A 56592-nucleotide genomic window follows, 5' to 3' on the forward strand; every position below is an offset into this window, starting at 1 on the left:
CCTCATGCGCACAGTCCCAGAACATGATCCCAGCCTTCGGAAACAGATCCGAAATCGGCATCATCGCAGAGCCAATGATCCCAAACGCATGTTCAATACCATGCATCTGCAAAACCTTAACAAAGGCCTCTTCCGTCGTCATCTTCATAGGGGTGTTCTCCAAGCAAGAGTGAGAAAACCGGGCACCGGGACCCGGGGGTTGATATGGTTTTGGCGTAAGGGTGCGACCTGCGTTAGGGCCAGACGCGTCTGCGGAATATGTCCAGTGCGATCTCAGGCAGACCGGATGGCATCCGCGATCAGTTCGACGCCGGGGCCTATGCGGTTGGTCGAAATAGAAGAGTACCCGAGGCGGTAGAAATTCTGCGGCCTGTCGGGCCCCGAGAAAAACGGAGCACCCGGTTCGATATGAACACCCTGGTTCTGCAGCTTTAGCGCAAGCTGCGTTGTGTTGACGTGCTCGGGGGCCGACATCCACATTGATGAGCCACCCATTACGCCCCGCCCGGCCACTGTCAGCCCGCTTTCTTCGATGGCTTTGTCCATCGCATCGCGCCGCTCTTGCAGGGCTTTCGACATACGTCGGATCTGAGCGTCGTAATGGCCCAATGACAGAAAATACGCTGCCGTGCGCTGAATATGACCCGGAGGGTGGCGCAGGACCAACGAGCGAAGAGCACGTGCTTCGCGGATGAAAGGCTCGGATCCGACCATGTATCCAAGCCGCAATCCCGGAAACAGCGACTTGGAAAAACTGCCGACGTAAATCACGCGCCCATCCCGATCCATGGACTTGAGTGCAGGCGAAGGTGCGCTGCGAAAGGCCATTTCGAATTCATAGTCGTCCTCGACAACCATTGCATCCAGATCGCGTGCCCGATCCAGTAGCTTGTTGCGGCGGTCGATCGGCATCGTCGCGGTTGTCGGGCTTTGATGGCTGGGGGTGGTAAAGATGACATCTGCTTCGTCGGGGATCGCTTCTGGTGGCAAGCCGTCGCGATCGACGCTCAGGGGGGTCACAGCGCAGTCCCAGTGGTTCAAAAGGCTTCGCAGCGCGTAGTAGCAGGGATCTTCGATTACGGCCGTGCGTTTGTGTGTCAGCAAGATGCGTGAGGCCAGCCAAAGCGCGTTCTGCGCGCCCAGGGTGATCAAGATCTCTTCGGGGCGGGCGACGATACCACGGCGCGGCAGGGTGTGGCGCGCGATGAATTCGATTAGCAACGGATCATCCTGATCCACGTAATCCCCTGTCAGCGAATCGAAGTCTTTGTGCCCCAATGCGCGAACCGCGCATAATCTCCAGTTGGCGTGATCAAACAGGGTTCGGTCGGCCTGACCGTAGATGAACGGATAGCGGTATTCGCGCCAATTGCTGGGTTTCGGCAGGACGTCGCTGTCCAGAAAGCGGCGCGCCAATGCCCTGTCCCAGTCGACAGATTCCGTGCCGCGCTGCACGGGCGAGTATTTGGGCGGAACCGGTGCGTTTTGCGAGACGTAATATCCTGACCGGCCCTTTGCCGTCAGATAATCATTGGCCAGCAACTCGGTATAGGCAAGCGTCACCGTGATGCGGCTGACGCCCAGGTGTGCGGCCAGCTTTCGCGAGGATGGCAGTTTTTCCCCCACGTGAAAGCGACCGGACAGAATGCCCTCGGCAATCATCTGCTGGATCTGGGCCTGCAACGTGCCCTGACCGTTGAGCTCAAGAAAGAATGTTTCGACCGATATCCCCATGCCTGCTTATAGGTTGGACTTAAGGCAGGGGCAATCTGGACTTACAGTGTCATGGAAAATTTTCCCAAGGTGGGTTGACCAGGGTCCTTTGTGAAACTACAAAACTAGAAATCTAGTTTAATGGAGGCAACTCATGTGGGAAACTGCTGCTGCCGGATTTTCCGCCATGGGTTCGGAAGCCCGGCTGAAAGTCCTCAAGACGCTAGTGCGGGCTGGTGAGGCCGGTCTGACCGTTGGCGAAATCCAGAACCGGACGGGGATTGCCCCGTCGACTTTGGCGCACCACCTGCGGTTTCTTGCAGCCGGAGGTGTGGTCGAGCAGGAAAAGATCGGTCGCACCACGATCAACCGGGCCTGTTATGACGAATTGAAGACGCTGGCGCAGTTCATTCTTAGCGAATGCTGCGCTGACGCGGTTGGAAAGGCGGCCAACGATGGCTGAATTGACGCAATCGCCCCGGCTGACCGCCAAAGGTGCACTTGAGATGATCAAGACACCCTGGGCATTGATTGTCGCCATTCTTGTGGCGGTGGCCGTTCTCGACCCCGGCAACATGCGCGAGGTTGCGAGTTTTGCAGTCAGGGCCTTGGCGCATACAGGACAATACATCCTGTTTGCCGTGCTTCTGTTGTCATATCTCAAGGCAACCGGGGCCGAGGTGATGGTGGCGCGCGCCTTTGAAGGGCGCGAGACCCGGATGATCTTTCTGGCCGCCCTGTTCGGCGGACTTGCACCATTTTGTTCTTGCGAAGTCATTCCCTTTATTGCGGGCTTGCTTGCACTCGGAGCGCCGCTGTCGGCCGTGATGGCGTTCTGGCTCAGCTCGCCATTGATCGACCCGCCGACGCTTTTGATTACGGCTGCTGCGCTGGGATGGCCCTTTGCCATCGGTAAAGCGGTTGCAGCCGTTGCGCTTGGCCTGTTCGGCGGGTTCGCGGTTCGGTTACTGATGCAGCAGGGGGCATTTGCCCAGCCCTTGCGCGAATACAAACCTGCCGGGTGTTGCGGATGTGGTCCGAAAGCGGATGACAAGCCGGTCTGGAAGTTCTGGCAAGAGCCCGAGCGTCGCGTTCGGTTTCGTTCGGAGTTCGTACACAACGGGCTGTTCCTGCTGAAGTGGCTGGCACTGGCCTATGTGCTCGAAGCTTTGTTGGTCAACTATGTGCCTGCGGACCTGATCGCTGGCGTCGTTGGCGGAGAAGGCGTGCTGCCGATCATCGTTGCCGCGCTGGTGGGGATGCCGGCCTATCTGAACTCTTACGTCGCGCCGCCGCTGCTGGCGGGTCTGATCGATCAGGGCATGACCGCGGGGGCTGCGATGTCGTTCATGGTTGCGGGTGCCGTCAGTTCCATACCGGCGATGGCCGCAGTCTGGTCATTGGTCAAACCGCGCGTGTTTGCGACTTACCTGAGCCTTGGTGTGGGGGGCGCAATAATCGCAGGCATCATCTTTCAGGTGGTATGAACGAAAAAGCCGCCCGGTGTCAGCATCGGGCGGCCTTGTTTTGTCTGAAATTTCGATCAACCGGATTCGCAGAGACGGGGCAGTTTGAACCGATACCGGGCTTCGCCGCTTTTGACGTAGATGCGTTTTTCCACGCAGGCCGTCGTTCCAACGGTTTGTGAAATCTGCGACTCGGTCGACGTAATCGACGTGGCCGATCCATCGGGCAGGCGAACCGAGGCTACGACGCCGTTCTTCAAGTCCCCGTTCACCGGGGTTGCGGACAGAACCGGTACGATCAGGAAAGCCTCGTGTTCGTGTTCGCCTTCGTCCCCCAGCAGAAACAAGGTGGTGACGATGGCGATCATGACAACACCACCCGCCAGACCCAGCCCCCATGTCCTGAGAAAGGCGTAGATCGTTACGGCGCGGTGCGGGCCGAAAATCGCAGAAAGAATGCTCAGCATGACAAGTCCGTCAAAAAAGCCCCAGCCGTTCCGACCGGGGCTGATTGTCTGTTACAGACGAGGATCATCCTCGTCTTCATCATCCGCCCCGCCTTTGGGCAGGTTGAAGAAACTGTCGGCGTCGATGATAGGCTCGTCGTCTTTTTCATCCGACCGATCATCGGACAGCGAGAAGGTTTCCAGACCTTCGATCGCGGTCGGGATTTTCGGCGCAGCGTCCATTTCCAGCGATTGCTCGGTCGAAACCAGCTTGCGACGCTCGTCATCGCTCATCACGCCGCCTTCGGCTGCTTTCTTGGCAGCGGCCTTCTGCACGATCGCATCCAGTTCGGACTGTTTGCACAGGCCCAAAGCAACCGGGTCGATCGGCTGCATGTTTGAGATGTTCCAGTGCGTGCGCTCGCGGATCGACTGGATGGTCGGCTTGGTGGTGCCAACCAGCTTGGCGATCTGGCCGTCGCTGAGTTCGGGGTGGAACTTGACCAGCCACAGGATCGAGTTCGGACGGTCCTGACGCTTGGACAGCGGGGTATACCGCGGGCCACGGCGCTTTTCTTCGCCGGATGCCGCCGGATTGAACTTGAGCTTCAGCTTGTGCAGCGGGTTTTTCTGCGCGGCGTCGATCTCATCCTGAGTCAGCTGGTTGTTTGCGATCGGGTCAAAGCCCTTTACGCCTGCGGCCACATCGCCATCGGCGATGCCCTGCACTTCCAGTTCGTGCATCCCTACGAAATCCGCGATCTGCTTGAAGCTGATCGTGGTGTTGTCCACCAGCCATACGGCGGTTGCCTTGGCCATAAGCGGTTTTGCCATCAGCCCGTCTCCTATACATACATCTTTCCCGTCGCCGGAATTCGGCGGCCCCTTGGTCTTGGGGCAGGTTTCCGTTGTCGGGGAACTTGGCCCGTATATAGTCGCCACGCAGCAAGAAGGGAAGAGGCGAATGCGCTGGGTCGTATTGTGGGTCTTCAGCGCGATGACAGCGCTGGCCGAAGGTGAAAAAGCAGGTGAGTTCGACTATTACGTCCTGTCGCTTAGCTGGTCGCCCAACTGGTGCGCCCGTGAAGGGGACGCGCGCGGGTCAGACCAATGTGACGACCGGCACGACCACGGATGGATCCTGCACGGGCTCTGGCCGCAATTTCATCAGGGCTGGCCATCCTTCTGCCGCTCGCCCGAGGCGCCGCCAACACGCCGCATGACGCGGGAAATGGAAGATATTCAGGGTAGTGCGGGCCTTGCATGGCATCAGTGGAAGAAACACGGCACCTGTTCGGGGCTTTCTGCGCCCGACTATTTCGCCCTGTCCCGGCGTGCCTATGACGCTGTCGAACGCCCGCAGGTCTTCCGCAAGCTGGACGCATCCGTCAAACTGCCGGCTTCGGTGGTCGAGGATGCGTTTTTGAAAGCCAATCCGGAACTGGAGCGCGATATGATCACGGTCACCTGCAAACAGGGCTATATCGAAGAGGTCCGCCTATGCCTGTCGCGCGACCTTGATCCGGTGCCATGCGGCCGCGATGTAATTCGCGACTGCACCGCCAAGGACGCGCTGTTCGATCCGATTCGCTAGAGCTTCTTGTTCTGGCAGTCCCGCGCATAGTCCAGCGCCTTGGCGGTGCCTTTCAGATCAATCGCCATCACCACCTCGCCTGCGGGATTGTAAACCGTCATCGTCTTGTTCTGGGCAATCGCGGTGACGAAATTCCGGTCGGTAAAAAACACCGTCGCACCGGGCACTTTGCGTTCATTGAACCCGATAGCGGTGGCATCAAAGCTCTTGCCGTCCAGTTCGAACCGGATGGGATAGCTCTCACCTTGCTTAATGTCGCCCCAGGCCTTGTTGTAAACGGCGAAATACCCGCGATTATCCAATGCGTCATAGCCCAGCCGCACTACCGAGAGATCCTGATACACCGTCTGGATCAGACACCCGTTCCCAAGCGCGGGGTCCATCATGATGTTCCAGCCTTCAACAAAGCCCTTGTCCACAAGGTCCTGCGACAGGCCAGCGGTTGCGGTGAAGGCGGCGAGGGTGAAGGCGAGAAGTCGGGTCACAATTGGTCTCCAGTATTGAGTAACTTGTTTGCCGCAACCCTATTTGACGTGCTGGACCAAACAAAGGGGTCATCTGCCTTAGAAATTACTAATTTTCTTTTGATCCTACCCGCTCAGATTTACATTTGCTAAAATGAAATCCAAAGCCATTTGTTCCGATCAATGCCTCTCGATACTTTGACGAGACAATACTGGATGTCAGCATTCAAAAGTCTATTTGTAGCTTGTTTCTTAACCTCTTCGGTCATTCTGGACAGGGCGGGGTTCGCTGAAGTCAGCGGCAAGTTCCAATTTGACGCCGAATCCTACTGCGAAACGCATGGGTGTAAGAAAGGCCCATCACTTTTTGATCCACCAATCTTGGATCATGAGTGGCAACCTTTTGAAAGCTCAGACCTGTTGGTTTGGGGCGCGGACGTTTGTCTCGGGTATTTTCTGACCAAAGATGAGAGCGCGTGGAATGGCGGCATGACAGAAGACAAAGTTGGCGACAAACATGGGATCTATGTAGTCTTAGGCGATTTCTTGGCGCGGATTCACATCTTCGACTGGCCTCCCATAGATGCCGCCAGCCCATATTCCGAATATGGGGTTTTTCAGTGCGAAACTACGAGCCAGCCTGAATACAAGCTGGACGCCGAGCGCAGCACAGAACTGAAAAAGTGGGTCGAGTTCAGGCTGACAAAGGAGGAAGGATGGGTCGGAAGCATCGAAAGCTTCACCGGGTACCTGAAAGGACTATTTAGGAGTGATGCTCTCGGTCTAACGATTCATTTCGAAAACTACAGTGGAGCGCGCGTCCGGTTTGAAGCGGACTATTGGGGGCCGCCGGTGCTGATTGACGAAACTGACGGGCTTTATTGATGTGCTAGTGTCTACAACCGGCTACAATTCCTTTCGCGCCCTGAGCGCCGCCGTGATCGTTCCGTCATCCAGATAATCCAACTCTCCGCCGATGGGCACGCCTTGCGCCAGTGAGGTCAGGCGCACCTGGCCTTCCAGCTGATCGGCGATGTAATGGGCGGTGGTCTGGCCGTCGACGGTGGCGTTCAGGGCAAGGATCACTTCGGTGATCCCTTCGGCCAGGACCCGATCCCTGAGGCGAGGAATGCGCAGCTCGTCCGGGCCGATACCGTCCAGTGCAGACAGTGTGCCACCCAGCACGTGATAGCGGCCTTTGAAGACCCCTGACCGTTCCATCGCCCAAAGGTCGGCGACGTCCTCGACCACGCAGAGTTCGCCGGTCGCTCGGGCCTCGCTATTGCATATGTCACAGATATCCGTGGTGCCCACATTGCCGCAATTCAGGCATTCGCGGGCGGTGACGGCCACTTGCTGCATGGCGTCTGACAGGGGTGTCAGCAGCAGAGCGCGTTTGCGGATCAGGTGCAGCACCGCGCGGCGGGCCGAGCGCGGGCCCAACCCCGGCAGTTTGGCCATCAGGTCGATCAGATTGTCGATTTCGCTGTTCGTGCCCATGGCCTGTCCTGCTTTGCGCCGGAGGGAGCCTCCGGCGGGAGTATTTGGGAAAAGATGAAGCTCAGAACGGTAGCTTGATGTCTTTGGGCAAGCCCATGCTTTCGGTCAGCTTGCCCATCTCTTCCTGTGAACGTTCGGCGGCTTTGGCCTGAGCGTCCTTGATGGCGGCCAGGATCAGGTCTTCGACCACTTCCTTGTCGTCGCCGTTGAAGATCGACGGGTCGATGTCCAGCCCCTTGAGTTCACCCTTGGCTGTGGCCGTTGCCTTGACCAGCCCTGCACCGGATTCGCCGACAACCATCATGTTGTTCAGCTCTTCCTGCATTTCGGTCATCTTGGTTTGCAGGTCTTGTGCGGATTTCATCATCTTGGCCATGTCGCCCAGTCCGCCAAGCCCGCCGAGTCCTTTCAGCATCAGTCGTCTCCTGTGTTTCTGTTTGGTTCTAAATACGGACCGCAGGCAGGTGGCACAAGAGGTCTCCCGCCTGTCCAGATCAGAGCGGCGCCGACCGATCATTTATGTGCCCGCATTCCCTCCTTCAGGTGCATCGTGAAAGGGGGTGAGTATGCCGGTTTCTTGAAACTTGGACCCGCGGGCTCAGGGGCTAGTCCTCTTCGAACGGGTCCCATTCCTCTTCGACTTCGGGAAGGGCCTCGGTCTCAACCTTGGCGGCGCGCTGTTCAGGTGTTTCGATCCGAATGATCTTTGCCTTGGGGAATTGCGTCAGCACGGCCTGAACCAGCGGGTGTTCTTCGGCCTCGGCTTTCAGGGCCAGTTCGGCCCGGTCCCGCACTTCCGCGATGGTCGCGGCATCCCCGTCCGAGACAATGGAGACGGCCCACCGATTGCCGGTCCAGCGTTGCAGGGCAGAGCCCAATCGCGACGCCAGATCCGACGGTGCCTGAGGTGTCTGGGTGAATTCGATCCGGCCAGGCTGGTACGACACAAGGCGCACGCCGCTTTCCACCTCGACAAGCAGTTTCACATCGCGGTTTGTGCGGATCAGTTCCACCACATGCCCGAAGGTTGGATAGCGGGCCAGGGCCGTCTGTGCATCCTGCGCCAGCGCGGCAACCGGTGCACCACCCGCGCCGCGCGGGGGCGATGTATAGGCAGGCGGCGGGGTCGCGTTGGATTGCGTTGCCACCGGGGCCTGCCGGGACGGTGACATGCCCCCGCCCGGCCCGCCGGGTGGCGAAGGTGGGGCGTCTTGCAGCCGTTTGATCAGCTCTTCGGGGCTGGGCAAATCGGCGACATGCGTCAGTCGGATAACAGCCATTTCGGCGGCCATCATCGCGTTGGGCGCGGCAGAGACTTCCTCCAGCGCCTTCAGCAGCATTTGCCACATCCGGGTCAGAACCCGCATCGGCAAGGCCTCGGCCATGTGCTGGCCCCGTGTGCGTTCGTCGGGGGAAACTGTCGGGTCTTCGGCCGCGTCAGGTGTGATCTTTACGACAGACACCCAATGCGTGATTTCGGCCAGATCGCGCAGCACGGCCAGAGGATCTGCACCTTCCGCATATTGACCGCTCAGTTCAGCGAGCGCCCCTGCCGCGTCACCACGCAGGATCATGTCCATCAGGTCCAGAACCCGTCCACGATCGGCCAGACCCAGCATCGCACGGACCTGATCCGCCGTCGTCTCACCGGCTCCGTGCGAGATTGCCTGATCCAGCAGTGAGGTCGCGTCGCGGGCCGATCCTTCTGCGGCGCGGGTGATCAACGCCAGCGCATCGTCGGCGATCTGCGCGCTCTCCGCCCCGGCGATCTTGCGCAGCAGGCCGATCATGTCTTCGGGCTCGATCCGGCGCAGGTCAAAGCGCTGACACCGCGACAGAACCGTGACCGGCACTTTGCGAATCTCGGTGGTCGCGAAGATGAATTTCACATGTGCGGGCGGTTCCTCGAGCGTCTTGAGCAGCGCGTTGAATGCGCTGGTCGAGAGCATGTGAACCTCGTCGATGATGTAGATCTTGTAGCGTGCACTGGCGGCGCGATAGCGGACACTGTCGATGATCTCGCGGATATCGTTGACGCCGGTACGGCTGGCCGCATCCATTTCCATCACATCGACATGGCGACCTTCCATGATTGCGACGCAATGCTCGCACTGACCGCAAGGCTCGGTTGTCGGCCCTCCGGTTCCATCCGGCCCGATGCAGTTCATGCCTTTGGCGATGATCCGCGCCGTGGTGGTTTTTCCCGTTCCGCGAATGCCGGTCATGATAAAGGCCTGCGCAATCCGGTCGGCCTCGAAGGCGTTTTTTAGGGTGCGCACCATAGCAACTTGACCCACCAGGTCGGCAAAGGTTTCCGGGCGGTATTTGCGGGCGAGAACCTGATAGGCGGGGCTGGGCGTGTCTGTCATGTCTTCTCGCTCGGATTCGGTGCTTCGGCACAGCGTAGTGGCGGCGGCAGTCCGCGTCCACTGTGGGGCGCGATGATTTTTTGTTTCAGAAACGGGCTGGTTTCCAACTAAACTGGTCCAGCGGATTTAATGACTCATTTCTTAAAGAGTACCTTGGGGGAGGACGCACTTCATGTCGCAGCTGGTCATTTTTGCTCTGCAGGTCGGAGGCGGAACGCTTGCCCTTACTTCAATGCCCGGGCGTGGCGGGGATTACGTCGGCGATCTGGATATGATTGCGGCTTGGAAACCGGGCCTTGTGATTTCAATGACGACGGATGTTGAAATGCTTCAGGATGGCGCGCAGCACTTTGGCAGCGACATCCAAAGCCGTGCCAGCCGGTGGGTTCACCTGCCGATCGAAGATTTTGGAGCACCGACGCAGGCGGTTCAGAAGGCCTGGCCAGAGGTCAGCGCCACGGCCCGACATGCGCTGTCGGGCGGTGGCCGGGTTCTTGTGCATTGCCGTGGGGGGTGCGGCAGATCCGGGATGATTGTTCTGCGACTGATGGTTGAATGCGGTGAACGCGCCAGCGACGCACTGGACCGCCTGCGGGCCGTGCGCCCCTGCGCTGTCGAAACCGATGCGCAGCTGGCCTGGGCGTCCCGGATCACCCCGGCACAGGTGGAAGTGGGATCAAGCTGACAGCTGCTGGGGTGCGTAGCCGGTTTTCCGGGGCCGGATCGTTGAAACCTCGATCATGGCGCAAGGCGGGTTCGCGACAATGCCCGAGGGCAGCGTGCTGAATGTAGGTCCGAAGATCAAATCGGCATAGGCATCAAGGTCCCGAATTGCCGTATCAGGGTGCGCCCCGCAGAAAACGCGAACGCTGTCGGATCGCGCTCGGATCGTTGCCATGCACCCTTCCGCGCAATGTGACAGCGCGCTGTTGCCTTCAAATTCGAAATCTTCGCTGGTGGCCGAAACCGCCTGCGCCATGGCTTCGGAAATCGAGCGGGCCAGTCGCGCCAAAGCCGGGCAGGTATTGCCCGTCCGCTGGCACACAGTTGCGCTGTATTCGTGTGACTTTGTCTTCCAGATCATCCTGCGCCCTCCGCGCGTGGTGGGCTGGATATTGGGGCAGGTGGGACAGCATCTCGCTGTCAGGACCTGCCCGGACACCCCGCCCGAGTTTCGGTTTCAGTTCCGATGGCAGGTCTCCTGACTTGCGGGTCATTGCTCTGCCGACCTTCCCAGCCCGTGGGCCAGTGGTATTTCGGCATTACTTACCGCTTACAGTTGCGGGGGCAGTCGCGGACTTGGTTGATATCTGTTTGACCAGACAAACCGCACCGTGTTCCCTTTTCATCCCGACCTCTTGTGGGGGCCGGAAACCATCACACAACCGCTAGCGCCTGATCGCGTTCCGAGTCAAGCCGATCTTTAGGCCGGACGTTTGGTCATGCTGGATGCGGTTTACGTTCCGGCTTAGTTTCGTCGGCATCGAAGGCAGGCAAACCATTGTTTCAGCGAAAGCCGGGGATCATGTTGGATACGGAACAGACGGTGTTGATCGAAGATTTCCGCTTTCCGTCAGGGTCCGTGACCTTGTCGGCGCGGCTGTACCGGCCAGTGGGTGAGCCGGAAACCGTTGTCGTACTTAACAGTGCCACGGGTGTGCCGCGTGACTATTATCAACACTTTGCGCGATGGCTGGCTACCGAGCGGGGGATAGCTTGCCTGACCTATGACTATCGGGACTACGGGCTTTCTTTGGTCGGCCGCCTGAAAGACGCAACTGCAACAATGGCGGATTGGGCGTTGATCGACATGCCAGCGGCACGGGCCGAAATGCGCAGGCGGTTTCCAAAGGCGCAGCAGTGGACCATCGGCCATTCCGTCGGTGCGATGCTGGGGCCGGTGCAGCCGGATATCGACCAGATCGACCGAATGATCGGTGTGTGTTCGGGGCTGGTGACTTTGAAAGATCACCCATGGCCCTATCGGGGGTTGGCAGGGCTGTTCTGGTATGGCCATGCACCGCTGATGGTGCGGGCGCTTGGGTATCTGCCCGGCAAAGCGATCGGGTTTGGTTCGGACCTGCCCGCCTCGGTCTACTGGCAATGGCGCAAATGGTGTACAGCCCCTCTTAGCTACGTTCCCGAGATCGGGCAGAATTTGCCTGATGCGCATTGGGGCAGTTCTGGAACACCAGTGGATCTGTTCACGTTCGAAGATGACCAGATGGCTCCGCCCGAGGCGGTTTGGCGCCTTGCTGATTTGTATGGCCCCGAGGCCAGACGCCACCTTCTGAAGCCTGCTGAATTCGGACTGCCGGAAATAGGCCATATCGGAGCATTTGCCCGTCGCAATGCAGCGGTCTGGCCGCGCCTGATCGCCTGATCAGACGCGACGCAGGTTTTCCTAACACCTTGCAGTTATGGCCGTTTGCGAAGCTTCTTGTCCTGCATGACACCGCGCACCATCTTGCCGAACGCCTTGTCCCGCGCCCGCGATTGGGCAACGGTTTCCGAGTTTCGCTGATCTTCACGCCGCAGCTTGCGCCAACGGTCCAGCCGGGTCGGGTCAAGTGCGCCTTCGCCGATTGCGTTCTGCACGGCACAGCCGGGCTCGGTCTCGTGCTGACAATCCGAAAAGCGACAGCTTTGGCCAAGCTCCGTGATGTCCGAGAACACGTTGTCGATCCCGTCCTGAGCGTCCAGCAAACGCAGTGCGCGCATTCCCGGCGTATCGATCAGCCAGCCACCGTTACCCATCCGGTGCAACGCGCGCACCGTTGTCGTGTGTCTGCCCCGTGCGTCGTCTTCGCGAATTTCAGACGTGGCGAGGTTTTGATCCGTCATGGCGTTGCTGAGCGTCGTTTTACCTACGCCCGACGACCCGACCAGCGCGCCGGTCTGGCCTTTGGGGCACCATGCCAGAACCTTTTCGACATCTGCCGGGTCCAGCGCATTGACCGCCAGCACCGACAGAAAAGGGTCCAGAGATTGCACTTGTCCCGAGAAACTGCCGGGGTCATCCGACTGGTCAGCTTTCGTCAGGACAACGACCGGATAACATCCGGCCTGATGCGCCAGCGCCAGATAACGTTCCAGCCGGGGAAGGTTGAAGTCCGCATTGCACGAGCTGACGATGAACAAAACATCGACATTGGCGGCAATCAGTTGGGTTGCGGCACCTGTACCGGCAGCTCTGCGTTGCAGCAGGCTGCGCCGGTCCAAAAGGTGGCGCACGCGGTTTTCGGCGTCCGCAAGAACCCAATCCCCGACGGCATATGAACCGGTCGGATTATCCGGTGTCCGCAAAGGGATTTCACCATCCGGGCTCAGCCCGATCAGACGGTCCCGATGAACGGAGGCGACGCGAAAGGGCGTGTCGGAAGGAAAAGCCGCGTGTTGCGCGGCAAAGTGAGAGGACCATCCCAGGTCCGAAAGCGTATAAGACATTTATCTGCCTGTTTTCAGAAACAGCAATGCCAACGGATGGCAATCGCGCATCCGCAGGTCGTGTGTTCAGGCAGTCCGGTGATTCCGGTGAATCAGAACCAGTCTGCCCGAAGGGTTTTCACTACAATCATAAAGCCCTCCTGCGGCTGTGGTTCACGAAGTGAGAGGTTGGACATCGACCCAAGCGGGGCTCGTTGTGGCTGCTTCCTTCCGGACCTGACCAGGTTGGCGAGGCGCTCGCCCGCGCCAACCTCTCGAGTCCGGATATAGGGAAGGCATTGGGAAAAGACAACCCATCAGAGCGTCAGGCGAATGCGTTCAAATCCCAAGCCATCCGAGCCCAGCGACACGGGATCGAACCTGTGCAACTCATCCAGATATTTCAGGGCGCCTGGACCTGTGCGAAGAATTGTTGTCACGCCCCGTTGCGGCATCAACGAGAACGGGTAGGGCTGCGTGGCGATCGGATCGGGCGGAAGGTGCTGCGCCAGGTAATCCTGCACAAGGTCCTTGATGCTCAGCGGTGGCAGGCTGATCAGCTCAGACGTTGTCGCATGCGGAAAATGCCCGCCTCCGCTGGCGCGGTAATTGTTCAGCGCCATAACGAACATCTGCTCCGGTCGTACGGGACGGCCTGCATATGTCAGATCGCTGATCCGCTTTTGGTCGGGGCGGATCATTTTCCCCTGCGCATCGTATCGAGGCGGCCGCGTGGGATCGATCTGATAAGACAGTCCAAACACGATGTCGAAATTGTACCCGGCCCGTTCAGGGTTGATCAGCTCGGGTTCGGAACCGGGCTTTAACTGGTTGAATACGCTGGCCGACATCTCCAACCAGTCCAGCAAATGCGCGCCGCTGATCCGGATTGCACGCAACTCGTTGGGAAACACATGCAGATCCGCGACATGGCGCAAACATATTTCTCCGGCGGGTACCTCGGTATAATGGCGCGGGCCTGAGCGTCCGCCGGATTTGGCTGGCGAAACAACCGACAAAATCGGCAGATCCGCCAGGTCTGTTCCCTGCAAAAACGGGCGCAGTGCGGCGGCTTGCGCCGCAGCTACAAGGGTCAGCCCGCGATCCGGCGCACAGCAACTGAAATAGCTGTGCAATGTATCCGGGATATGTGCCACCGGTGCGGCAACGGATTGACGGGTCATACGATGTGCCACCTCACACAAGCCCGCAATTTCACTGTCTTCCCCGACGGCTGTGCCGTTGCTGATAACCGGGCGCAGTTCGACGCAGCAATCCCGGATTTGCACTTTGCCGTCCGGCCCGGCGGTCACGGCCAAATCGATAACCCCCAGGTAAGAGCCCGCTGATCCCGGCATGACAACGGGCGTTCCATGTACCAGCCCCGTCAGGTGATCGACCATCGGGGTATTGGCATGGCCCTCTCCTGGAAGTGTCAGGTGAGTGTGCCCGGCCACAATGGCATCGATGCCTTTGATCGCGGCCAAGGGTATCACGGCGTTTTCCATCCCCGCTATCGGCTCGCTGCCCCCAAGGCCGGAATGAGCAAGCGCGACGATGATATCACACCCCTCGTCGCGCAATGTCTGCGTCAGGGACTTTGCCGCAACCAGGATATCCTCGACGACGATATCGTCATCCAGATTATGCGCCTCCCAACAAGCCGTTTGCGGCGGAAGAACCGAGAAGGCGCCGATGCGAACGGGAATGTCTTCACCGTTCAAAGATACAGTGCGGTCCAGAACGGTGTATCGCTGCCAGAGCTGTGGGCCGCGCGTGCGATACAGGTTGCTGCAAACGACCGGACAGGGGGCTTGCGTCAGGATGTTGCCCAATGACACCAGCCCGAACCCGAAATCATGGTTGCCCAGCCCGATCGCGTCATAATCCAGGGCTTCGAACGCCTTCATCATCGGATGGGCAGTGCCACTCTTTGCCGCCCAATCGCCCATTGGGGTTCCCTGCAACGAATCCCCGTTGTCAAACATCAGCACCAGCGCGCGTTCGGCCTCTTGTCGGGCAGCGCGGATCAGGCTGGCAGTGCGCGTTAATCCAACCGTCTGGTCTGGCGTGTCAGTGTAATAGTCAAAACCGGTGAGGTTCATATGCAGGTCGGTTGTGGCCAGAATGCGAATTTTCCCAATGTCACCAATGGGCTGTACCTGCGTCGAGGAGGGGATCTTCACTTTGAGTATTCTGCTATTGAATGTGTGTATTGATTAAATCCATCAAAATTCACTCTAGATGATTTTTCCGAGGCCACCATGCGGCTTTTCAGCGGCAGGGTGGTGGATTTTCTATCCCTGAATAGCCATTGCAACACGGGCTGAGACGTGGCAGCCCTGTGCGCAAGACCAAAAGGAAATCCAATGAAAAACGCAGAGCAGGTAACCTTCGGGGGTTCGGGCCTTGATCGGGCGGCGCAGTATCGCGGAGATGCGGACAAGCTGGCCGAGGCGATGCACAACCCGGCCGCCCGCTGTGTCTTGCTGTGGCGTGGAAAACTGCTGGTACAGGGTGAGGGGCTGGACCAGCTTGCCATGATCCCGATGACGCACTCGCTGATCAGCAATGGTCCCGGTGGCGTCATTGAATCCCCGGTGTTTTTGGGTCTGAGCGCTGACAGCGCCCCCGTGTTTGCCGTTGATTTTTCCGCATGGACAGCCGAGGGGCTGGATCTGACCAGTCTGGGCGCCTTCGTGGACAAGTCCGAACAACAACACCCGGATTTACCGCAAGGCCACGTGTTTGCCGAACTGCGCCGGATCATGACACGGCTGTCGGCGCGCGACGCGGAACTGGCGGCAACGTCAAAGGCAATAATCGGCTGGCATGAAACGCATCGCTACTGTGCCCGATGTGGTGCCGCCAGCGAGGTGTCGCAGGGGGGATGGCAGCGCAGTTGCCTGTCCTGTGGCGGGCAACACTTTCCGCGCACCGATCCGGTTGTGATCATGTTGATCACGCATGGTGACAGCGTGCTGATGGGCCGGTCTCCGGGCTGGCCTGACGGGATGTTCTCCTTGCTGGCGGGATTTGTTGAGCCCGGCGAAACACTTGAGGCAGCAGTGCGCCGCGAAGTGATGGAAGAGGCGGGCGTGCCGGTAGGTGCGGTTTCGTACCTGTCCAGCCAGCCCTGGCCGTTCCCGGCCTCATTGATGTTTGGATGTGCGGGTGAGGCGCTGTCACGCGACATCGTGATCGACCCGGTCGAGATAGAAGAGGCGATGTGGGTCAGCAAATCCGAAATGATGCAGGCCTTTGCCGGTGATCATCCTAGGCTATTGCCAGCGCGCAAAGGGGCAATCGCTCATTTTCTGCTTCAGAACTGGCTTGCAGATACTCTGGACTGAGGAAACATTAGCTCAGCAATAAAACAGCAAAGGTCATTATGCAGTTTTCAGCGCGCGAAGATATCGAGGCCCCCATCCAATCGGTGTTCGACATGGTGTCGGATTTCGAACGATTCGAGCGTATGGCAATGCGCCGTGGCATCGATGTGCGCCGTTTGGGCGGTGGCGCGGCGGTGACGGCCGGAACCGAGTGGAATACGGAGTTCAAACTGCGCGGAAAGCCGCGTCAGATGTCGGTGGTGATGACAGATTTCGACAGGCCTTCGCAAATGCGATTTGACGCTGCCAGCAAGGGTATCACCGGGTTCACGACCGTGGATTTTCTGGCCCTGTCCCCGCGCCGGACGCGCCTGAGCGTTGAAATGTCACTCGCCGCCAAGTCCCTGCCGGCACGGTTGCTGTTGCAATCCATGAAGCTGGGGCAGTCGAGGTTTCGCAAGCAGTTTCAGGTGCGTCTCAGCGAATTCGCACGCGAGTTGGAGCAGAGGCACCTGCATGGCGGGTAAGACACAAGATCGCACTGCAGGTGTGAAGGGATCGGACCACCTGAGTTTCAAATCGGCATCCGCCAGCGATGCCGAAGGGGTCGCTGGCGTCCTTCACGATCTGGTCCTGGCTGGCAAGCGGCGCAAAGCCCACGATGTCGATTTTGCCCTAAGGCACTATATTCGCCACCCGGATCAATTACGATGTACAATCGCAACGGACCCGAATGGTCACGTGCTCGGGTTCCAATCCCTGAAATATGCGGTCGAAAACAACCCCTACGGCGTGTCAGTGGGGTGGGGCGTGATTGGAACCCATATCCGACCATCAGCCGCCCGGCTCGGGATCGGGCGCGCACTTTTCGCGCACACTCTGGACGCGGCCCTAGCGCAGGGTCTCCCTGCTATCGATGCAACAATTGGCGCAGGCAATACTGAAGGTCTGGCCTATTACGAAGCCATGGGTTTCCGGACGTACCGCACACAAGATGGGTCTGTGTCAAAGGTCTACCGGATTAACCGCTAGAGAGCGACGATTCCAGGCGCAGCGGCACGAGACATGGGGGGCCACCGGCATTGCAAACAGCTTCGAAAAAACGGGCAACAACGAAACAAGCCCAAAGGAATGCCATGGCGAACCGTGATTATCCGCGCGGATGTGCTGCCGGATAGACGCCCAGAACCTCGACATTGGTCGTGAAATGCTCAAGCTCGTCCATGGCCAGCTGCACGTTGCGGTCTTCGGGATGCCCGACGATATCCGCGTAAAACTGCGTCGCGGTAAAGGAGCCGTCGACCATATAGCTTTCCAGCTTGGTCATGTTGATCCCATTGGTGGCAAACCCGCCCATCGCTTTGTAAAGCGCAGCAGGGATGTTGCGGACCTGAAACACAAAGCTGGTGATCATCCCATGATCGCCCCGGCGGGACAAATCCGTTTCGCGCGACATGACAAGAAAGCGGGTCGTATTGTCGTCATTATCCTCGATATGGCGGGCCAGAACGTTCAGGTTATAGATCTCACCGGCCAGCTCACTGGCCAGCGCGGCTGAATGCGGATTGCCTTCCTCGGCCACTTCGCGAGCGGCGCGGGCGTTATCGGGGCTGACGCGGCCGCGGATGCCGTGTTCCTTAAGGAAACCCGCACATTGCGGCAGCAGCACCAGATGCGAATGCGCCTCGGTTATGTCTTCCAGTTTTGCACCCGGCACGGCAAGAAGGTTGATATGAACCCGGACAAAGGCCTCATCGATGATATGCAGCCCGCTATGGGGTAACAGCCGGTGAATATCGGCCACCCGCCCATAGGTCGTGTTCTCGACCGGAAGCATTGCCAGATCCGCATCGCCTGAGCGGACCGATTCGATCACATCCTCGAAGGTGCGGCAGGGCAGGGCTTCCATATCTGGCCGAGCGTTGCGGCAGGCCTCGTGACTGTAGGCGCCGGGTTCCCCCTGAAAAGCAATGCGATTGGTCATTTGGTCGATTCCATGCAACAAGTTCGCGATTTGGTCGTTTCGTCGCGGTGTCTATACCTTGCCTCTCGCAAGGGGAAGCCTTAGACAGCTGCCCAGACAGCTGAAATGGACTCGCGATCAATGTTCGACACGATGACAGTAACCAAGGCCGCCGCAGGCCTGTTCGGCACATTCCTGGTGCTGCTTCTGGCCAAGTGGGGGGCGGATGTCCTCTATTCTTCCGGTGGCCATGGCTCGGCTGAGGCCGCCTACATTATCGAAACCGAAAGCTCGGGCGAAAGCGCCGACGGTGAAGAAGTGGTCTTTGAGGACCTGCTGGCCGCCGCAGACGTCGAGAGCGGCGCAAAAGTGTTCCGCAAATGCACCGCGTGCCACAAGCTGGAAGACGGCGCAAACGGCACCGGCCCTTACCTGTACGGTGTGGTTAATCGCCCCGTCGCCTCGGCCAACGGCTTCACCGGTTACTCGGCCGGTATGCAGGCGCATGGCGGCAACTGGACACCCGAAGCGCTGGATGCCTTCCTGACCAAGCCCGGCAGCTATATCTCGGGCACATCGATGAGCTTTGCCGGCCTGAAAAAGCCGCAGGATCGCGCCGACGTGATTGCCTATCTGCAGACAATCGGCAACTGATTGCCTGACCGATCAGAACCATTCAAAGCCGCTGCCGCAACGCAGCGGCTTTTTTGTCTGAAGAAACCTTCACAAAGTGCTCACGCATTCTAAACTTGAATCTGCACGTGCTGGCACTTTAGCTAGCGGTTACGACATTGACGGTGACAATGACCGAGAGGATGAGCAATATGATATCCCTGATGCCTGCTGCACGTGATCTTGAGGTAAGGCCATGGGTTGGCATTTTGGGGCTCTGCGCCGCTCTGATTGCTCCGCATGCAGCACAGGCGCTGGATGAAGGCGTCACCCGCAGTCACGGGTATTCGTATTTCGGAAATCTGGATTACCCGGCGGATTATTCGCATCTGAATTATGTGAATCCCGACGCCCCCAAGGGTGGCGAGCTTTCGCTGGCAGCCTCTGGAACGTTCGATTCCCTCAACCCCTATTCGCGAAAGGGGCGCGCCGGTGCGCTGACCACATTGCAATATGATCGCCTGTTTGAAAGTGCCGAAGACAGTGTCGGGCAGTATTACGGTGTAGTTGCGGAAAGTCTGGAATATGACGAAGGGCGCAATTACGTCATTTTCCATTTGCGCCCCGAAGCAACTTTTTGGGATGGCACGCCGGTCACGGCGGAAGATGTTGTCTACAGCCACCGTTTGTTCATCGAACAGGGCCTGCCGTCTTATGCGCAGGCCGTTGGCCGTATGGTGACAGGAGCCGAGGCGTTGGATGACCATACCGTAAAATTTACCTTCAATCCCGAAGTCACGCGCCGCAGCCTGATCGAAACCGTCGGCTCAACTCCTGTTTTCTCAAAAGCATGGTTCGAGGCGGATGAGACACGGCGATTGGATGAACCGCGGCTGGAAGTGGCGGTGGGCTCTGGCCCCTACAAGCTCGACAGCTACGACATCAATCGCCGCATCGTTTACAAACGCCGGGACGATTATTGGGGCAAGGACCTGCCTTTCAATGTCGGGCGCAACAACTTTGATACAATCCGGGTTGAGTATTTCGCCGATCAAACGGCGGCTTTCGAGGGTTTCAAGGCGGGTGAATACACATTCCGGATCGAAAGTGATCCCAAGCTTTGGGCGACCGGGTATGATTTCCCAAAGCTGGATGAAGGCACAGTTATTCGGGATGAGATCGCGGATGGCAGCCCGCCGACACCTTCGGGCTTTGTCTTCAACCTTGGAAAGCCGCAATTTGCCGACAAGAATGTTCGCAAGGCCCTGGCCCTGGCCTTCAATTTCGAATGGACGAACGAGTCATTGTTGTTCGGCCTGAACACGCCGCGGGATTCTTTCACGCAAGGAACCCCGATCGAGGCGCAAGGCCTGCCCGAAGGGGCGGAGCTGGCGTTCCTGCAGGCGCTTGGCGACGTCGTTCCCGAAGATGTCCTGACGGAACCCGCTGTTGTGGCGCACGAATCAAACCCTGCACGCCTGAATGACCGAAAAAACCTGCGCAAAGCCGCCAACATGCTGGACGAGGCAGGCTGGTCCGTCGGTGAAGGCAATATTCGTCGCAATGCCGAAGGGCAGACTTTGAAGGTGAATATTCCATATCCTTCAAACCTGCCGACCTCGACTGCAACGATGATCGAAACCTATGTCCAGAACCTGCAATCCATCGGGGTGGATGCCTCGACCGAGAAAGTGGATCCGGCGCAATACACGTTGCGCAGCCGCGAGCGGGATTATGACATGGTCTATTCCACGCGCTACGGATCGTTCTTGTCTACCGGGGGCGGTCTGAGCCAGATGTACGGATCGGAAGAAGCGGCCTTTAGCCTGTTCAATCCGGCAGGTCTGGCCAGTCCCTTGGTCGACGCAATCATCGAAGCGTCCTTTGAGACTGACAATCAGGCCGATCAGGACACGGCGTTGATGGCTTTGGATCGCGCCTTGCGGTACGAGTTTTTCGTAATCCCCGTGGGATACATCGCAGAATACTGGACAGCATATTACGATATGTACGAATACCCGGAAAACCTGCCGCCCTATTCGCTGGGTTATCTTGATCTGTGGTGGATCAATCCGGAAAAACAGGCTGCGTTGAAAGCGAAAGGCGCGCTGCGATAACATGGGCGCCTATATACTAAGACGCTTATTGCTGATCATTCCGACCCTTCTGGGTATCATGATCGTCAACTTCACGCTGGTCCAGTTCGTACCTGGCGGGCCGGTCGAACAGATCATCGCGCAAATCGAAGGTCAGGGTGACGTGTTCGCCGGGTTCGCCGGTGGGGGCGACGCCGGAGCGGGTTCCGAACCGGCGGGCGGTGTCTTCGACGACAAATATGTCGGCGCACGCGGCCTTCCGCCCGAGTTTATTGCTGAGCTGGAAAAAGAATTCGGCTTCGACAAGCCCCCGCTTGAACGGTTCCTGATCATGATGGGCAACTATCTGACGTTTGATTTCGGCGAGAGTTATTTCCGCTCGATCAGTGTGATCGACCTGGTGCTAGAAAAGATGCCGGTCTCGATCTCGCTGGGGCTGTGGTCGACCCTGATTGCCTATCTGGTCTCGATCCCGCTGGGTATTCGAAAGGCGGTCAAGGATGGATCGCAATTCGATACCTGGACAAGCGGGGCGATTATTGTGGCCTATGCTATTCCGGGCTTTCTGTTTGCGATCCTGCTGCTGGTGCTTTTTGCTGGCGGGTCATACTGGCAAATCTTCCCGCTGCGCGGCCTGACGTCGGACAATTGGGATAGCCTGAGTTTCTTTGGCAAGATCACGGATTATTTCTGGCACATAGCACTGCCGACGATTGCGCTGACGATATCTGCCTTTGCGACGCTGACCCTGCTGACCAAGAACTCGTTTCTGGATGAGATCAAGAAACAGTATGTCATGACCGCCCGTGCCAAAGGGCTGAGCGAGCGCAAGGTTCTCTATGGTCATGTCTTCCGCAACGCGATGCTGATCGTGATTGCAGGGTTCCCGGCCGTGTTCATCGGAGTGTTTTTTGGCGGGTCGATCATCATCGAGACGATCTTCTCGCTGGATGGTTTGGGCCGATTGGGGTTCGAGGCCGCCGTGGCCCGCGATTACCCGGTGATCTTCGGCACGCTGTTCATCTTCGGTCTGATGGGGCTGGTCGTTGGCATCATCAGCGACCTGATGTATGTGCTGGTCGACCCGCGCATCGATTTTGAAAAGCGGGAGGGGTAAATGGCTTTTTCCCCGCTAAACCAGCGCCGCTGGAGCAATTTCCGCCGCAACAGACGGGCCTTCTGGTCGCTGATCATCTTCGCGGTATTGTTCGGCCTGTCGTTGTTTGCCGAGTTCATCGCCAACGACAAACCCATCCTTGTAAAGTATCGGGGAGAGTACTTTACGCCGGTTTTCAACTTCTATGCCGAAACCGAATTTGGCGGTGATTTCCAGACCGAAGCGATCTATCGCGACCCCGAGGTTCAGTGCCTTATCGACAGCGGTGGATTGGAAGACTGTTTCGACGATCCCGAAGGCATCATCGAACAGATCGACGCCGGTACATTCCAGGCCGAGGGTTTTGAACGCGGCTGGTCGCTCTGGCCGTTGATCCCCTATTCCTTCAATACCTCGGTGGATCGGCCCGGCGCGGCGCCCCTGCCGCCCAACGGCCAGAACCTGCTGGGTACCGATGATACCAAGCGCGACGTGCTGGCCCGCGTGATTTACGGCTTTCGCCTTTCGATCCTGTTCACGCTGCTTGTGACGGGCGCGGCAAGCCTTATCGGGATTTTCGCGGGCGCCATACAAGGGTTCTTTGGTGGGTGGCTGGACCTGATCTTTCAGCGGATCATCGAGATCTGGTCCGCAACCCCGTCGCTTTATGTCATCATCATCATGTTTGCGGTGCTGGGGCGAAGTTTCTGGTTGCTGGTCGCGCTGATGATCCTGTTCAGCTGGACCGGGCTGGTTGGCGTGGTGCGCGCCGAGTTCTTGCGGGCGCGGAACCTTGAATATGTGCGCGCCGCGCGGGCGCTGGGCGTGGGCAACATGACGATCATGTTCCGCCATATGCTGCCCAATGCGATGGTGGCCACGCTGACCTTCATGCCGTTCATCGTCACCGGAACCATCGGCGGGCTGGCTTCGCTGGATTATCTGGGCTTTGGCCTGCCATCCTCGGCCCCCTCGCTGGGAGAGCTGACCTTGCAGGCCAAGCAGAACCTGCAGGCCCCATGGCTGGCCTTCACCGCCTTCTTCACCTTTGCCATCATGCTGTCGCTGCTGGTCTTCATATTCGAAGGCGTGCGCGATGCGTTTGATCCCAGAAAGACCTTCTCATGAGCTTGCTGGATGTGAAAAACCTCAAGGTCTCGTTCCGTCAGGATGGGCAGATCAACGCGGCGGTCAAAGGCGTGTCCTTCACCGTGGACCGCGGTGAAACCGTCGCGCTGGTGGGTGAATCCGGATCAGGAAAATCCGTGACGGCGTTATCGACCGTTTCCCTGCTGGGCGACAGCGCCTTGGTCGAAGGCTCGGTCACCTATGACGGGCAAGAGATGATTGGCGCCTCGGAACAGCGTCTGATGGATGTGCGGGGCAACGACATCAGCTTTATCTTTCAAGAGCCGATGACGTCGCTGAACCCTTTGCACACGATCCAGAAACAGATGGCTGAATCGCTGGCCCTGCATCAGGGTGTGGCTGGCGATGTGGCACGGGACAGGATTGTCGAATTGCTGACCAAGGTCGGTATCCGCGATCCTCAAGACCGGCTGGACAGCTATCCGCATCAGTTGTCAGGCGGTCAGCGGCAGCGGGTGATGATCGCCATGGCCCTTGCCAACAAACCGGACATCCTGATCGCGGATGAGCCGACAACGGCACTGGATGTGACCATTCAGGCGCAGATCCTCGAGCTGCTGGCTGAATTGCAGAAATCGGAAAACATGGGGATGCTGTTTATCACTCATGATCTGGGCATCGTGCGCCGCATCGCCGACCGGGTCTGTGTGATGAAAGACGGCGAGATTGTCGAGACCGGCGTGACGGCCGAGATATTCGAAAACCCGCAGCACCCCTATACCCGCAAACTACTGGCGGCAGAACCGTCGGGTCAGCCTGAACCCGTTGCCACAGATGCGGAAGAGGTCGCACGCACCGACCACCTTAAGGTCTGGTTCCCGATCCAGCGCGGGTTTCTGAAGCGTACGGTTGGATATGTGAAAGCAGTGAACGACGCGACCCTCAGTGTGCGCGCGGGTGAGACGTTGGGGATTGTTGGTGAAAGCGGGTCGGGCAAGACCACACTGGCACTGGCCATGATGCGGCTGATCGCGTCCGAGGGTGGCATCACCTTTCGCGATCAGGACGTGCGCAAATGGTCCACGCGGGAACTGCGGCGGTTGCGCAAGGACATGCAGATTGTGTTTCAGGACCCGTTTGGCAGCCTCAGCCCACGAATGACCTGCCAGCAGATCATTGCAGAAGGTCTGGCCATTCACAACGTCGACCCGGACCGCGCACCGCGTGAACTTGTGGCCGAGGTGATGACCGAAGTGGGGCTTGATCCGGCGACGATGGATCGATACCCGCACGAGTTTTCCGGCGGTCAGCGTCAGCGCATCGCCATTGCCCGCGCGATGGTTCTGCGGCCCAAACTGCTGGTCTTGGACGAGCCGACCAGCGCGCTGGATATGACCGTTCAGGTTCAGATCGTCGATCTGCTGCGCAATCTGCAACAGAAATACGGGCTGGCCTATCTGTTCATCAGCCATGACCTGAAAGTGGTCCGGGCCATGTCGCACAACGTGGTCGTCATGCGCAACGGCGATGTGGTCGAAATGGGCGCGGCCGAGGATTTGTTCGAAAATGCCCAGACCGACTATACCCGCGAATTGATCGCAGCGGCGGGCTGAGAACAGCCCGCCCGGTGTCGCGCGTCAGGCGCTGGCTTTTTCCCGTGCAGATGACTGGGGCACAGGCCCGCGCAGTTCCTCGTAGTGATCAAAGCTCAGCTTGACCCACCCGGTCCCGCGCGTGGCACTGGCAAGGGTGCGGTGCAGTTCGTCCTCGGCAACGGCGGGCAACTGGGCGTTGAATATCTCCCAGCCCGTCGCATTCGGGTTGCCCTCAAATCCCAGAACCTGCCCCTGAAGGGTGCTGATCGTTGGTACGAGATCGCCCACAAAGGCCGAGGGTAAGTGTATCTCGGCGCTCAGGATCGGTTGCAGGACCACAGGTTTGGCTTGCGGCAATGCCTCGCGCACGGCGTTCTTGCCTGCGGTCCGGAAGGCATAATCCGAACTGTCCACATTGTGGTGTTTGCCATCGCTCAGGGTCACTTTGACATCAACCACGGGAAAGCCCTCGGGGCCTTGTTCCAATGCGTCCTTGGCCCCGTGTTCCACCGACGGGATGTAGTTCTTGGGAACGGCACCGCCCTTGACCACTTCATCGAACTGGAACCCCGATCCGCGCGGCAAAGGCGCGACCGAAATCACCACATCTGCAAATTGCCCCGCACCGCCGGACTGTTTGCGATGGCGATGGCGATGCTCAACCGTTGCGCGGATGGTTTCACGATAGGCGGTTTCCACCTGTTCCGCCTCGATCTCGATCCCGAAATCCTCGGCCAGTTTGGCGGTCACGCGGCGCATGTGCTGCGGACCCTGCGAGCCCAGAATCGAATGACCGCTCATCTCATCCTGTTGCAGGTGCAGGCCCGGATCGATTTCGGCCAGACGGCTCAGGGCGTTTGACAGGCGCACATCGTCCCGCTCATGCGCGGGCGAGACGACCTGACGATGCGCAACCGGATGAGAAGACGCCCATTCCGGCAGTTCCGTCGCAGAAGAACTGTCATAAATGTATCCGGGGTTGAGGTGATCGGATTTGACTGCCAGTCCGATCTGCCCGGCCTCCAGCGTAGCGATCTGGGTCTTGGCGTCCAGAGTTGTCAGGTTGCCGACCGTTTCACCGCCCAACGCCTCATGCGCTTTTACCCCGTCCCCAAGGCCGCGCAGAACGATGATCTTTCCGATATGCTTTTTGACATCCGCAAAGCCCGCGATGGCACGGGCGCTTTCGGCGGCCTCGTCCCGTCCGGCGGCGATATCAAACTCGGGGGCCTCATGACGCAGCGCTTTCATCAGGCGCGTCAGCCCGTTGCCGTGGCTTGCGGCGCCCAGACAAGCGGGGATCAACTGATGATTCTGTAGAACTTGCGCGGCCAGCTCATAAACCTCATCGCTTGGGGGCTGTTTGTCTTCGATCAACTGTTCCAGCAGGTGATCATCGAAATCGGAAAGCGTCTCAAGCAACTCGGTCCGGGCTTCCTGCTCGCGATCCTCGACAGATTTGGGCAGCTCAATCAGGGCCGACGGCTGGCCCTCCTGATACTTCCACGCCCGTTCCGAGATCAGATCGACCGCGCCGATGATCGTGTCGCCCTCGCGGATCGGAACCTGACGCAGGGCGATGTGGTGCGTGCAATAGGTTTGCAGCGCCGCGATGATGTCGCGGATGCGGCCATTGGGGTTATCCATGCGGTTGATGAAAAGAAAACAGGGAATGCCCGCCTCTTCCACCAGCCGAAGATAGGGCGCACACAGCACGGCGGCATTTGGATCGGGTGGTACCACGATAACGGCAGCATCCGAGATTGCCATGGCAGGGCCGACATAAGCGAGGGAATCGCCACCCCCATCCACGTCGATCGCGCACCAGGGCTCGTCCAGGTAAGAAAAACCGTGCAAGTGCACGGTTCCGGAAACATCGAATGTGGTCGGGCGCCCGTCGAGGCGGCTGATGGCCTCGACCAGGGTAGATTTGCCCGACTGGCTGGGCCCGAGGACGGTGAATACGCGCATGAGTGTTGTCCCTCTTTCAGGTTGCAGAATGGCTGCACGAAAAGGGCCATCCGACGCAGTCGCGTCAGCTAGGACTGTCTGTAATTTGCCCGCCTCAGGCCGCAGGGCGAAACATCACCCCACAGCTTGAGTGTGGGAAAAACCGCAGGCGTGCGTCAAGCCCCCGATGTGTTTTGTGCTTTCCGGGCTGAATGTTGCCCGCAAAAAGAGAGGTCAGATCGCCGAGCTGTGCCCGGCTTTGCTGAGGTCGTATGCGTCAAAGCTGCGGGCAACCATCCGGGTCAGCGCGCGCGCCTCGGGGGGGATAAACAGCCCCTCGTCGCTGATTTGCAGCAGCCCGTCGAATGAGGCGTTGGCAGCGCGATACATGTCGTTCAGCGCTGCGACCGAGATATCGTGATCGCGCAGGATTTCAGCCGAATCGATCCGGAAATCGCACATCAGCGCTTCGATCAGACGGGCGCGCAGAATATCCTGACCTTTGAACAGGTGCCCGCGGGATGTCGAAAACTGCCCGTTGCGAATGGCCTTGGTATGAGCAGACGTAGCCGGGGCATTCTGCGCATAGCCTTGTGGAAAGCGCGAGATCGAGCTGGCCCCGACACCGATCAGAACATCGGCCAGGTCGTCGGTATAACCCTGGAAGTTCCGCTTCAGACGACCCGCGCGCAGGGCATGGGTCAGCCCGTCATCCTGCGTGGCAAAATGGTCGATGCCGATCTCGGCGTAGTTGTCCCACAGGAACAGGCGGCGGGCGGTGTCGAACAGTTCCAGCCGTTGTTCGGGCGTTGGCAGTGCGTCCGACGGGATCAGCTGCTGCCGTTTGGCCATCCACGGCACATGGGCATACCCATAAAGCGCCACGCGGTCCGGGCTGAGCGACAGAAGCTTCTGCACGCTTTCCGTCATCCGGGCCTTTGTCTGGTGTGGCAGCCCGTAAAGGATGTCCGCATTCAGGCTGGCAATGCCACGTGCGCGGATCATGTCGATTGCATCGCGCGTGGTATCGTAGCTTTGAATGCGGCCAATGGTTTTCTGGATTTCATCGTCGAAATCCTGCACCCCGATCGAGGCGCGGTTCATGCCCGCCTCTGCCAGCGCATCCAGACGCGCCTCGTCAATCTCGTTCGGATCGACTTCAATCGAGAATTCGGCATCCGGCCCCATGGGGACGATCCCCAGAATGTGCTGTGCCAGATCGCGCATCAGCTGGGCGTTCAGCAACGTCGGCGTACCGCCGCCCCAGTGCAGGCGCGACAGCACCACACCCGCGGGCAGGCGCGCCGCCAGCAGGTCCAGCTCGGCTTTCAGAACATCCACATAGGCAATCACCGGATTGTCGGTTTGTGTGCCTTGCGTTCTGCAGGCGCAAAACCAGCACAGCCTGCGGCAGAACGGGACGTGGATATAAAGGGATATGGCGCTGCCGGGTTTGATTCCCGAAATCCAGTCGCCAAACATGTCCGCCCCCACGTCATTGTTGAAATGGGGCGCTGTGGGATAGCTTGTGTAACGCGGTACTTTCGCGTCAAAAAGTCCAAGCTTTGCCAATTGTGGTTTCACTATCATGACGATACCCTTAGGGGGCAGGCGACTTAGGTGCTTTGACGGAGATCAAGTGGAAACGCAGATGACAATAAAAGCACAGTTCGATCACTCAAATTGCGAAGACTGCCCGATACGACATCGCGCGGTCTGCGCCCGCTGTGACGCGGACGAGCTGGAAGCGCTTGACGGCATTAAATATTACCGCAGTTTCGAAGCGGGTCAGACCATCATCTGGTCGGGCGACCAGATGAACTTCGTCGGCTCGGTCGTATCGGGAATCGCATCGCTGACGCAAACCATGGAAGACGGGCGCACCCAGATGGTCGGTCTGCTTCTGCCCAGCGATTTCGTCGGTCGCCCGGGGCGCGACGTTGCGCCTTACGATGTGCAGGCGACAACGGATGTCGTGATGTGCTGTTTCCGCAAGAAACCATTCGAAGAGCTGATGGACGAAACGCCTCACATCGCGCATCGCCTGCTGCAGATGACATTGGACGAGCTTGACGCCGCCCGCGAATGGATGCTGGTTCTGGGTCGCAAGACAGCGCGCGAAAAGATTGCCAGCCTGATTTCGATCATTGCCCGGCGGGATGCGTCGATTGGTCAAAAGGGCCTGTCGGGACCGATCGTGTTCGATCTGCCCCTGACCCGAGAAGCCATGGCGGATTATCTGGGACTTACGCTTGAGACGGTCAGCCGCCAGATTTCAGCTCTGAAAAAGGACGGTTTGATCTTACTGGAAGGCAAACGTCACGTGACCATCCCCGATCTTGGGCGGCTCATGGAAGAAGCAGGCGACGATTCCGATGGCGGGTTTCTGGTCTGACCAGTCTTTCGTTCGGCAGAATTCGCTTACCGCGACTATCCGGTCGGTGCACGTACTAACATAGGAGTGTGGCATGGGGTTCAGCAGTCTGTTGGCAATGCTGTTCATTGGCGCAATCGCCGGATGGCTTTCGGGAAAGATCATGGAAGGCCGTGGGTTCGGCCTGATCGGCAACATCATCGTCGGCATCGTAGGTGCGTTCCTGTCAGGCATGATCTTTCCGGCGCTTGGTTTTTCCGTTGGAGGGGGCCTGCTGTCGTCGATCCTTTTCGCGACAATTGGGGCCGTGATCCTGTTGTTCCTGATCGGCCTCATCCGCCGGGGGTGAAAAAAGCCGCCTGTCGAGGCGGCTTTTTAACTTGATTGGGTCAGTGCGCCAGGAACACCGGAACCGAGGATTGTTCCAGCATGTTCCGGGTCGCCCCTCCCAGAATGGCTTCGCGAAAGCGGGAATGGCCATAAGCGCCCATCACGATCATGTCCGATTCGGTATCCGTCGCGTGGCGATTAAGGATATCCGAGACTCGGGTCATGGTCTTGCTGAGCACGTCGATCTCGCATTTGACACCATGACGGGCCAGCATCTGGGACAGCATCCCACCCGGGTCTGACCGGTCCGGCCCATGCTGTGGCGGGTCGATGACCACAATACGGACGATCTCGGCCTGTTTGAGGAAGGGCAGGGCCCGCCGGATGGCGCACATGGCCTCGACGCTTTCGTTCCAGGCGATCATGATGTTGCCCGGCGCTTTCAATGGCGCGCCGCTGTCGGGAACTACAAGAACCGGGCAATGTCCTTCGAACATGGCCGCTTCGATAATGGGTTCGGCCTCGGCCCCCCGACCATCACCATACGGATGCGGCAGGATCACAAGGTCGGAAAACCGGGCCCGGTGCGCGACGTGGCGCCCGATATCAGCAATCTGTGCAACGCCGTGTTCGGCGGACCAGCGTACGCCGGATTTGCCGAGATAATCATTGGCAAAGGTCAGCAAATCCTGTGCCTCGGCATTGGCCCGGTTCAGCGTTTCCTGAACGATCAACGCATTGGCACCCGCATAATAATAACCTGTCTGACTGCGATCGACACCCAGACACAGGACTTCGGCATGGGCATCCTGAGACTCGGCCAGGGCCACAATCTGCGCCAAAGCAGCCTGTGCAGTCTGCGTTTCGGTCATGACTGTGAGAAGAGATTTATACGCCATTTTGACCTCATGTTTCGGGCAATTGGTCTCATGTGACCTGTTAGCCCTTTTCTACTACCATGCGTGTCATAGAAAACGCTGGGCTGTCTTGATACAGATCAAAGCAATGAAGGTGGCCGTGCTTCAGAACGGCAGCCAGTCAAATGGGTTTCGCGCGTCACAAGAATCAAAAACGCGCGGAGCATGGCAAAGGGACGCAATATGTCGAATTACATCAAGCTGATCGTGCTTGGTCTGATCGCGCTGTTTGCAGCGATCGGAACCAATTATGCACGCGATTTGGCGTATCAGGTACATGCGCTGCTGGTGATGCTCATCGCCGGTGGCCTGTTCATCTGGACGCTTCGAAACACTGACGAGCCAGGTAATCAGATCGACCGCTCGGGCGAATACATGGATGGCGTGATCCGCTATGGCGTGATCGCAACTGCCTTCTGGGGCGTGATCGGGTTCCTCGCCGGGACCTTTATCGCGTTTCAGCTGGCGTTTCCGGTACTGAACTTCGAATGGGCGCAGGGTTATCTGAACTTTGGTCGTTTGCGTCCGTTGCACACCTCGGCAGTCATTTTTGCCTTTGGCGGTAACGCATTGATCGCAACCTCGTTCTACGTGGTTCAGCGTACCAGCGCGGCGCGGCTTTGGGGCGGAAACCTCGCGTGGTTCGTGTTCTGGGGCTATCAGCTGTTCATCGTGCTGGCCGCAACCGGCTATGTGCTGGGCGGAACGCAGTCCAAGGAATATGCCGAACCTGAATGGTATGTCGATCTGTGGCTGACCATTGTCTGGGTCGCCTATCTGGCTGTCTACCTGGGTACGATCATCAAGCGGAAAGAACCCCACATCTATGTGGCCAACTGGTTCTATCTGGCCTTTATCGTCACCGTCGCCATGCTGCATCTGGTCAACAACATGACCATCCCGGTCAGCATCTGGGGTTCGAAATCGGTCATCGTCTGGTCGGGTGTGCAGGATGCCATGATCCAGTGGTGGTATGGCCACAACGCTGTGGGCTTCTTCCTGACCGCGGGTTTCCTGGGCATGATGTACTATTTCATCCCGAAACAGGCCGAACGTCCGGTGTTTTCCTACAAGCTGTCGATCATCCACTTCTGGGCGCTGATCTTCCTGTATATCTGGGCCGGTCCACACCACCTGCACTATACCGCGCTGCCTGACTGGGCGTCGACGCTGGGCATGGTGTTCTCGGTGATCCTGTGGATGCCGTCCTGGGGTGGTATGATCAACGGTCTGATGACCCTGTCGGGGGCCTGGGACAAGCTGCGCACCGATCCGATCATCCGCATGATGGTCATCTCGGTCGGCTTCTACGGCATGTCCACCTTTGAAGGTCCGATGATGTCGATCCGTGCTGTGAACAGCCTCAGCCACTACACCGACTGGACCATTGGTCACGTGCATTCGGGCGCGCTGGGCTGGAACGGCATGATCACTTTTGGTGCGCTGTACTTCCTGGTGCCTGTCCTGTGGAAGCGCGAGCGTCTGTACTCGCTGCAAATGGTCAGCTGGCACTTCTGGCTCGCCACGATCGGCATCGTGCTTTATGCCGCGTCGATGTGGGTCACCGGTATCATGGAAGGCCTGATGTGGCGTGAAGTGGATGCAAACGGCTTCCTGGTGAACTCGTTCGCTGACACCGTGGCCGCCAAGTTCCCGATGTATGTGGTGCGTGCTCTGGGTGGCGTGATGTTCGTCGCTGGCGCCGTGATCATGTGCTACAACCTGTGGATGACTGTGCGGAAAGCGCCGGCCAAAGAGGCCAGCCTGACCGTCGCGGTCCCGGCTGAATAGAGGGAGGGCCGGAGCAATGGCAATTCTCGACAAACATAAGATCCTCGAGACCAACGCGACCCTCCTGCTGATCTTCAGCTTTCTGGTCGTGACCATCGGTGGCCTGGTGCAGATCACCCCGCTGTTCTATCTTGAGAACACCATCGAGAAGGTGGAGGGCATGCGCCCTTACACCCCTCTCGAAATGGCAGGGCGTGAGATCTACATCCGCGAAGGCTGCTATGTCTGTCACAGCCAGATGATCCGCCCGATGCGGGACGAGGTCGAGCGCTATGGCCACTACTCGCTGGCGGCTGAATCGATGTATGACCACCCGTTCCAGTGGGGATCAAAGCGTACCGGGCCTGATCTGGCGCGTGTCGGTGGCCGCTATTCGGATCAGTGGCAGATGGACCACCTGCGCAACCCGCAGTCTGTGGTGCCTGAATCGGTGATGCCGAAATACGGCTTCCTCGAACATCGCAAGATCGACGGCAAGTATATCGGTGACATCATGGCGACCAATGCGGTTGTCGGCACCCCCTATACCGACGAGATGCTGGAAAACGCGGTTGCCGATTTCAGCGCGCAGGCCGATCCTGACAGTGACTACGACGGTCTGCTCGAGCGGTACGGTGACAAGGTTAACGTGCGCAACTTCGATGGTCAGCCTGAACTGACCGAAGCCGATGCGCTGATCGCCTATCTGCAAATGCTGGGTACGCTGGTCGATTTCTCGACCTTTACCCCGGATGCAAGCCGTTAACAGGAGGGTGTGATGGAAGAATACACACTTCTTCGACAGTTCGCGGATAGCTGGATGCTGCTTGTGTTGTTTGTCTTCTTCGTTGGCATCGTGATCTGGGTTTTCCGCCCCGGTGCCAGCAAGGAATACAAGGACACCGCCAACATCCCCTTCCGGCACCAAGACAAACCCGCCACACCCAAGGAGGCGCGGCAATGAGCAAGACACCTGATAAACAGCCGGGCGATCCTAATACAACCGGGCACAGCTGGGACGGAATCGAGGAATTCGACAACCCCATGCCGCGCTGGTGGCTATGGACCTTCTACGCCACCATCTTCTGGGGCGTGATCTATACGATCATGTTTCCGGCCTGGCCCCTGGTCCATGGCGCGACAGCCGGTGTGCTGGGATGGTCAACCCGTGAAAACGTACAGCAGGACATGGTTGCCTTCGAAGAGGCAAACGCGCCCTGGAACGCCAAGCTGGTGGAAACTTCGCTGGAAGACATCTCTAAGGATGCAGAGCTTCAGCAATATGCCGTGAACTCGGGCGGTGCGGTGTTCCGGACCTGGTGCGCACAATGCCATGGTTCGGGTGCGCAGGGTGCGCCGGGTTTCCCGAACCTGCTGGATGATGCCTGGCTGTGGGGCGGAACGCTGGACGACATCGTCTACACCGTCAGCTACGGTGTCCGGAACGAAGAAAGCGACGATGCGCGCTATTCCGAGATGCCGGCATTTGGCGAAATCCTCGAACACGACGAAATCACGCAGGTGGTCCAGTACGTCATGTCGCTGAGCAATGCCCAGACCGACGATGCGGCAGCGCAGGCAGGCAAAGTTGTCTTCGAAGACAACTGCGCGGCCTGCCACGGCGAGGATGGCACAGGTGATATCTTCCAGGGTGCGCCGAACCTGACTGACGCGATCTGGCTTTACGGTGGCAGCGAAGAAACGCTGACGGAAACCGTAACTTACAGCCGCTTTGGCGTCATGCCGAACTGGGATACCCGCCTGACCGAGGCGCAGATTCGCGCCGTATCTGCCTATGTCCACCAGTTGGGCGGCGGTCAGTAAAATATAAAGAACACCTTCGGGCGGTTCGCCGCCCGAAGGCTGGGGCACCGGCTGTTCCATCTGTTCGCGCGTTTCCTGAACAGCCGGTGCTTTTTTCCAACAATAAGGCCACTTAAACCTGTGGTCCAGATTCAGGTTTACTGTTCCCTGCGTCAAAAGTTGCTCGGATCCACCTCGCGCGGGTTTTTAATCCACCAATGACCTTCCGGCAGCCAACGGCGTTTGTGGCGACCCGGCTTTGGCGCATCGCGAATATGCGGTGCATTGATCCGGGTTGCGGTCATGAAAGATCTGGCAAAAACAGTCAGCATGGTTGGTCTCCTCTGCATGGGTATCTCTGCAATAAAGATTGACCTTTGAGGTGCTGAATGCGACTCAAATACCATTCCATGGTGTAAGTCAGGGTTACATATGAATTGGTTGTCGCTTCCCCCGTTGGCCGCGCTGAGGGCGTTTGCGGCATTTTCTGAGAAGCGCAATGTGGTCGAAGCTGGGGCTGCGCTAAACGTAAGCCATGCGGCGATTAGCCAACAGTTGCGCGTACTTGAGAAACATCTGGGTGCTGCCTTGCTGGATCGAACCGGCAAAGCCCTGACCCTGACCGCCGATGGTGAACACCTGGCCCGAGCCCTGCAACTGGGGTTTGGCGCGATCGAGGCGGCAGTGGGGGATTTGGCGCGGTCTGGTCAGGATCGCCCGGTCCACGTGTCGCTGACATCCTCTTTTGCAGCCTCATGGCTGATGCCGCGCCTACCGGCCTTTCGCGATACCCACCCCGAGGTGAACCTGATCCTTGATCCCACCGCGGAAATTGTCGAACTGCGACCGGGTGGGATCGATATTGCCATTCGGTACGGCCCCGGCGGTTGGACCGGTGTGCAATCTGAAATGCTGTTGCAGTCGCCCGTGGTCATCGTCGCCGCCCCGAAACTGCTGGGGGAAAAGACATCATGGACTCCGACCGAGCTGGCCCGGCTGCCCTGGCTTGAGGAAATCGGAACCACCGAGGCGACGACCTGGCTGGCCGAACACGGTGCTGGTCCCGAACGCGGCGCCGGGCGCACCGAGTTGCCGGGAAACCTGGTACTGGACGGACTGAGGGCCGGGCAGGGGGTCACTGTCACAGTGCGACATTTCGTCGAGCCTGACATTAAGGCCGGTCGTATTGTCGAGCTTTATGCAGAGCCGGATACGCGCGGTTACCATATTGTGACGCCAAATTCGGCACTTAGACCCGCAGTCAGGACATTTGTGACGTGGTTGAGGCGTCAGGCTCGGGAAATGTGATAAAAGGTGTCTGTACGATGCGCGTTTTGACCCATGTCAAAGTTGCTATGCACGTGATCTGGAAGAACACACACTCAGAAGAGCCAGTACCGGAGCCAGCCTGTGAGCGATTCCAACCCCACCCCCAGCCTATACGCCGCACGAGAACCGATCTTTCCGAGACGCGTTTCCGGGCCATTTCGAAACCTGAAATGGATCATCCTCATCGTGACACTGGGCATTTACTACGTTACGCCCTGGATCAGATGGGATCGTGGCCCCAGCCTGCCGGATCAGGCCGTGCTGCTGGATCTGGCAAACCGGCGCTTCTATTTCTTCTGGATCGAAATCTGGCCGCACGAGTTCTATTTCGTGGCGGGCCTGCTGATCATGGCGGGGCTGGGTCTGTTTCTGTTTACTTCTGCGCTGGGGCGGGTCTGGTGCGGGTATGCCTGCCCGCAAACGGTCTGGACTGACCTTTTCATTCTGGTCGAGCGCTGGATCGAAGGTGACAGGAACGCCCGTCTGCGCCTGCATCGTCAGGAGAAGCTGGATTTCCGCAAGGCACGGCTCCGGGTGACGAAATGGGTAACCTGGTTCCTGATCGGTCTGGCCACCGGCGGTGCCTGGGTGTTTTATTTTGCGGATGCGCCGACGCTGCTCCGCGATCTTGTGACGGGTAACGCGCATCCCGTCGCTTACACGACGATGCTGGTTCTGACCGGCACGACCTTCTTTTTTGGCGGGTTCGCCCGCGAACAGATTTGTATCTACGCGTGTCCTTGGCCGCGCATTCAGGCCGCGATGATGGATGAAGACACGCTGGTCGTGGGATACCGCGAATGGCGCGGCGAGCCGCGCGGCAAAGGCAAGCGAACAGCCGATTCCGAGTTGGGGGATTGCATCGACTGCATGGCCTGCGTGAATGTCTGCCCTGTTGGGATCGATATCCGGGATGGTCAGCAGCTTGAATGTATCACCTGTGCCCTGTGTATCGACGCGTGTGATGACATGATGGCCAAGATCGGCAAACCGCGCGGGCTGATCGACTATATGGCGCTCAGCGACGAGCCACGTGAACGCTCAGGCCAACCGCCCAAGAATGTCTGGAAACACATCTTCCGGCCCCGCACGATCCTGTACACCTCGTTGTGGTCACTGGTGGGGTTTGCGCTGTTGTTCGCCCTGTTCATTCGCTCTGACATCGATCTGACCGTAGCGCCCGTGCGCAACCCGACCTTTGTCACCCTGTCAGACGGCACCATTCGGAACACCTATGATGTCAGACTGCGCAACAAGCATGGCGAGGACCGCCTGTTCAAATTGTCTCTGGCGGGCGATCCGTCGATGCGACTGGAAATTGAGGGAACCAAGATCGATACTGTGAATGTCACGGCGGATACGGCACAATTGACCCGTGTATACATCGTGGCATCCCGTGACAGCGGTCCGGCGGCAGCAGAAGCGACACCAGTGCGGATCTGGGTCGAAGACCTCAGCAGCGGCGAACGCGCTTACAAAGACACCACGTTCAACGGACGGGGGAACTGATCATGGCCGAACGTAAATTCACCGGAAAGCACGCTCTGGCGGTGTTTGTCGGTGCCTTTGGCGTGATCATCGCGGTGAACCTTGTGCTGGCTTATAATGCGGTGAAGACGTTTCCCGGGCTGGAGGTCAAGAATTCCTACGTTGCCAGCCAGGAGTTCAACGATCGCCTGAAAGAGCAGCAGGCATTGGGCTGGACGGTTCGGGCAGAAACCAAAGGTGGCCTTCTGATCCTGCATATTACGGACGCGACCGGTGCACCGGTTCAGGTCAGCGAATTGCAGGCGGTGGTTGGCCGCGCAACCCATGTGCGGGACGATTTTGCACCGGATTTCACCTTTGACGGCGCGGCCTATGCCACACCTGCCACGCTGGGCAAGGGCAACTGGAATATCCGGTTGGTCGCGCGTGATGGCAGTGGCGCCGAGTTTTCGCAGCGCGTTCCGCTGTACGTGAAAGGGTAGCCGATGACGGCGCAGCTTTCATCCGGTACGGCGGCCTGTCCGGGGTGTCTGGCAGCACCAGCAGAACCCGCGCGCCCGATTCCGGAAGATGTGCAGATTGCCTTGTCGCTGCCGGGCATCCACTGCTCGGCCTGTATCGCGACGGTCGAACGTGAACTGAACGCCCATCCCGGTGTCGAAGACGCGCGGGTCAACCTGACTCTGAAACGGGCGATGATCAAAGCCGCGCCGGAAACCCGCGCGGCCGATCTGATCCCGGTGCTTGAACGGGCAGGTTTCGAAGCGCACGAGCTTGACCCCGGCGCTTTGTCGGCAACACAGGCGGACAAGGCGGGGCGTGACCTGCTGATGCGACTGGCCGTCGCCGGGTTCGCATCCATGAACGTGATGCTGTTGTCGGTGTCGGTCTGGTCCGGTGCAACAGACGCGACGCGCGACATGTTCCACTGGATTTCCGCTGCAATCGCGCTGCCTGCCATTGCCTTCTCGGCGCAACCGTTCTTTGCCAACGCCTGGAGCGCCCTGCGGGTGCGGCGGCTGAACATGGATGTGCCGATCACGCTGGCGATCCTGCTGGCGCTGGTCACCTCCCTGTGGGAGACCGCACTGAGCGGAGAGCACGCCTATTTCGATGCCGCGCTGACCCTGACTTTCTTCCTGCTGGCGGGCCGGTATCTTGATTACCGCACCCGCGCCGCAGCCCGATCCGCCGCAGAAGAGCTCACCGCTCTGGAAGTGCCGCGCGCGATCCGTATCGTGGACGGGGTGGAGGCCGAAGTTGCGGTGGCCGATCTGAAGGTCGGTGATCTGATCCTTGTGCGCCCCGGTGGCCGAATGCCGGTGGACGGTCAGATCGTGTCTGGTCAGTCCGAACTGGACCGTTCGCTGTTGACGGGGGAAACCCTGCCGGTGTTTGCCGAAGCCGGCCAGTTGGTCAGCGCGGGCGAGGTCAACCTGACAGGACCGCTGACCCTGCGCGCCACAGCAGTGGGTCAGGATACGTCGCTGCACCGGATGGCGGATCTGGTGGCCATCGCTGAATCGGGGCGGTCCCGCTATACCTCGCTGGCCGACAAGGCCGCCAAGCTTTATGCGCCCGGTGTCCACATCCTTTCGGCGCTCAGCTTTGTGGGGTGGTACATCTATTCGGGCGATTTGCGCACCGCTCTGAACATTGCCGCAGCGGTTCTGATCATCACCTGTCCCTGCGCCTTGGGTCTGGCTGTTCCAGCAGTGACCACCGCTGCCTCGGGCCGGTTGTTCCGCAAGGGTATGCTGATCAAGCACGCAACCGCGCTCGAACGGTTGTCCGAGACCGACACCGTGGTTTTCGACAAGACGGGCACACTGACCTCGGGGGCGCCGGAACTGGTCAATCTTGGCGACCACGCCCGCGCACAGGTCGAGGTTGCTCTGGCCCTGGCCGAGGCCTCTGCGCATCCCTTGTCCGTGTCATTGGCAAAGGCCGCGCGACAGGCCGGGATCAAACCGGCTAACGTCCGGGACATAACCGAAGTGCCGGGATACGGCACCCAAGGAGAATACCGCGGTCAACGCGTTCGTTTGGGCCGGGCCGCATGGGTTGGCGCACAGCAGGGCGCGGAAACGTCCGCCTGGCTTGCAATTGGCGACGATGCGCCCTTGGCGTTCCGCTTCTCGGACGCGTTGCGCCCGGGCGCGGACGAGGCGGTGGAAGCGTTGCGCGCGTCGGGCAAGCATGTGCTGTTGATCTCAGGGGATTCGAAAGGTGCCGTGCGCGCATTGGCCGAGAAGCTGGGAATAACGGATTGGGTCGCCGAGGCTTTGCCGCAGGACAAGGCACAGCGCATTCAGGACCTCAGGGACCAGGGCCGCAAAGTTCTGATGGTGGGGGACGGCCTGAACGATACGGCTGCTTTGGCGGCGGCACATGTGTCGATCTCTCCGGCCTCGGCGCTGGATGCGGCGCGGGTTGCCTCGGACATCGTGCTTCTGGGCAATGACCTTCTGCCCATTGCGGATGCCTGCGATACGGCCATCAAGGCCACCCGTCGCATCCGCGAGAACTTCCAGATCGCAACCGTTTACAACGTGATTGCCGTTCCGCTGGCCGTGATCGGACTGGCGACACCGCTGATCGCGGCCTTGGCGATGTCGACCTCGTCGATTACCGTATCGCTGAACGCATTGCGGCTGAGGTAACCCTGATGGAAGTGCTTGCCTATCTGATCCCGATTTCCCTGTTTCTGGGGGGCGTTGGTCTGGTCGCCTTTATCTATACCGTTCGTTCCAATCAGTACGAAGACCCCGATGGCGACGCGCGCCGCATCCTGAATGACGAGTGGGACGACAAACCCAAACCCTGACCAATCGCCCGATAAGCGCTGAGTTCATCCAAGCGCCCTTGAAATTGCCGCAATGCCCGGCTATGTCCGGCCCATCCGCAAGCAGAGAGAACACGCCAAATGGCCACCACCAACCCGATCCAGTTCATTCAGCAAGTCCGTGCCGAAGTTTCCAAGGTTGTCTGGCCGACCCGGCGCGAAGTGCTGTTGACCACGGTCATGGTCTTCATCATGGCGGCGCTGACAGCTGTGTTTTTTGCTTTGGTCGATCTGGGTATCCGGGGCGGCCTTCAGCTGATTCTGGGCGCTTTCGGCTAAGCCGGTTCAGGCGGGGGCAAATACGACTGCCCCTTGCACCTCGCGCGATGTCAGAGTAGGTGACGCATATTCGGAATGGGCGTGTGGCGATTCGGGTCACGCGCCGCTTTTTATTCCGGATGACGTGACAGGATTTAAATGACGGGTGTGTCCGCAATATGTGATGCCCCGAAGACAAACAAGGACGACAGGTTCATGGCGAAACGGTGGTACTCGGTCAGCGTTCTTTCGAATTTCGAAAAGAAGATCGCAGAGCAGATCCGCACGTCGGTGGCTGAACAGGGCCTTGAGAACGATATCGACGAAGTTCTGGTGCCCACCGAAGAGGTGATCGAAGTGCGCCGGGGCAAGAAGGTCACCACCGAACGCCGCTTTATGCCGGGTTACGTGCTGGTGCATATGGAAATGTCGGATCAGGGCTATCACCTGATCAACTCGATCAACCGCGTCACCGGTTTTCTGGGTCCGCAGGGCCGCCCGATGCCGATGCGCGACGCCGAGGTGAACCAGATCCTCAACCGCGTTCAGGAAGGCGAAGAAGCGCCCAAGTTGATGATCACCTTCGAGATCGGCGAGAAGGTCAAGGTCAACGACGGCCCGTTCGAGGATTTCGACGGCATGGTCGAAGGCGTGGACGACGAAGCGCAGAAGCTGAAAGTATCGGTCTCGATCTTTGGCCGCGAAACCCCAGTTGAGCTGGACTTTACTCAGGTCACGAAGCAGAGCTAAGCGCGCTTCCAGAGAAATTCGAAACGCCGCGATGTGAAAGCATAGCGGCGTTTTCGTATCTGTGCCGCAGAAAGCACAACGATCTACCTGCGCCAAAGTATCGACACAATTTGTTGATTATTTCCAGAACGGCGACAATTGAGGGATTACTAGAAAATGACAGCTTTTGCGCAAGATGTGTTGGCCGTCAAAAGCAAAGAAGCACCCAATGTTTCCAGTCTTCTTGTCGAAGTTGCTCGACGGACCGGGAGAAGTCCATTTTCGCTGGCCTTTGACTTTTTCAAGCTTCGCAAGAAACGCGGAAAGCTGAGGTTTTACGAGTACTTTCTTTACGAGCTTTATGATCGGGAGCGTTGGTCTGATATTGAGCGTGAGGAGTTCGTTTCATCTCATATCCACTGGCCGCTTGTAAATGCTTGCAACAACAGTCAATGGCAGGCCCTCACCGAAGATAAATGGTTGTCTGCGTGTTTCCTCGAACACAACAGGCTGCCCGTTCCGAAAACACTGGCTGTCTTTGATCGCAGCGCTCGCCAGTTCGGGGGAACGCCAAAACTGACAAACGCCGAAGACTTGAAGTCTTTCTTTTCGACCCACGGGTCATATTCAGTTTTCGCGAAACCTATCGTCGGGATGTGGAGCGCAGGTGCCATGCGCATTTCGGGGCACACTGATACGCATGTCATTCTGGACGGGCAGGAACCTCAAACCTACGAGGACTTCGCAAATTCGACACTTGGTGAAATCCCCTACATCTTTCAGGACTGTCTGAAACCACATGGTTTTTTTGACGGTATTACCGACGCTATTGCGACCGTGCGCAGTTTGAACATTATCGACGACAATCAACTTTCCGTTCCGTTTACAATGCTAAAGCTGCCCCTTGCGGGGAATGTTGCGGACAACTTCTGGCGGCCCGGCAACCTTCTTTGCAACCTGAACCCGGAAACCGGCGAGGTTAAGGCCATAGCCTCAGTTGAAGACGGTCGCCGAGTTGAACTTAGCTCTCTGCCGGAATGCGACCGCACTCTTATTGGTGAAAAACTGCCATTCTGGGCTGAACTGAAAAAGCTGAACCAAGAAATCGCTTTGTTGCACGCAGAAAATCACTTTGGATCAACGGATATCGCTCTTACAGAGAATGGCCCGGTTGTGGTTGAAGTGAACAATGGCTGCGCTTTTGAACTTGTGCAAATTGCGACTGGTAAAGGGTTTCTCGACGAAAAAATGAAAGAGTTCTTTAGCAAACACAATGTGAAATTCTAGAATATTGGCGAATGCGGCCTTCAACGTTGTCGGATAAGTTCCACTCGCACGTGTTTTCAGGGCTCGTATTCTTGTGTCAGATCATTGTGATAAGCCAGAGGGGCGTACAGCCAGTAATGTTTCGCCCCAAAGAACGCCCAGCAAGCTTTTGACGACCAGAACGCAGTGCCTTTTGTAAGCCGGGTTCTTTTTTGATTATGGAAGCGTAACACCGCGGTGCATTTGGCACCGCGGCGGTTTAGTTTAAGACGCGGAGTCTCGACGCCGTTTCGCGTTTGGGCTTACTGCGACTGAACCATGGCTGCGCGCAAAAGCTGCGGGCGGTCGGTCTGGGACGGCAGGAAGACCGCCTGCGACCCGGCATCCAGCGCCGAAAGGCTTGCATCATACCATTGCATCGCAAGATCGCGGCGCGCCTGAACACCAAAGCCTTCGCGCAGATGGTGACCGACCAGTTCTCCGTATGCGGGTTCACCCATGGCAACCAGCATCAGCGCAGACCCAACTGCGGTATCCATGTTGTCCTGACGATATCCCATCGCAAGGCAGACCTTGCTGGTTGCGGCAAGATCAGCAGGGCTAAGACCCGAATCCAAGGCAAGCTTGCGCACCTGGGTTTCAGCCTCTGATTTCGAGTTGATAGACAGCGCGTCAACTTGCGGTGCCAACATGTCGCCAAAGGCGGCGCACTGGTCTGCGACCTGATCGGGTGTAAGACCCTGAATGCCCTGCATCAGCTCTTCGCCCTGTGCCATCGCATAGCTGCGGGCAAGGCAGAATTGTTCGCTAAGCGCAAAGTCAGGATCGGACATGTTAGACAGGGTCGTATAGCCGCCATTGGTCGACGTTTGCAGCATGACCCCGCTGCACCGGTTGGCCAGCGACGGGCCTCCGGTTCCGCCGGAAAACAGGCTCGGCAGGCTGGCTGTCGTGGTTTCAGTGGCGCTTGTTGCGGGTTCGGCCTGTTGAGGCGTGATAACCGGGATGGCCGGTGCCTGGGTCTGAGGTGCCGCCGCCAAGGCAGAGCCGGTTTGCACCTGTTGGCGATAGGCCATCAAGAGCGGTTGACCCGAAAGCTGGGTTGCCGCCTGCCCACCGCTTGTCGCCCAGTAATAGGCCTGCATCAGAAAGTCATACTGATAGGGCTGGAAGTCATAGCCATTCACAGGATAGCCCATGGACACCTGGTAGCGTTCGATCGCCGACCGGGTTCCATGCCCGACCTGCCCATCGACACGCCCGGCGTTATAGCCGAAATAGTTGAGCGCGGTCTGTGTCTGCGCCCCTTGCGAGGTCGATGGAATGCCCGACCGGTAGGTCTGGCTCGAAGACCGGGACTTTTTCTTTTGCTGGTCTTTGCCGATCGCGTATCCGACGACCCCGCCAACGACAGCACCGCCGATGAAGTCGCCCGCATCGGCCCGCGCGGTCTGGGGGACGGACACCGCAAAAGACAGCGCGGCGATTAGCATAGTGAATAAACGAATAATCATGACGAACCTCCGAACAAATTTGTTCTGACCAAGTATAGCACAGCCGCAGCATGGCGCGGTTATTTATGCGGCGCAAGGAACGAAGCTACAGCAGTCTTTCAATCGGGTGCCGGGTTAGCTCCGGTTTTTTCAAGCAAATTAAACCCTTAATATGGCGCGATACCTAGTGTTTCAGGCCGACTGGTTTTTCCTGGCTTTGACCGGAATGATCAGCACTTTCCCGCCCTGGCGCGTCAACGCCGGTGTTCATCGACTTGGAACTCGATTCGGTGATCCCGAACTGAAAGGCAGGCCACTTGCCAACCCCCATGATCCCCTGTAAACGCCGCCTCTATCGTCTTCGGGCGAGATTCTCTCGTGGGAGGTTACCGGGGTCGCGATCCCGGGCCGGACCACGCAACAAAATCCGGGTGAGACGCGTTTCACCCTAGTTGAAAGGAAAACCAAATGGCCAAGAAGCTTGCTGGTACAATGAAACTGCAGGTTCCTGCAGGTCAGGCGAACCCGTCGCCGCCAGTTGGTCCGGCGCTGGGTCAGCGCGGCATCAACATCATGGAATTCTGCAAGGCGTTCAACGCCAAGACCGCAGATATGGAGCCCGGCGCGCCGTGCCCGACCGTGATCACCTACTATCAGGACAAGTCCTTCACCATGGACATCAAGACGCCGCCCGCGTCTTATTACCTGAAAAAAGCTGCTGGTCTTAAGCCGGTCGGTAAGCGTAACCGCCCCCGCGGCGCGGAAAACCCAGGTCGCGAGACCGTGGCAACCGTGACCTCCAAGCAGGTTCGTGAAATCGCCGAAGCCAAAATGAAAGATCTGAACGCCAACGACGTCGAAGGCGCAATGCAGATCATCCTGGGCTCGGCCCGCTCCATGGGCATCGAGGTGAAGTAAGATGGCAAAACTCGGTAAACGTACCCGCGCTGCGCGCGAAGCCGTCGCTGGCAAGGAAAACCTGTCGGTGGACGAAGCTGTTGCCCTGGTCAAAGCCAATGCAACTTCGAAATTCGACGAGACTATCGAAATCGCGATGAACCTGGGCGTTGACACCCGTCACGCAGACCAGATGGTGCGCGGCGTTGTCGGACTGCCGAACGGCACAGGCAAAGACATGCGCGTTGCTGTCTTCGCACGTGGCGCGAAGGCTGACGAAGCGAAAGAAGCAGGCGCGGATATCGTTGGTGCAGAAGACCTGATGGAAACCATTCAGGGCGGCTCCATCGAATTCGATCGCTGCATTGCAACCCCGGACATGATGCCGATCGTCGGTCGTCTGGGTAAGGTTCTGGGCCCCCGCAACCTGATGCCGAACCCCAAGGTTGGCACCGTGACCATGGACGTGAAAGCAGCCGTGGAAGCAGCCAAAGGCGGTGAAGTTCAGTTCAAGGCGGAAAAAGGCGGCGTTGTACACGCAGGTGTTGGTAAAGCGTCGTTCGACGAAGCCAAGCTGGTCGAAAACATTCGCGCCTTCGTCTCGGCTGTTGCCCGGGCCAAGCCGTCGGGTGCCAAAGGCACCTACATGAAGAAAATCGCGCTGAGCTCGACCATGGGCCCCGGCGTGACCGTTGATGTGGCAGAAGCTTCGGGCGAATAAGTCTGATCTTCGTCAAAGCAATGTTGCGGGCGGTCCAAACGGACCGCCCGTTTTCGTTTAACTGAACGGCAACGCGGTGTGGCTGGCTGTATCGCCAGTCAGAGTGAAGAAGCTCCGGTCTTCAATGGGCGTCCAATTTCCTGTGCCCTTGTCCAGCGGCTCGGACGCGATGACCCTGCCGCCGTGGTCCAGCCCTTCCCCGAAATACAGGGACGGGCTGCGCTGGTCGCTGGAATATCGAAACGCATACAGGCTCTGCCCATCTGAAAAGGCGACGGCCATGCGATCCGGTTGCGTCCGATGACCGTCAAGCGCATCGATCTGACGCAGAGTTGCGACAACAGCGTCCTGCGGCGCATCATCCAGCCCGTTTGCCAGCAGGAGCAGAAACAGAAGCTCTGAATCCGTCGACCCGCGCCGCGCCGCATAAAGTTCGTCCGGCAGTGAGGATTCAAGCCGTCTTCGCAAACGCCCGAACTCGCCAATCTGGCCATTATGCATGAAGGACCATTTGCCAAACGTGAAAGGGTGGCAGTTTGCGCGCGACACTTCGCCGAACGTCGACGCGCGGACATGGGCCAGAAACAGCGAGGATTTTATCATCCTGCAAAGATCGACCAGGTTACCATCCGACCACGCGGGCAGGACATCCCTGTACAGGCCGGGGCGATCCTGGTCTGCGTACCAGGCCATACCAAAGCCATCGCCATTGACGGCAAGTTTAGCTTCGGCCGCGTGCTGGCTTTGCTCCAGCAAGGAATGCTGGGGCCGGATGACGATGTTTTCAAGCGGGATACTTGGTCCGCAATAGGCGGCAATTCTGCACATTTGTTCTGATTCTTCTTGTTTCTGAGAAAAATTGTCGGGTTATAGTCTTGAACTTGGAACAATGTCACGAACTATTTTGCGCTCAGCCCTGAAATTCGACCAAATCAATTGCTCGTCACCGCACTTAATCTTGTGGTTCTGGTCATCCCTTGTTGCGTCTGATTAATCCCAATTTACCTCTTGGAAACCCCGGCCATCTGTCCTAAGTAGACCTGCGGAATAAAGCGTGCGATTCGTCGTGCGCTTTATTTTGTTTCGTCCAAGACGGTGGGTGGTGCCATATGGCCCCTTAATTCCCTGCCTGAGACGGGTAAGACCAAAGAATTCTGAGGGTCCCACCCTCGGGCGAGTTTTGGCCAATCCCGTAACAACGGACCTGAACGCCGGGGCGCAAGCCGCGGCAAATATGAGCCGGGGTGAGAACTCACCCCTAACTTGGAGAGAACTGTGGATAGAGCCCAGAAAGAGAAAGTGGTCGAGGAACTCGGCCAAATCTTCGAAAGCTCTGGCGTCGTAGTGGTTGCCCACTACGCCGGTCTGACAGTTGCCGAGATGCAGGACCTTCGCGCACGTGCCCGTGACGCGGGTGGCTCCGTGCGTGTTGCCAAGAACAGGCTCGCCAAAATCGCCCTCGAGGGTAAGCCGTGTGCAAGCATGGCCGACCTGCTGACAGGGATGACCGTTCTGACCTATTCCGAGGACCCCGTGGCAGCAGCCAAGGTGGCCGAGGACTTCGCCAAGGATAACAAGAAATTTGAAATCCTCGGCGGTGCAATGGGCGAGAACGCTCTGGACCGCAAAGGCGTTGAAGCCGTTTCGAAAATGCCGTCTCGCGAGGAGCTTATTGCTTCGATCGTGGGCTGCATTGGCGCACCTGCTTCGAACATCGCCGGCGCGATTGGCGCACCTGCAAGCAATATCGCAAGCATCCTTTCCACCATCGAAGAGAAGGCGGAAGCTGCGTAAGCGGTTGGCACTGAATGATCTGCGTAGGGTACCTACCCTGACGTTGGAACACACATTGTAAACGGAAAGAGCTGATAAAATGGCTGATCTGAAAGCACTCGCAGAAAGCATCGTGGGTCTGACCCTGCTGGAAGCACAAGAACTGAAAACCATCCTCAAAGACGAATACGGCATCGAGCCCGCAGCTGGCGGCGCCGTAATGGTCGCAGCAGCTGGTGGCGACGCCGGTGGCGCAGCTGAGGAAGAAAAAACCGAATTCGACGTCGTTCTGAAGAACGCCGGCGCTTCGAAAATCAACGTGATCAAAGAAGTTCGCGGCATCACCGGTCTGGGCCTGAAAGAAGCCAAGGAACTGGTCGAAGCCGGCGGCAAGATCAAAGAAGGCGTGTCGAAAGACGAAGCCGAAGACGTCAAAGCCAAGCTGGAAGCAGCTGGCGCCGAAGTCGAGCTGGCCTAAGCCTGGTCTCAGGCGCATCGCTGATGCGCCGAAAATTTTGGCTGGATCCGGAGAAATCCGGGTCCAGCCGAACCTGTCTTAGAAAGGGCCTCACGGAATGGGGCGTTTTCTAAGACACGGTTTTCGGATCGGGAGGCCGCCTTCGGGACGGTGGCCACGAATTGATCCGGACGTGTTGTCTCGATTGTGCAAGATGCCGGGGCCCGACGGTGTCTTTGCCCGCTGAGAACATCGAAAGGTGACATCTGACATGGCTCAAACGTTCCTTGGCCAGAAACGTCTTCGTAAATATTACGGCAAAATCCGCGAAGTACTGGAGATGCCGAACCTCATTGAGGTACAGAAATCTTCTTATGATCTTTTCCTGCGCTCCGGCGATGCAGAACAGCCCACAGACGGCGAAGGCATCAAAGGCGTGTTCCAATCGGTTTTCCCGATCAAGGATTTCAACGAAACCTCTGTTTTGGAGTTCGTGAAATACGATCTGGAGAAACCCAAATACGACGTCGAAGAGTGCATGCAGCGCGACATGACCTACAGCGCACCGCTGAAGGTTACCCTGCGCCTGATCGTGTTCGATGTTGATGAGGACACCGGCGCGAAATCGGTAAAAGACATCAAGGAACAGGATGTCTTCATGGGCGACATGCCCCTGATGACCCCGAACGGCACCTTTGTCGTCAACGGCACCGAGCGTGTGATCGTCTCCCAGATGCACCGCTCGCCCGGTGTGTTCTTTGACCACGACAAGGGTAAAACCCATTCCTCGGGCAAGCTGCTGTTTGCCTGCCGCATCATCCCGTATCGCGGCAGCTGGCTGGACTTCGAGTTTGATGCCAAGGATATCGTGTTCGCCCGTATCGACCGCCGCCGCAAACTGCCTGTGACAACCCTGCTTTATGCGCTGGGTCTGGATCAGGAAGCGATCATGGACGCGTATTACAAAACCGTGTCCTACAAGCTGGACAAGAAGAAGGGCTGGGTCACGCCGTTCTTCCCCGAGCGTGTTCGCGGCACCCGTCCGACCTATGACCTGATCGACGCGAAATCAGGTGAGGTGATTGCCGAGGCAGGCAAAAAAGTCACCCCGCGCGCGGTCAAGAAGCTGATCGACGAGGGCACCGTCACAGAACTGCTGGTTCCGTTCGATCACATCGTTGGCAAGTTTGTCGCCAAGGACATCATCAACGAAGAAAACGGCGCGATCTATGTCGAAGCCGGTGACGAACTGACGCTGGAATATGACAAGGATGGCGACCTGATCGGCGGTACCGCGAAGGAACTGATCGACGCGGGCATCACCGATATTCCGGTTCTCGACATCGATAACGTCAATGTCGGACCCTACATGCGCAACACCATGGCGCAGGACAAGAACATGAACCGCGAAAGCGCGCTCATGGATATCTACCGCGTCATGCGTCCGGGTGAACCGCCCACCGTCGAAGCGGCGTCGGCCCTGTTCGACACCCTGTTCTTCGACAGCGAGCGGTATGACCTGTCCGCCGTTGGCCGCGTGAAGATGAACATGCGCCTGGCACTGGACGCGCCGGATACCCTGCGTACCCTGCGCCGCGAAGACATCGTGGCCTGCGTCAAGGCTCTGGTAGAACTGCGCGACGGCAAAGGCGACGTGGACGATATCGACCACCTCGGCAACCGTCGTGTGCGTTCGGTCGGTGAACTGATGGAAAACCAGTACCGCGTCGGTCTGCTGCGCATGGAGCGCGCGATCAAAGAGCGTATGTCGTCGGTCGAGATCGACACCGTCATGCCGCAGGACCTGATCAACGCGAAACCGGCTGCTGCTGCTGTGCGTGAATTCTTCGGCTCGTCGCAGCTGTCGCAGTTCATGGACCAGACCAACCCGCTGTCGGAAGTCACCCACAAACGCCGTCTTTCGGCGCTTGGCCCCGGTGGTCTGACGCGTGAGCGTGCGGGCTTTGAAGTGCGCGACGTGCACCCGACCCACTATGGCCGGATGTGCCCGATTGAAACGCCGGAAGGCCCGAACATCGGTCTGATCAACTCGCTGGCCACCTTCGCCCGCGTGAACAAGTATGGCTTCATCGAAACACCTTACCGCGTCGTCAAGGACGCCGAGGTGACCGATGAGGTTCACTACATGTCCGCGACCGAGGAAATGCGTCACACCGTGGCGCAGGCGAACGCGACGCTGGACAAGAACGGCAAGTTCATCAACGATCTGGTTTCGACCCGTCAGGCAGGCGACTACACCCTTGCCCCGCGCGAGAATGTGGACCTGATCGACGTGTCGCCGAAACAGCTGGTTTCGGTCGCGGCTTCGCTGATTCCGTTCCTTGAAAATGACGACGCCAACCGCGCTCTGATGGGCTCGAACATGCAACGTCAGGCGGTTCCGCTGCTGCGGGCCGAGGCACCGCTGGTCGGTACCGGGATCGAGGAGAAGGTCGCAATCGACTCAGGCGCTGCGATTCAGGCGAAACGCGCCGGCATCATCGACCAGGTCGATGCCCAGCGTATCGTTATCCGTGCCACCGAGGATCTGGAACTGGGTGACGCTGGCGTTGACATCTATCGTCTGCGTAAGTTCCAGCGCTCGAACCAGAACACCTGCATCAACCAGCGTCCGCTGATCAAGGTGGGTGACACCGTCCAGAAGGGCGAGGTCATTGCCGACGGTCCGTCGACCGATATGGGTGAACTGGCCTTGGGTAAGAACGTGGTCGTCGCGTTCATGCCGTGGAACGGTTACAACTACGAAGACTCGATCCTGATCTCGGAACGTATCGCGCGTGACGACGTCTTTACCTCGGTCCATATCGAGGAATTCGAAGTCGCCGCCCGTGACACCAAGCTGGGCCCGGAAGAGATCACCCGCGACATCCCCAACGTCGGTGAAGAAGCGCTGCGCAACCTCGACGAGGCGGGCATCGTTTACATCGGCGCGGATGTTGAGCCGGGCGATATTCTGGTCGGCAAGATCACTCCGAAGGGCGAAAGCCCGATGACCCCGGAAGAAAAGCTGCTGCGCGCCATCTTTGGTGAAAAAGCATCTGATGTGCGCGACACCTCGTTGCGCGTGAAGCCGGGCGATTACGGTACGGTCGTCGAGGTTCGCGTCTTCAACCGTCACGGTGTCGAGAAAGACGAGCGTGCGCTGCAGATCGAGCGTGAGGAAGTCGAACGTCTGGCCCGTGACCGGGACGACGAGCTGGCGATCCTTGACCGCAACATCTATGCGCGTCTGCAAGGTCTGATCCTGGGTAAAACCGCTGTCAAAGGCCCGAAAGGTGTCAAGGCAGGGTCGGTGATCACCGAGGATCTGCTGGACACCCTGACCCGTGGTCAATGGTGGCAGCTGGCGCTGGAAGACGAGCAGGACGCACAGATCGTCGAGGCCCTGAACGAGCAATACGAAGTGCAAAAGCGCGCTCTGGATGCCCGTTTCGAGGATAAGGTCGAGAAAGTCCGCCGTGGCGACGACCTGCCGCCGGGTGTGATGAAGATGGTCAAAGTCTTCATCGCCGTGAAGCGCAAGCTGCAGCCGGGCGACAAGATGGCCGGTCGTCACGGGAACAAAGGTGTGATCTCCAAGGTTGTTCCGATGGAAGACATGCCGTTCCTGGCCGATGGGACCCCGGTCGACTTCTGTCTGAACCCGCTGGGTGTGCCTTCGCGTATGAACGTCGGTCAGATCCTTGAAACCCACATGGGTTGGGCCGCGCGCGGTCTGGGTCTGAACATCGATGAAGCTCTGGGTGAATACCGCCGTTCCGGCGACCTGACCCCGGTGCGCGAGGCGATGAAGCTGGCCTATGGCGAAGATGTCTACGAAGAAGGCATCACTGGCATGGACGAGGAAACGCTGATTGAGGCAGCGGGCAACGTGACCCGCGGTGTTCCGATCGCAACCCCGGTCTTTGACGGTGCCAAAGAGGCTGACGTCAACGACGCACTGGTGCGTGCGGGCTTCTCGGAAAGCGGTCAGTCGGTTCTGTTCGACGGTCGTACGGGTGAGCAATTTGCACGTCCGGTGACCGTGGGCATCAAGTACCTGCTGAAACTGCACCACCTGGTGGACGACAAGATCCACGCGCGTTCGACCGGGCCCTACAGCCTGGTTACCCAGCAGCCGCTGGGTGGTAAGGCGCAGTTCGGTGGTCAGCGCTTTGGTGAGATGGAAGTCTGGGCTCTGGAAGCTTACGGCGCCGCCTACACTCTGCAGGAGATGCTCACCGTGAAATCGGATGACGTCGCCGGCCGGACCAAGGTCTATGAGTCGATCGTCAAGGGCGAGGATAACTTTGAAGCGGGCGTACCGGAATCGTTCAACGTTCTGGTGAAAGAAGTCCGCGGCCTCGGCCTGAATATGGAACTCCTGGATGCGGAGGTCGATGAGTGACGAAGGGATGCCGGGCTGAAGCCCGGCCTACCATCTGATCCGGCGTAGGCCGGGCTTCAGCCCGGCACTGCGTGACCCCCGCACCCTCTAACTCTGAGGTAAAGAGATGAACCAGGAAATCACCAACAACCCGTTCAACCCGCTGACGCCCCCGAAGGTCTTTGACGAAATCAAAGTCTCGCTGGCGTCGCCCGAACGGATTCTGTCTTGGTCCTATGGCGAGATCAAGAAACCCGAAACCATCAACTACCGGACGTTCAAGCCCGAACGTGACGGTCTGTTCTGCGCGCGTATCTTTGGCCCGATCAAAGATTACGAATGTCTGTGCGGCAAATATAAGCGGATGAAGTATCGCGGCGTTGTCTGCGAGAAATGCGGTGTGGAAGTCACCCTGCAGAAAGTCCGCCGCGAGCGTATGGGCCACATCGAACTGGCCGCGCCCGTTGCACATATCTGGTTCCTGAAATCGCTGCCGTCCCGCATCGGTCTGATGCTGGACATGACGCTGCGCGATCTGGAACGCGTTCTGTACTTTGAAAACTATGTCGTCATCGAGCCCGGTCTGACCGACCTGACCTACGGCCAGATGCTGACCGAAGAAGAGTATATGGATGCGCAGGATGCCTTTGGCATGGACGCGTTCACCGCCAATATCGGTGCCGAAGCCATCCGTGAGATGCTGGCCCAGATCGATCTGGAAGCCGAAGCCGAACAGCTGCGCGCTGATCTGGCCGAAGCCACAGGCGAGTTGAAGCCCAAGAAGATCATCAAGCGTCTGAAGGTTGTTGAATCCTTCCTCGAGTCGGGCAACCGGCCTGAATGGATGGTCATGACCGTGATCCCGGTCATCCCGCCGGAACTGCGTCCGCTGGTTCCGCTGGATGGTGGCCGTTTCGCGACGTCGGATCTGAACGATCTCTATCGCCGCGTGATCAACCGGAACAACCGTCTGAAGCGTCTGATCGAATTGCGCGCGCCTGACATCATCGTCCGCAACGAAAAGCGGATGTTGCAGGAATCCGTGGATGCTCTGTTTGACAACGGCCGTCGTGGCCGGGTGATCACCGGCGCCAACAAGCGTCCGCTGAAATCGCTGTCGGACATGCTGAAAGGCAAGCAGGGTCGCTTCCGTCAGAACCTTCTGGGGAAACGCGTCGACTTCTCGGGCCGTTCGGTCATCGTGACCGGTCCGGAGCTTAAGCTGCACCAGTGTGGTCTGCCCAAGAAGATGGCGCTGGAGCTGTTCAAGCCGTTCATCTACTCGCGCCTTGAAGCCAAAGGTCTGTCTTCGACCGTGAAACAGGCGAAGAAACTGGTCGAGAAAGAGCGTCCCGAAGTTTGGGATATCCTCGACGAGGTGATCCGTGAACACCCTGTCATGCTGAACCGTGCGCCGACGCTGCACCGTCTTGGCATTCAGGCGTTCGAACCGGTCCTGATCGAAGGCAAAGCGATCCAGCTGCACCCGCTGGTCTGTTCGGCCTTCAACGCCGACTTCGACGGCGACCAGATGGCCGTTCACGTCCCGCTGAGCCTTGAGGCACAGCTGGAAGCCCGTGTTCTGATGATGTCGACGAACAACGTTCTGTCGCCTGCAAACGGCGCGCCGATCATCGTTCCGTCGCAGGACATGATCCTGGGTCTGTACTATGTGTCGCTGGAACGTGCGGGCATGCCGGGCGAAGGCAAGGTCTTTGGTTCGATCGACGAAGTTCAGCACGCGCTGGATGCGGGTGAGGTGCATTTGCACACCAAAATCACCGCGCGGATCACGCAGATCGACGAAGAAGGCAACGAAGTTCAGAAGCGCTATGAAACCACTCCGGGCCGTCTGCGTCTGGGTGCCCTGCTGCCGATGAACAACAAGGCACCGTTCGATCTGGTCAACCGCCTGCTGCGGAAGAAAGAAGTGCAGCAGGTGATCGACACCGTCTACCGCTACTGCGGCCAGAAAGAGTCGGTTATCTTCTGTGACCAGATCATGTCGATGGGCTTCAAAGAAGCGTTCAGGGCGGGCATCTCGTTCGGCAAGGACGACATGGTCATTCCAGACGACAAGTGGGGCATCGTTGATGACACCCGCGATCAGGTGAAAGACTTCGAACAGCAGTACATGGACGGCCTGATCACTCAGGGTGAAAAGTACAACAAGGTTGTCGATGCCTGGTCGAAGTGTAACGACCGCGTCACCGAGGCGATGATGAGCACCATCTCGAACGTCGCCAAGGCCGAAGACGGGTCTGACATGGAACCGAACTCGGTCTACATGATGGCCCACTCCGGTGCGCGGGGCTCGGTCACTCAGATGAAACAGCTGGGCGGTATGCGCGGCCTGATGGCCAAGCCGAACGGTGACATCATCGAGACGCCGATCATCTCGAACTTCAAGGAAGGTCTGACCGTTCTTGAATACTTCAACTCGACCCACGGTGCCCGTAAGGGTCTGTCGGATACCGCTCTGAAGACGGCGAACTCGGGTTACCTGACCCGTCGTCTGGTGGACGTGGCGCAGGACTGCATCGTTCGTGAGATCGATTGTGGCACCGAGCGCGCAATCACTGCCGAAGCTGCGGTCAACGATGGTGAGGTTGTCGCCTCGCTGGCCGAGCGTATCCTGGGCCGTGTGGCGGCTGACGATATCCTGCGTCCGGGTACGGATGAGGTGCTTGTTGCGGCTGGTCAGCTGATCGACGAACGTATGGCAGACACCATCGACGAAGCGGGCGTTCAGTCGACCCGCATCCGCTCACCTCTGACCTGCGAGTCTGAGGAAGGCGTCTGTGCCACCTGCTACGGTCGTGACCTTGCTCGCGGTACCATGGTGAACACGGGTGAGGCTGTCGGCATCATCGCCGCCCAGTCCATCGGTGAACCCGGTACACAGCTGACGATGCGGACCTTCCACATCGGTGGTGTTGCGCAAGGTGGTCAGCAGTCGTTCCAGGAAGCCAGCCAGGCTGGCGTCGTATCCTTCGAGAACCCGCAGATCCTGGTCAATGCCGCAGGCGAAAGCCTTGTCATGGGCCGCAATATGAAGCTGGTGATCAAGGACGATCACGGCGAAGAGCGCGCCAGCCACAAGCTGGGCTACGGCTCCAAGCTGTTCGTCAAGGAAGGCACCAAGGTGGCCCGCGGCGACAAGCTGTTCGAATGGGATCCCTACACCCTGCCGATCATCGCCGAGAAAGCCGGTACCACCAAATACGTCGATCTGGTTTCGGGCCTTGCCGTCCGTGACGAGACCGACGAAGCAACCGGCATGACCCAGAAGATCGTGATCGACTGGCGCGCCGCCCCCCGTGGCAGCGACCTCAAGCCCGAGATCATTCTGGTCGGTGACGATGGCGAACCGGTCCGCAACGATGCGGGCAACCCGGTTCACTATCCGATGTCGGTGGATGCGATCCTGTCGGTCGAAGATGGCCAGAAGATCGAAGCCGGTGACGTTGTTGCGCGTATTCCGCGTGAAGGTGCCAAGACCAAAGACATCACTGGTGGTCTGCCGCGTGTGGCCGAACTGTTCGAAGCCCGCCGTCCGAAAGATCACGCGATCATCGCAGAAGCCGATGGTTACGTGCGCTTTGGCCGCGACTACAAGAACAAGCGCCGCATCAGCATCGAACCGGCTGACGAGTCACTGGAACCCATCGAGTACATGGTACCCAAGGGCAAGCACATCCCTGTTGTCGAAGGCGACTTCGTACAGAAGGGCGACTACATCATGGACGGTAACCCGGCCCCGCATGACATCCTGTCCATCATGGGTGTCGAGGCGCTGGCGAACTACATGATCGACGAAGTGCAGGATGTGTATCGTCTGCAAGGCGTGAAGATCAACGACAAGCACATCGAAGTCATCGTGCGCCAGATGCTGCAGAAGTGGGAGATCCTAGATTCAGGCGACACCACCCTGCTGAAAGGCGAACATGTCGACAAGCAGGAGTTCGACGCAGCCAACGAAAAGACCATCGCCCGCGGTGGTCGTCCGGCACAGGGCGAGCCGATCCTTCTGGGGATCACCAAGGCCTCGTTGCAGACGCGTTCGTTCATCTCGGCGGCGTCGTTCCAGGAAACCACCCGCGTACTGACCGAAGCGTCCGTGCAGGGCAAAAAGGACAAGCTGGTCGGCCTGAAAGAGAACGTCATCGTTGGTCGCCTGATCCCCGCCGGTACCGGTGGGGCCACGCAGGCCGTCCGCCACATCGCGCAGTCGCGCGACAATGTGGTGATCGAAGCCCGCCGGGAAGAGGCCGAAGCGGCCGCTGCCCTGGCTGCGCCGATCATGGATGATGATCTGGTCGGGGATGAGCTGGACGTTCTGGTGGAAACACCCGAAAGCCGCGAGTAATCGCCCGATTGACAAGTTTAGGAAGGCCCCGCGATTTCGCGGGGCCTTTCGTTTTTGCAGGGCTGAAACGCGCACCACGCTTAAGGCGGTTCCAGACCACTGGAATATCGCGCTCGCCGTATGAGACCTGCAATAACAGTAGGGTTTTTCTGGTTTAGCCTAAACTGTGCTACCATCCGCCATGAGTTCACACAGGTGACGGGGGTGGATGATGAGAGCTGTCACAAAGTTGTCGCGCGTATTTTCGGTTTTCGGTCTGGGCCTGATGGCCGCCTGCACGGACTATGCCTATGTGGGGATGCCACCGGGCCAGCCATCGCGTGAGATCGTGATCCCGAACGGCACGACGCGCCTGATCCCGATATCCGGCTCGATCGTCGGGCTGGCATATGATGAGCCGCGACGGCGGATCTTCCTGCGCAATCTTCCCGGTACCCAGCTACAGGAGCTTGACCGAAATGGCCGTGTCCTGCGTACCTTTGCGGCACAGCGGGTTCCGGCCGGATGCGGTGGCATCACACCTGACGAGTTTCCCATCAAAGAATGCGGGTTGGCCGTTCGGGGAAGCGACGGGCATCTGTTCCTCGACCATCCGAACGGGGTGATGATCGCGGAACTGACCCGCGACGGGCAATTTGTGCGCAACATAACCCTCAGCCAACCGCAAGGGCCGAT

At 58.6% G+C, this 56592-nt stretch carries 54 protein-coding genes, 1 other RNA gene and 1 riboswitch (1 of these 56 only partly in view); of the genes, 36 read left to right on the forward strand and 19 right to left on the reverse strand.

What is annotated here, in order from left to right; translation table 11 throughout:
- Both ACR0M9_RS18410 and pdxR read right to left on the reverse strand, forming a co-directional pair.
- Nucleotides 1-148: thiamine pyrophosphate-binding protein (locus ACR0M9_RS18410; protein WP_480774324.1), on the reverse strand; the 148-nt coding region annotated here is incomplete at its 3' end.
- A gap of 125 nt (nt 149-273) precedes the next feature.
- Nucleotides 274-1734, reverse strand: a complete 1461-nt coding sequence (gene pdxR / locus ACR0M9_RS18415; RefSeq protein ID WP_267363605.1) for a MocR-like pyridoxine biosynthesis transcription factor PdxR — start codon at nt 1732-1734, stop codon at nt 274-276.
- 133 nt (nt 1735-1867) lie between these two features.
- Here pdxR and ACR0M9_RS18420 point away from each other — a divergent pair, with 133 nt between their 5' ends.
- Both ACR0M9_RS18420 and ACR0M9_RS18425 read left to right on the forward strand, forming a co-directional pair.
- Nucleotides 1868-2176 carry an ArsR/SmtB family transcription factor gene (locus ACR0M9_RS18420; protein WP_209507696.1) on the forward strand — a complete coding sequence of 103 codons (309 nt, stop codon included), beginning with the start codon at nt 1868-1870 and terminating at the stop codon, nt 2174-2176.
- The gene (locus ACR0M9_RS18425; protein ID WP_480774309.1) at nt 2169-3200 is read left to right on the forward strand and encodes a permease; all 1032 of its coding nucleotides are present in this window, start codon (nt 2169-2171) and stop codon (nt 3198-3200) included. The genes ACR0M9_RS18420 and ACR0M9_RS18425 overlap by 8 nt, the downstream gene beginning before the upstream one ends.
- Before the next feature lie 56 nt (nt 3201-3256).
- Here ACR0M9_RS18425 and ACR0M9_RS18430 read toward each other — a convergent pair whose 3' ends face one another.
- Nucleotides 3257-3646 carry a hypothetical protein gene (locus tag ACR0M9_RS18430; RefSeq protein ID WP_267363610.1) on the reverse strand — a complete coding sequence of 130 codons (390 nt, stop codon included), beginning with the start codon at nt 3644-3646 and terminating at the stop codon, nt 3257-3259.
- Between the two features lie 51 nt (nt 3647-3697).
- Entirely contained in the window at nt 3698-4459 is a 762-nt protein-coding gene (locus ACR0M9_RS18435; protein ID WP_480547361.1) for a DUF1013 domain-containing protein, read from the reverse strand.
- Between the two features lie 130 nt (nt 4460-4589).
- Between ACR0M9_RS18435 and ACR0M9_RS18440 the strand changes: the two genes are divergently transcribed.
- On the forward strand, nt 4590-5219 hold the full coding sequence (locus ACR0M9_RS18440) for a ribonuclease T2 family protein (protein WP_480488860.1): 630 nt from the start codon (nt 4590-4592) through the stop codon (nt 5217-5219).
- Here the strand turns inward: ACR0M9_RS18440 and ACR0M9_RS18445 are convergent.
- Entirely contained in the window at nt 5216-5704 is a 489-nt protein-coding gene (locus ACR0M9_RS18445; RefSeq protein ID WP_480538867.1) for a hypothetical protein, read from the reverse strand. The two genes, ACR0M9_RS18440 and ACR0M9_RS18445, sit on opposite strands and share 4 nt — an antisense overlap.
- A 162-nt stretch (nt 5705-5866) precedes the next feature.
- Between ACR0M9_RS18445 and ACR0M9_RS18450 the strand changes: the two genes are divergently transcribed.
- Entirely contained in the window at nt 5867-6568 is a 702-nt protein-coding gene (locus ACR0M9_RS18450) for a hypothetical protein (protein ID WP_480774310.1), read from the forward strand.
- Between the two features lie 21 nt (nt 6569-6589).
- Here ACR0M9_RS18450 and recR read toward each other — a convergent pair whose 3' ends face one another.
- The 3 genes from recR to ACR0M9_RS18465 all read right to left on the reverse strand — a co-directional run bounded on the left by recR (nt 6590) and on the right by ACR0M9_RS18465 (nt 9552).
- Entirely contained in the window at nt 6590-7183 is a 594-nt protein-coding gene (gene recR, locus ACR0M9_RS18455) for a recombination mediator RecR (RefSeq protein WP_480538862.1), read from the reverse strand.
- Between the two features lie 61 nt (nt 7184-7244).
- Nucleotides 7245-7598 carry a YbaB/EbfC family nucleoid-associated protein gene (locus ACR0M9_RS18460; RefSeq protein ID WP_209507712.1) on the reverse strand — a complete coding sequence of 118 codons (354 nt, stop codon included), beginning with the start codon at nt 7596-7598 and terminating at the stop codon, nt 7245-7247.
- A 190-nt stretch (nt 7599-7788) separates the two neighbouring features.
- Nucleotides 7789-9552: a DNA polymerase III subunit gamma/tau gene (locus tag ACR0M9_RS18465; protein WP_480774311.1), complete on the reverse strand. Its 1764-nt coding sequence runs from the start codon at nt 9550-9552 to the stop codon at nt 7789-7791.
- A 172-nt stretch (nt 9553-9724) separates the two neighbouring features.
- Here ACR0M9_RS18465 and ACR0M9_RS18470 point away from each other — a divergent pair, with 172 nt between their 5' ends.
- Nucleotides 9725-10237 (forward strand): protein-tyrosine phosphatase family protein, encoded by a 513-nt coding sequence (locus tag ACR0M9_RS18470; protein ID WP_480488864.1) that lies wholly within the window; start codon nt 9725-9727, stop codon nt 10235-10237.
- Here the strand turns inward: ACR0M9_RS18470 and ACR0M9_RS18475 are convergent.
- On the reverse strand, nt 10229-10636 hold the full coding sequence (locus ACR0M9_RS18475; RefSeq protein ID WP_480484675.1) for a hypothetical protein: 408 nt from the start codon (nt 10634-10636) through the stop codon (nt 10229-10231). The two genes, ACR0M9_RS18470 and ACR0M9_RS18475, sit on opposite strands and share 9 nt — an antisense overlap.
- Before the next feature lie 90 nt (nt 10637-10726).
- Nucleotides 10727-10945, reverse strand: a riboswitch (cobalamin riboswitch).
- A 132-nt stretch (nt 10946-11077) separates the two neighbouring features.
- Between ACR0M9_RS18475 and ACR0M9_RS18480 the strand changes: the two genes are divergently transcribed.
- Nucleotides 11078-11935, forward strand: a complete 858-nt coding sequence (locus ACR0M9_RS18480) for an alpha/beta hydrolase family protein (RefSeq protein ID WP_480488866.1) — start codon at nt 11078-11080, stop codon at nt 11933-11935.
- Nucleotides 11936-11970: 35 nt separating this feature from the next.
- Here ACR0M9_RS18480 and rsgA read toward each other — a convergent pair whose 3' ends face one another.
- The 3 genes from rsgA to ACR0M9_RS18495 all read right to left on the reverse strand — a co-directional run bounded on the left by rsgA (nt 11971) and on the right by ACR0M9_RS18495 (nt 15164).
- A complete protein-coding gene (gene rsgA, locus ACR0M9_RS18485) occupies nt 11971-12999 on the reverse strand; it encodes a ribosome small subunit-dependent GTPase A (protein ID WP_480774312.1) in 1029 nt (342 codons plus the stop codon).
- Nucleotides 13000-13157: 158 nt separating this feature from the next.
- Nucleotides 13158-13256, reverse strand: an RNA gene (gene ffs / locus ACR0M9_RS18490) — signal recognition particle sRNA small type.
- Between the two features lie 39 nt (nt 13257-13295).
- Nucleotides 13296-15164 (reverse strand): bifunctional 2',3'-cyclic-nucleotide 2'-phosphodiesterase/3'-nucleotidase, encoded by a 1869-nt coding sequence (locus tag ACR0M9_RS18495; protein WP_480774313.1) that lies wholly within the window; start codon nt 15162-15164, stop codon nt 13296-13298.
- Nucleotides 15165-15347: 183 nt separating this feature from the next.
- Here ACR0M9_RS18495 and nudC point away from each other — a divergent pair, with 183 nt between their 5' ends.
- The 3 genes from nudC to ACR0M9_RS18510 are packed head-to-tail and all read left to right on the forward strand — an operon-like array spanning nt 15348 to nt 17342.
- A complete protein-coding gene (nudC, locus tag ACR0M9_RS18500; RefSeq protein ID WP_480488871.1) occupies nt 15348-16331 on the forward strand; it encodes an NAD(+) diphosphatase in 984 nt (327 codons plus the stop codon).
- Nucleotides 16332-16369: 38 nt separating this feature from the next.
- Nucleotides 16370-16837 (forward strand): SRPBCC family protein, encoded by a 468-nt coding sequence (locus tag ACR0M9_RS18505; RefSeq protein ID WP_267363541.1) that lies wholly within the window; start codon nt 16370-16372, stop codon nt 16835-16837.
- Nucleotides 16827-17342 carry an N-acetyltransferase family protein gene (locus tag ACR0M9_RS18510; RefSeq protein WP_480488873.1) on the forward strand — a complete coding sequence of 172 codons (516 nt, stop codon included), beginning with the start codon at nt 16827-16829 and terminating at the stop codon, nt 17340-17342. The genes ACR0M9_RS18505 and ACR0M9_RS18510 overlap by 11 nt, the downstream gene beginning before the upstream one ends.
- Before the next feature lie 118 nt (nt 17343-17460).
- Here the strand turns inward: ACR0M9_RS18510 and ACR0M9_RS18515 are convergent, their stop codons facing one another.
- Nucleotides 17461-18294 carry a prephenate dehydratase gene (locus ACR0M9_RS18515; RefSeq protein WP_209507731.1) on the reverse strand — a complete coding sequence of 278 codons (834 nt, stop codon included), beginning with the start codon at nt 18292-18294 and terminating at the stop codon, nt 17461-17463.
- 120 nt (nt 18295-18414) lie between these two features.
- Between ACR0M9_RS18515 and ACR0M9_RS18520 the strand changes: the two genes are divergently transcribed.
- The 5 genes from ACR0M9_RS18520 to ACR0M9_RS18540 all read left to right on the forward strand — a co-directional run bounded on the left by ACR0M9_RS18520 (nt 18415) and on the right by ACR0M9_RS18540 (nt 24779).
- Complete coding sequence (locus tag ACR0M9_RS18520; RefSeq protein ID WP_209507801.1) at nt 18415-18927, forward strand: c-type cytochrome; 513 nt, start codon at nt 18415-18417, stop codon at nt 18925-18927.
- A gap of 170 nt (nt 18928-19097) precedes the next feature.
- Nucleotides 19098-21002 carry an extracellular solute-binding protein gene (locus ACR0M9_RS18525; RefSeq protein ID WP_480774314.1) on the forward strand — a complete coding sequence of 635 codons (1905 nt, stop codon included), beginning with the start codon at nt 19098-19100 and terminating at the stop codon, nt 21000-21002.
- 1 nt (nt 21003) lies between these two features.
- A complete protein-coding gene (locus ACR0M9_RS18530) occupies nt 21004-22098 on the forward strand; it encodes a microcin C ABC transporter permease YejB (protein WP_209507735.1) in 1095 nt (364 codons plus the stop codon).
- Entirely contained in the window at nt 22099-23205 is a 1107-nt protein-coding gene (locus tag ACR0M9_RS18535; RefSeq protein ID WP_480488877.1) for an ABC transporter permease, read from the forward strand.
- A complete protein-coding gene (locus ACR0M9_RS18540) occupies nt 23202-24779 on the forward strand; it encodes an ABC transporter ATP-binding protein (RefSeq protein WP_480774315.1) in 1578 nt (525 codons plus the stop codon). The genes ACR0M9_RS18535 and ACR0M9_RS18540 overlap by 4 nt, the downstream gene beginning before the upstream one ends.
- 24 nt (nt 24780-24803) lie before the next feature.
- Here the strand turns inward: ACR0M9_RS18540 and ACR0M9_RS18545 are convergent, their stop codons facing one another.
- Nucleotides 24804-26732, reverse strand: a complete 1929-nt coding sequence (locus ACR0M9_RS18545) for an elongation factor G (protein WP_480774316.1) — start codon at nt 26730-26732, stop codon at nt 24804-24806.
- A gap of 213 nt (nt 26733-26945) precedes the next feature.
- Nucleotides 26946-28301, reverse strand: coding sequence for an oxygen-independent coproporphyrinogen III oxidase (gene hemN, locus ACR0M9_RS18550; RefSeq protein ID WP_480774317.1), 1356 nt, complete (start codon nt 28299-28301; stop codon nt 26946-26948).
- Nucleotides 28302-28362: 61 nt separating this feature from the next.
- On the opposite strand from hemN, the gene fnrL reads away from it, so the two are divergent.
- Both fnrL and ACR0M9_RS18560 read left to right on the forward strand, forming a co-directional pair.
- Entirely contained in the window at nt 28363-29106 is a 744-nt protein-coding gene (gene fnrL / locus ACR0M9_RS18555) for a transcriptional regulator FnrL (protein ID WP_267363531.1), read from the forward strand.
- A 73-nt stretch (nt 29107-29179) separates the two neighbouring features.
- Complete coding sequence (locus ACR0M9_RS18560) at nt 29180-29434, forward strand: GlsB/YeaQ/YmgE family stress response membrane protein (RefSeq protein ID WP_209507747.1); 255 nt, start codon at nt 29180-29182, stop codon at nt 29432-29434.
- A gap of 40 nt (nt 29435-29474) precedes the next feature.
- Here ACR0M9_RS18560 and ACR0M9_RS18565 read toward each other — a convergent pair whose 3' ends face one another.
- The gene (locus tag ACR0M9_RS18565) at nt 29475-30314 is read right to left on the reverse strand and encodes a universal stress protein (RefSeq protein WP_480488885.1); all 840 of its coding nucleotides are present in this window, start codon (nt 30312-30314) and stop codon (nt 29475-29477) included.
- Nucleotides 30315-30515: 201 nt separating this feature from the next.
- Between ACR0M9_RS18565 and ccoN the strand changes: the two genes are divergently transcribed.
- Genes ccoN through ccoP form a run of 4 tightly spaced genes read left to right on the forward strand, consistent with a single transcriptional unit; the run spans nt 30516 to nt 33926 of the window.
- A complete protein-coding gene (gene ccoN / locus ACR0M9_RS18570; protein WP_480484687.1) occupies nt 30516-32123 on the forward strand; it encodes a cytochrome-c oxidase, cbb3-type subunit I in 1608 nt (535 codons plus the stop codon).
- A 16-nt stretch (nt 32124-32139) separates the two neighbouring features.
- The gene (gene ccoO, locus ACR0M9_RS18575; protein WP_480484688.1) at nt 32140-32868 is read left to right on the forward strand and encodes a cytochrome-c oxidase, cbb3-type subunit II; all 729 of its coding nucleotides are present in this window, start codon (nt 32140-32142) and stop codon (nt 32866-32868) included.
- Nucleotides 32869-32880: 12 nt separating this feature from the next.
- The gene (locus ACR0M9_RS18580; RefSeq protein WP_267363526.1) at nt 32881-33066 is read left to right on the forward strand and encodes a cbb3-type cytochrome c oxidase subunit 3; all 186 of its coding nucleotides are present in this window, start codon (nt 32881-32883) and stop codon (nt 33064-33066) included.
- Entirely contained in the window at nt 33063-33926 is an 864-nt protein-coding gene (gene ccoP, locus ACR0M9_RS18585) for a cytochrome-c oxidase, cbb3-type subunit III (protein ID WP_480484689.1), read from the forward strand. Before ACR0M9_RS18580 ends, ccoP begins: the two co-directional genes overlap by 4 nt.
- A gap of 152 nt (nt 33927-34078) precedes the next feature.
- Here ccoP and ACR0M9_RS18590 read toward each other — a convergent pair whose 3' ends face one another.
- Entirely contained in the window at nt 34079-34237 is a 159-nt protein-coding gene (locus tag ACR0M9_RS18590; protein ID WP_480488890.1) for a hypothetical protein, read from the reverse strand.
- Between the two features lie 100 nt (nt 34238-34337).
- Here ACR0M9_RS18590 and ACR0M9_RS18595 point away from each other — a divergent pair, with 100 nt between their 5' ends.
- From ACR0M9_RS18595 to ACR0M9_RS18630, 8 genes are all read left to right on the forward strand, one after another.
- A complete protein-coding gene (locus ACR0M9_RS18595) occupies nt 34338-35213 on the forward strand; it encodes a LysR family transcriptional regulator (protein WP_480488892.1) in 876 nt (291 codons plus the stop codon).
- 102 nt (nt 35214-35315) lie between these two features.
- Nucleotides 35316-36743 (forward strand): cytochrome c oxidase accessory protein CcoG, encoded by a 1428-nt coding sequence (gene ccoG / locus ACR0M9_RS18600; protein WP_480484692.1) that lies wholly within the window; start codon nt 35316-35318, stop codon nt 36741-36743.
- 2 nt (nt 36744-36745) lie between these two features.
- Complete coding sequence (locus tag ACR0M9_RS18605) at nt 36746-37204, forward strand: FixH family protein (protein WP_209507766.1); 459 nt, start codon at nt 36746-36748, stop codon at nt 37202-37204.
- 3 nt (nt 37205-37207) lie between these two features.
- The gene (locus tag ACR0M9_RS18610; protein WP_480774318.1) at nt 37208-39385 is read left to right on the forward strand and encodes a heavy metal translocating P-type ATPase; all 2178 of its coding nucleotides are present in this window, start codon (nt 37208-37210) and stop codon (nt 39383-39385) included.
- A gap of 5 nt (nt 39386-39390) precedes the next feature.
- The gene (gene ccoS, locus ACR0M9_RS18615) at nt 39391-39549 is read left to right on the forward strand and encodes a cbb3-type cytochrome oxidase assembly protein CcoS (protein ID WP_480547333.1); all 159 of its coding nucleotides are present in this window, start codon (nt 39391-39393) and stop codon (nt 39547-39549) included.
- Nucleotides 39550-39648: 99 nt separating this feature from the next.
- Nucleotides 39649-39846 carry a preprotein translocase subunit SecE gene (secE, locus tag ACR0M9_RS18620; RefSeq protein ID WP_170427365.1) on the forward strand — a complete coding sequence of 66 codons (198 nt, stop codon included), beginning with the start codon at nt 39649-39651 and terminating at the stop codon, nt 39844-39846.
- A gap of 195 nt (nt 39847-40041) precedes the next feature.
- Nucleotides 40042-40575: a transcription termination/antitermination protein NusG gene (gene nusG / locus ACR0M9_RS18625; RefSeq protein ID WP_209507773.1), complete on the forward strand. Its 534-nt coding sequence runs from the start codon at nt 40042-40044 to the stop codon at nt 40573-40575.
- A gap of 156 nt (nt 40576-40731) precedes the next feature.
- Nucleotides 40732-41841 carry a sugar-transfer associated ATP-grasp domain-containing protein gene (locus ACR0M9_RS18630; RefSeq protein ID WP_480774319.1) on the forward strand — a complete coding sequence of 370 codons (1110 nt, stop codon included), beginning with the start codon at nt 40732-40734 and terminating at the stop codon, nt 41839-41841.
- Nucleotides 41842-42122: 281 nt separating this feature from the next.
- Here ACR0M9_RS18630 and ACR0M9_RS18635 read toward each other — a convergent pair whose 3' ends face one another.
- Nucleotides 42123-43334 (reverse strand): peptidoglycan-binding domain-containing protein, encoded by a 1212-nt coding sequence (locus ACR0M9_RS18635; protein WP_480774320.1) that lies wholly within the window; start codon nt 43332-43334, stop codon nt 42123-42125.
- A gap of 151 nt (nt 43335-43485) precedes the next feature.
- Between ACR0M9_RS18635 and ACR0M9_RS18640 the strand changes: the two genes are divergently transcribed.
- The 3 genes from ACR0M9_RS18640 to rplA all read left to right on the forward strand — a co-directional run bounded on the left by ACR0M9_RS18640 (nt 43486) and on the right by rplA (nt 44931).
- The gene (locus ACR0M9_RS18640) at nt 43486-43656 is read left to right on the forward strand and encodes a hypothetical protein (protein WP_480774321.1); all 171 of its coding nucleotides are present in this window, start codon (nt 43486-43488) and stop codon (nt 43654-43656) included.
- 125 nt (nt 43657-43781) lie between these two features.
- On the forward strand, nt 43782-44231 hold the full coding sequence (gene rplK / locus ACR0M9_RS18645; protein WP_010440985.1) for a 50S ribosomal protein L11: 450 nt from the start codon (nt 43782-43784) through the stop codon (nt 44229-44231).
- Between the two features lies 1 nt (nt 44232).
- Nucleotides 44233-44931, forward strand: a complete 699-nt coding sequence (gene rplA, locus ACR0M9_RS18650) for a 50S ribosomal protein L1 (RefSeq protein ID WP_480484697.1) — start codon at nt 44233-44235, stop codon at nt 44929-44931.
- 57 nt (nt 44932-44988) lie between these two features.
- Here rplA and ACR0M9_RS18655 read toward each other — a convergent pair whose 3' ends face one another.
- Complete coding sequence (locus tag ACR0M9_RS18655; protein WP_480774322.1) at nt 44989-45759, reverse strand: class II glutamine amidotransferase; 771 nt, start codon at nt 45757-45759, stop codon at nt 44989-44991.
- 447 nt (nt 45760-46206) lie between these two features.
- Between ACR0M9_RS18655 and rplJ the strand changes: the two genes are divergently transcribed.
- The 5 genes from rplJ to ACR0M9_RS18680 form a co-directional block, all read left to right on the forward strand.
- Nucleotides 46207-46725: a 50S ribosomal protein L10 gene (gene rplJ / locus ACR0M9_RS18660; protein ID WP_209507785.1), complete on the forward strand. Its 519-nt coding sequence runs from the start codon at nt 46207-46209 to the stop codon at nt 46723-46725.
- Nucleotides 46726-46804: 79 nt separating this feature from the next.
- Entirely contained in the window at nt 46805-47182 is a 378-nt protein-coding gene (gene rplL / locus ACR0M9_RS18665) for a 50S ribosomal protein L7/L12 (protein ID WP_209507787.1), read from the forward strand.
- 250 nt (nt 47183-47432) lie between these two features.
- Entirely contained in the window at nt 47433-51569 is a 4137-nt protein-coding gene (gene rpoB, locus ACR0M9_RS18670) for a DNA-directed RNA polymerase subunit beta (RefSeq protein WP_267365333.1), read from the forward strand.
- Nucleotides 51570-51675: 106 nt separating this feature from the next.
- A complete protein-coding gene (gene rpoC / locus ACR0M9_RS18675; RefSeq protein WP_480488900.1) occupies nt 51676-55917 on the forward strand; it encodes a DNA-directed RNA polymerase subunit beta' in 4242 nt (1413 codons plus the stop codon).
- Nucleotides 55918-56128: 211 nt separating this feature from the next.
- Nucleotides 56129-56592: the 5' portion of a hypothetical protein gene (locus tag ACR0M9_RS18680; RefSeq protein WP_480508591.1), read on the forward strand. 316 nt of this gene lie beyond the right edge of the window; 464 of the gene's 780 nt are visible here — the first part of the coding sequence; the start codon lies at nt 56129-56131; its stop codon lies off the right edge, out of view.

The sequence above is a fragment of the Ruegeria sp. CH2 genome (assembly GCF_056537065.1).

Coding starts and splice junctions, on each gene's coding strand:
- ACR0M9_RS18475 (WP_480484675.1), bottom strand. CDS start 10,636: ATGATCTGGAAGACAAAGTCACACGAATACAGCGCAACTGTGTGCCAG.
- ACR0M9_RS18515 (WP_209507731.1), bottom strand. CDS start 18,294: ATGACCAATCGCATTGCTTTTCAGGGGGAACCCGGCGCCTACAGTCAC.
- ACR0M9_RS18655 (WP_480774322.1), bottom strand. CDS start 45,759: ATGTGCAGAATTGCCGCCTATTGCGGACCAAGTATCCCGCTTGAAAAC.
- ACR0M9_RS18525 (WP_480774314.1), top strand. CDS start 19,098: ATGATATCCCTGATGCCTGCTGCACGTGATCTTGAGGTAAGGCCATGG.
- fnrL (WP_267363531.1), top strand. CDS start 28,363: ATGACAATAAAAGCACAGTTCGATCACTCAAATTGCGAAGACTGCCCG.
- ACR0M9_RS18590 (WP_480488890.1), bottom strand. CDS start 34,237: ATGCTGACTGTTTTTGCCAGATCTTTCATGACCGCAACCCGGATCAAT.
- ACR0M9_RS18460 (WP_209507712.1), bottom strand. CDS start 7,598: ATGCTGAAAGGACTCGGCGGGCTTGGCGGACTGGGCGACATGGCCAAG.
- ACR0M9_RS18510 (WP_480488873.1), top strand. CDS start 16,827: ATGGCGGGTAAGACACAAGATCGCACTGCAGGTGTGAAGGGATCGGAC.
- ACR0M9_RS18470 (WP_480488864.1), top strand. CDS start 9,725: ATGTCGCAGCTGGTCATTTTTGCTCTGCAGGTCGGAGGCGGAACGCTT.
- ACR0M9_RS18610 (WP_480774318.1), top strand. CDS start 37,208: ATGACGGCGCAGCTTTCATCCGGTACGGCGGCCTGTCCGGGGTGTCTG.
- ACR0M9_RS18540 (WP_480774315.1), top strand. CDS start 23,202: ATGAGCTTGCTGGATGTGAAAAACCTCAAGGTCTCGTTCCGTCAGGAT.
- pdxR (WP_267363605.1), bottom strand. CDS start 1,734: ATGGGGATATCGGTCGAAACATTCTTTCTTGAGCTCAACGGTCAGGGC.
- ccoO (WP_480484688.1), top strand. CDS start 32,140: ATGGCAATTCTCGACAAACATAAGATCCTCGAGACCAACGCGACCCTC.
- nudC (WP_480488871.1), top strand. CDS start 15,348: ATGAAAAACGCAGAGCAGGTAACCTTCGGGGGTTCGGGCCTTGATCGG.
- ACR0M9_RS18635 (WP_480774320.1), bottom strand. CDS start 43,334: ATGATTATTCGTTTATTCACTATGCTAATCGCCGCGCTGTCTTTTGCG.
- ACR0M9_RS18565 (WP_480488885.1), bottom strand. CDS start 30,314: ATGGCGTATAAATCTCTTCTCACAGTCATGACCGAAACGCAGACTGCA.
- ACR0M9_RS18535 (WP_480488877.1), top strand. CDS start 22,099: ATGGCTTTTTCCCCGCTAAACCAGCGCCGCTGGAGCAATTTCCGCCGC.
- ACR0M9_RS18420 (WP_209507696.1), top strand. CDS start 1,868: ATGTGGGAAACTGCTGCTGCCGGATTTTCCGCCATGGGTTCGGAAGCC.
- ACR0M9_RS18465 (WP_480774311.1), bottom strand. CDS start 9,552: ATGACAGACACGCCCAGCCCCGCCTATCAGGTTCTCGCCCGCAAATAC.
- ACR0M9_RS18435 (WP_480547361.1), bottom strand. CDS start 4,459: ATGGCAAAACCGCTTATGGCCAAGGCAACCGCCGTATGGCTGGTGGAC.
- rpoB (WP_267365333.1), top strand. CDS start 47,433: ATGGCTCAAACGTTCCTTGGCCAGAAACGTCTTCGTAAATATTACGGC.
- recR (WP_480538862.1), bottom strand. CDS start 7,183: ATGGGCACGAACAGCGAAATCGACAATCTGATCGACCTGATGGCCAAA.
- ccoS (WP_480547333.1), top strand. CDS start 39,391: ATGGAAGTGCTTGCCTATCTGATCCCGATTTCCCTGTTTCTGGGGGGC.
- ACR0M9_RS18545 (WP_480774316.1), bottom strand. CDS start 26,732: ATGCGCGTATTCACCGTCCTCGGGCCCAGCCAGTCGGGCAAATCTACC.
- ACR0M9_RS18605 (WP_209507766.1), top strand. CDS start 36,746: ATGGCCGAACGTAAATTCACCGGAAAGCACGCTCTGGCGGTGTTTGTC.
- ACR0M9_RS18480 (WP_480488866.1), top strand. CDS start 11,078: ATGTTGGATACGGAACAGACGGTGTTGATCGAAGATTTCCGCTTTCCG.
- secE (WP_170427365.1), top strand. CDS start 39,649: ATGGCCACCACCAACCCGATCCAGTTCATTCAGCAAGTCCGTGCCGAA.
- rplL (WP_209507787.1), top strand. CDS start 46,805: ATGGCTGATCTGAAAGCACTCGCAGAAAGCATCGTGGGTCTGACCCTG.
- rplK (WP_010440985.1), top strand. CDS start 43,782: ATGGCCAAGAAGCTTGCTGGTACAATGAAACTGCAGGTTCCTGCAGGT.
- ACR0M9_RS18425 (WP_480774309.1), top strand. CDS start 2,169: ATGGCTGAATTGACGCAATCGCCCCGGCTGACCGCCAAAGGTGCACTT.
- ccoP (WP_480484689.1), top strand. CDS start 33,063: ATGAGCAAGACACCTGATAAACAGCCGGGCGATCCTAATACAACCGGG.
- ACR0M9_RS18430 (WP_267363610.1), bottom strand. CDS start 3,646: ATGCTGAGCATTCTTTCTGCGATTTTCGGCCCGCACCGCGCCGTAACG.
- ACR0M9_RS18520 (WP_209507801.1), top strand. CDS start 18,415: ATGTTCGACACGATGACAGTAACCAAGGCCGCCGCAGGCCTGTTCGGC.
- rsgA (WP_480774312.1), bottom strand. CDS start 12,999: ATGTCTTATACGCTTTCGGACCTGGGATGGTCCTCTCACTTTGCCGCG.
- nusG (WP_209507773.1), top strand. CDS start 40,042: ATGGCGAAACGGTGGTACTCGGTCAGCGTTCTTTCGAATTTCGAAAAG.
- ccoN (WP_480484687.1), top strand. CDS start 30,516: ATGTCGAATTACATCAAGCTGATCGTGCTTGGTCTGATCGCGCTGTTT.
- ACR0M9_RS18595 (WP_480488892.1), top strand. CDS start 34,338: ATGAATTGGTTGTCGCTTCCCCCGTTGGCCGCGCTGAGGGCGTTTGCG.
- rpoC (WP_480488900.1), top strand. CDS start 51,676: ATGAACCAGGAAATCACCAACAACCCGTTCAACCCGCTGACGCCCCCG.
- ACR0M9_RS18580 (WP_267363526.1), top strand. CDS start 32,881: ATGGAAGAATACACACTTCTTCGACAGTTCGCGGATAGCTGGATGCTG.
- ACR0M9_RS18630 (WP_480774319.1), top strand. CDS start 40,732: ATGACAGCTTTTGCGCAAGATGTGTTGGCCGTCAAAAGCAAAGAAGCA.
- ACR0M9_RS18505 (WP_267363541.1), top strand. CDS start 16,370: ATGCAGTTTTCAGCGCGCGAAGATATCGAGGCCCCCATCCAATCGGTG.
- rplA (WP_480484697.1), top strand. CDS start 44,233: ATGGCAAAACTCGGTAAACGTACCCGCGCTGCGCGCGAAGCCGTCGCT.
- ACR0M9_RS18440 (WP_480488860.1), top strand. CDS start 4,590: ATGCGCTGGGTCGTATTGTGGGTCTTCAGCGCGATGACAGCGCTGGCC.
- ACR0M9_RS18450 (WP_480774310.1), top strand. CDS start 5,867: ATGCCTCTCGATACTTTGACGAGACAATACTGGATGTCAGCATTCAAA.
- ACR0M9_RS18530 (WP_209507735.1), top strand. CDS start 21,004: ATGGGCGCCTATATACTAAGACGCTTATTGCTGATCATTCCGACCCTT.
- ACR0M9_RS18560 (WP_209507747.1), top strand. CDS start 29,180: ATGGGGTTCAGCAGTCTGTTGGCAATGCTGTTCATTGGCGCAATCGCC.
- ACR0M9_RS18640 (WP_480774321.1), top strand. CDS start 43,486: ATGGCGCGATACCTAGTGTTTCAGGCCGACTGGTTTTTCCTGGCTTTG.
- hemN (WP_480774317.1), bottom strand. CDS start 28,301: ATGATAGTGAAACCACAATTGGCAAAGCTTGGACTTTTTGACGCGAAA.